Genomic DNA, 51,136 nt, shown 5'->3' on the forward strand with positions numbered 1-51,136 from the left:
GCAGCCCGAAACTCCGGGCTGAAGTGCTTGTGTTTCTCGTGTTCCATTTGTCTATCCAATCCTGAATTCAGGAGGACTGTCCGGAAACACTGGGTCACCCCAGCCCCGCTCAGGCGGCGTTTCCGAAGAATCTCCGGCTTTAGCGCTGCGGCCGGACCGGTCAGCGCGAGGCGGCCGCCCCGGGAGCTCCGTCGACGAGCAGCCGGGTGTGCGGCCCGAGGCCGAGGCGCTGCGCCACCGCGAGGTCGGCGGCGGTGTCCACGTCGTGACGGATCGAGACGGATGCCGGCAGCCCGAGCGGCACATGCCCGGCGGCCTCATGGGCGGCCCGGGACCCCACCCCGAAACGAGGTTCGATCGGGATTCCGGCGAGCGCGAGCAGGGTCGTGGTGCCGGCTCCGGCGGCATCGGGCACGAGACTGCGCTCCTGCCCGGCGGCGAGGCGCAGGGTGTGCTCGACATCCGCGGGCGTCAGCGCCGGCAGGTCGCCGGTCAGCACGGCCAGGTTCGCCTGCGGAAACGCCGCGCGGGCGACCAGCAGACCCTGCCGGATGGCCGCGTTCAGTGGATCGGTCGGCGCTGCCGAGGCGCGCACCGGGTCCTCGCGCACGATGTCGGCCCCGAGATCGGCGAGCCGGACCGCGAGTTCGCCGTCGCCGGTGACCACCAGAACCCGGTCGATGCCGCGCGCCGAGAGCAGAGCACCGACCGTGTCGAGCGCGAACGCATCCGCCAGCCCGGCCCGATCGGGCCGCTCGCCCAGCCGGCTCTTCGCCCCGGGGTTTCCCTTCACCGGCACGATCGCGACCCAGCTCATGGAGTGGCGGATGCCGCGGCCAGCCCCGCCGCGTACCCGTCGGCAAAACCCTCCGCGTGCGCCTCGGCGCTCCCCAGCCGGAACATGTCGTTCGCGCTCGGCCGCAGCAGCCGGGTCGCGCCGCGCGCGTCCACAGTGCCACCCGCAACCACAGAGCCGCGCGCGTCCACCTCGTCGAGCTCGCCCACGAGGCGCCCGAGCCCGCGCAGCACGGCCACGGGGTGGCCGCTGGTCTTGCCCTTCACGAGGTCGGCCGCGCCGGCGATCTCGTCTGCCACGGCGGCGACGGTGACGTCCAGGCGGCGGCCGAACGCGTCATCCGTGCCCCGCAGGTCGTCGAGCACGGCCACGCCGGCCGCGCCGATCGCGATGTCGGTCTGGCCTTCCCGCCAGGGGCGGCCGGCGGTGTCGGTGATGATCAGGCCGAGGCGCAGCCCGGTGCTCGTGCGCAGGGCCTGGCAGAGCGCGCGGGCGGAGGCGTCCGGGTCGACCGGCAGCAGCAGCACGGTGCCGTCGGGGGTGTTGCTCGCGTCGACGCCGGCCGCGGCCATCACGAGCCCCTGCCGGTTCTCGACGATGCGGGTGACCCCGCCCGGGAACGCGCGGGTCGCCACCACCCGCACGGTCTCGTCGGTGATCGCCTGCTCGCGGTCGGCGGCCGCGACCTGCCGGCCCTCGGCCTTGGACACGATCTTGCTGGTCACCGCGAGGATGTCCCCGTGCTCGAGCCGCGCGCCGGCCGCTCCCGCGATGAGCACGGCCAGGTCGTCGCCGGCCCCGACCTCACCGATGCCCTCGAGCACGAAGACGCTCAGCGCGCCGTCAGGCAGAGGCGCGGGAACCTGATCGGTCACGGCTAGCGCTTGAGCTTCGGCAGCACGTCGCGGCCGAACACGTCGATCCACTGGCGCTGGTTGCGGCCCACATTGTGCAGGTAGATGCGGTCGAAGCCGAGGTCGACGAACTTCTGGATGTACGCACGGTGGTCGTCGGGGTCGGCCGAGATGATCATGCGACCCTCGAAGTCCTCGGGGCGCACGAGCTTGGCGATCTGCTCGAATTCGAACGGTGAACGGATGTCCGCCTTCGGGAATTTCATTCCGCCGTTCGGCCACTCGACCAGCGCGTTCCGCATGGCCTCCTCGTCGGTCTCGGCCCAGCTCATGTGCAGCTGCAGCACCTTGGGCATCGTCGCCGGGTCCTTGCCGGCATCGCGGGCGCCGTCGTCGAACTTGCCGAACAGCATCGAGATCTTCTCCAGCGGGGCGCCGACCGTGATCAGGCCGTCGGCGTGCCGCCCGGCGCGCTTGGCGGTGACCGGGCCAGCAGTGGCGACGAGGATCTCCGGTGCCACCTCGGGCATGGTCCAGAGCCGGGTCGACTCGAGCTTGTAGAACTGGCCGGAGTGCTTGACGTCCTTGCCGGCGATCGACGCCGTGAACAGCTTCGAGATGATCTCGATGGCCTCGAACATGCGGTTGATCCGCTCGGGGGCTTCCGGCCAGTACTCGCCCACGATGTGTTCGTTGAGCGCTTCGCCGGAGCCGAGGCCGAGCCAGTGCCGACCGGGGTACATCGAGGCGAGGGTCGCCGAGGCCTGCGCCACCATGGCCGGGTGCCACCGGAACGTGGGCGCGGTGACGCCGGGGCCGAGATCGCCCTTCGTGCGCTCACCGATCGCGGCGAGCACGCTCCAGACGAAGGAGGACTCACCCTGGGCGGGCACCCACGGCTGGAAGTGGTCGGCCGCCATCACCCCGGTGAACCCGTGCTCCTCGGCGTAGGCCGAGAGGGCCACCGCTTCCGCGGGGGCGAACTGCTCCAGCATCGCCGCATAGCCGATCTGCAAATCCGTCATGGGTACCGCCCTGCCTTCTCGTCGTTGGCCCCAATCCTGTCACTTCCGCCTCCAAGAATTCCCGCTCCCCCTCCCGGGACCCCCGGCATCCGTCGCCGGGCATCCGTCAAATAGGCTGGGCGCATGCGCATCGCCACCTGGAACGTCAACTCCATCCGTGCACGAGTCGGCCGAGTCGTCGACTGGATGGTGCGCGAGGACATCGACGTGCTCGCCATGCAGGAGATCAAGTGCAAGCCCGAGCAGTTCCCTGCGCAGGCGTTCGAGGACGCCGGCTACGAGCTCGCCATCCACGGCATCAGCCAGTGGAACGGCGTGGCGTTCGCGAGCCGCCACGAGATGACGGATGTCGAAACCGGCTTCCCCGGCATGCCCGGCTTCCTGAAGGGTCAGGAGGGTCCCGGCCTGCCGCTCGAGGCCCGGGCGCTCGGCGTCACGGTGGAGGACCTGCGGTTGTGGAGCCTGTACGTCCCGAACGGACGCGCTCTGGGCGACCCGCACCTCGCCTACAAGCTGGACTGGCTCGAGCGCCTGCGCGCGCACGCCCACGACGAACTGGCCCGCGACCCGCAGCTGGCCCTCGCACTGATGGGCGATTGGAACGTGGCCCCGTTCGACACCGACATGGGCGATCCGAGCTTCGTTCCCGGCCAATCGACCCACATCTCCGAGCCCGAGCGGGCCGCGTTCCACGCCTTCGAGGCGGAGGGGATCCTCGATGTCGTGCGCCCGCTGGCGCCGGAGGGCTTCACCTTCTGGGACTACAAGCAGCTGCGATTCCCCCGCAACGAGGGCCTGCGGATCGACTTCGTCCTCGGCTCCCCCGCGTTCGCCGATCTGGTGACCGCTGCGAGCATCCACCGCAATGAGCGCAAGGGCGATGCCCCGAGCGACCACGTGCCCGTGGTCGTGGAGCTGGCCCTCGAGGGCGAGGACGACGACCGCCCGATGATCTTCTAGCCGTCCTCGGTTGCACCCGGCCGGCGGAGCGCAACGAGCGGAGCGCAACGAGCCGGAAACGAGACGGCAACGGCGCGAGCGAGTGCGGCGGCGATACTTGCACAATGTCTTCCGCACCCACAGGGAAAGCCACGGGAACGCCTCAAGCGCTCCCCGCGACCTCCGTCACCGTTTCCGTCACCCGTCGCGTCGAGCCGACCCGAATCCCTGAGGCCACCCGCTGGGCTCAACGGGGCATGGACCTGGCCAGCGACTTCCCGGGCTTCCTCGGCTCGGGCTGGGTGCGCGCCACCGCCGATTCCCTCAGCTGGCACATGCTCTACCGATTCGCGAACTCCGACCTGCTGGACGCCTGGGAGGGCTCCGAGGAGCGGGCGCACTGGCTGATCGACGGCCATGACCTCATCCTCGATGCCCGCGTGGAGAAGCGCACGGGCATCGAGGGCTGGTTCGACGCCCCGGTGTCCGACGACGACGACATCGACGCCCCGCCATCGTTCCAGGTGCCGCGCTGGAAGCAGGCCGTGAGCATCGGCCTGGGTTTCTTCCCCTCGAATCTGGCCTTCACCCTGCTCGCGACCTGGCTCATCCCGGGGTGGCATGACGTGGACATCCTGCCCAAGATCCTGATCACGACGTTCGTCATGGCGCCGGCCATGACCTTCCTCGTCATGCCCCAGATCACCCGGATGCTGCGTCCCTGGCTGCAGCGACGGCCCGCGGCGCCCCGTTAAGGGGGTCCCTCTTTGTCTGTGATACTTATCCCCTGCACCGCCCGCACTCCGGGCATCCGAATGCCGCACCCCGGGCATCCGAATAAAGGAATCCAATGACGGATCAGACTTTCCAGCTAGTGGCGATTACCCTGTACCTCGCCGCCATGATCGCGATCGGCTGGTTCGCCTTCCGGCAGACCAAGGATCTCGACGACTACATGCTGGCGGGCCGCGGCCTGACACCCGCCACTGCGGCGCTGAGCGCCGGCGCTTCGGACATGTCCGGCTGGCTCCTGCTGGGCCTCCCCGGCGCCATCTACGTGTCCGGCCTGGTGGAGGCGTGGATCGCCATCGGCTTGACCATCGGCGCCTGGCTGAACTGGAAGTTCGTGGCCCCGCGACTGCGTTCGTACACCCACGTCGCCAACAACTCGATCACCATCCCGAGCTTCTTCGAGAACCGGCTCAGGGACAAGTCACGCCTGCTCCGCTCGGTCTCCGGCGTGATCATCCTCGTGTTCTTCACGTTCTACGTCTCCTCCGGCATGGTCGCCGGCGGCGTATTCTTCGAGAACTCCTTCGGCTCCACCTTCCTGGTCGGGATGCTGATCGTCGCCGGGGTCACCCTGCTCTACACGCTGTTCGGCGGGTTCCTCGGCGCCACCCTCACTGACGTGGCCCAGGGCATCCTGATGCTCGTCGCGCTCATCGTCGTCCCAGTGGTGGCCCTCAACGCCACCGGCGGTTTCACCGCCACCCTCGACTCCCTTCGCGAGGTCAACCCCGACCTGCTCTCACTGACCGCCGGCGGATCCGTTTTGGGCGTTATCTCCGCCGCAGCCTGGGGCCTCGGCTACGTCGGCCAGCCGCATATCATCGTGCGTTTCATGGCCTTGCGCACGGCCCAGGACGCCAAGGCCGGCCGCCGGATCGGCATCGGCTGGATGATCCTCACCGCACTCGGGGCCATCGCCACCGGACTGATCGGCATCGCCTACTTCCAGCAGAACCCCAACGTGACTCTGTCGAACCCGGAAACGGTCTTCCTGCTGCTGTCGCAGATTCTGTTCCACCCGTTCGTTGCCGGCCTGGTACTGGCCGCCGTACTCGCCGCCATCATGAGCACCATCTCGTCGCAGCTGATCGTCTGCTCCTCGGCGCTGGTCGAGGATCTGTACAAGATCGTGGGCAAGAAGGACGCGTCCCCGAAGCAGCTGATCATGCTCGGACGTCTCGGCGTGCTGCTCGTCGCGCTCGTCGCCGGACTGATCGCACTGAACCGCGATGCGACCATCCTCGAGCTGGTCGGGTTCGCCTGGGCCGGTTTTGGTGCTGCGTTCGGCCCGGTGGTCATTCTCTCCTTGTACTGGAGGAAGCTCTCCACCTGGGGCGCACTGGCCTCCATGGTCACCGGCGCGGTCGTCGTCTTCGCGTGGGGCAACTCCCCGCTGAGCGCCACCATGTACGAGATCGTCCCGGGTTTCATCGCCAGCCTGCTGGTTGCCGTGGCCGTCTCGCTGGCCACCTACAAGGCGTCCGCAGAGATCGACGCCGAATTCGATCTCGCCGTGGCACAGGCCCACGACGACTACGTGGCGCCCGCGGTGCCCACGGTCTCCGCGGCCGCGGCGACCGGGGCAGCACGCACCCAGTAGCGCCCCAGCATCAGGGGGCATCAGGGGCATCCGGGGCATCAGCGGGGCGGTTTGGACATCCCGAACTCGTTCACCGGATGCCCTGGGGGCTCGGGTTTGTGTTCTGCCGGGCAGTTCAGAATCGCGTTCGGGGTGGAGTGATCGATGCTGTGCTCGGCCATCGGCCTGCCGCACACCGGACATACCGCCTCACCGATTCTCGTCACGACCGCATCGTACGGCCCCACATTCGCCGGGCCCATCGCGCGCACCAGCTTGCCGTTCATCCGGTCGATGAAGTGCACGTATCGGGCGCCCAGGCCGTGCCCGTGGGCACCAGTGTCCTCTTTCATGTCGACAGGGTAACCCCCTGTCGCACCCGGGAACAGGCGCGCCGCCCAGCAGTTCGAGCGGCGCCATCACCGCGGCCGGCACGACGATTCCCGTCGCCGCGACGAGGGCCCCGGCGACCACCGGCATTTTCCCAGCCTCGGTCGCAGATCGGCCGGTAGTCTAGCTGGCCTAATGGACCCTGATAAACCTTCGCCCATCCAGCCGCACCTCGACATCCCGCCTGTGAATCCGAGAGGGTCACATGCTGTTTGAGTGGGCGATGGTGGGGGTCGGACTTCTCCTCACCGTTGGAACGGGCATCTTCGTCGCCGCCGAGTTCTCCCTGGTCACCCTGAACCGTAACGAGCTCGAGGCCCGCCGCGAACGCGGCGAGAAGCGCCTCGGCCCGACCATCAAGGCCCTGAAGATCACCTCCACGCACCTGTCCAGCGCGCAACTCGGCATCACGCTGACCACGCTGCTGACCGGGTTCACCTTCGAGCCCGCGATCAGCACGCTGCTGGCCGGGCCGCTCACCGGCGCCGGCGTGCCCGAGGGCCTCGTGCCCGTGCTCGGCACCATCATCGCGATCTCTGTGGCCACCCTGTTCTCCATGGTGATCGGCGAGCTCGTGCCGAAGAACTTCGCCCTGGCCGTGCCGCTGGCCACCGCCAAGATCGTGGTGCCCCCGCAGGCCGTGTTCACCGCCGTGTTCAAGCCCGTCATCCTGCTCTTCAACAACACCGCCAACGCCCTGATCCGCCTGGTCGGCATCGAGCCGAAGGAGGAGCTCTCGGGTGCCCGCAGCGCCGAGGAACTCAGCTTCCTCGTGCGCCGGTCGGCACTCGAGGGTGTGCTCGACAACGACCACGCTGCCATGCTGCACCGCACCCTGCGGTTCGCCGACCACTCCGCCGCCGACGTGATGACCCCTCGGGTACGGATGTCGTCGGTCAAGGTCACAGACACCGCTGCGAGCATCGTGGCCCTGTCCACGGCCACCGGCTATTCCCGTTTTCCCGTGATCGACAGGGATTCCGACGACATCGTCGGGGTGCTGCACGTCAAGGCGGCCTTCGCGGTCGCACTGGACCGGCGCGACCGGGTCACCGCCGACGACCTGAAGGTGGAAGCACTGCGCGTGCCCGAGTCGATGGCCGTCGACACGCTCCTCGGGATGCTGCGCAAGCAGGGCTTCCAGATCGCGGTCGTCGCGGACGAATACGGCGGAACGGCCGGCATCGTCACCCTCGAGGACCTGGTCGAGGAACTCGTGGGCGAGTTGGAAGACGAGCACGACCGGGCCCGTGCCGGCGTCATCCGTTCGGGCCGTTCGGTCACGTTCGACGCCGATTGGCGGCCGGACGAACTTTTCGACCGGGTCGGCGTGACCGTGCCCGAGGACGGTGACTACGACACGGTCGGCGGTTTCATCGCCGACCAGCTCGACCGCATTCCGGAGCTCGGCGACGAGGTCCCCGTCGACGGCGGCATCCTCCGCATCGAACGGGTCGACGGCGTGCGCGTCCAGCGCCTGCGCTACACCCCGTCGGACCCGGAGCATGACCCGAGACTGGCCACCCCGCACGACCGAATCGGCACCCGAATCCAGAAGGACCTGATCCATGAGTGAGTACTGGCCGGGCCTGATCTGGCTCGTCGTGCTGTTGATCGTCAACGCGTTCTTCGTAGGGGCCGAGTTCGCCGTGATCTCGGCCCGCCGGTCGCAGATCGAGCCACTGGCCGCGCGCGGCAGCAAGGCCGCAAAGACCACCCTCTGGGCGATGGAACACGCCACCCTGATGCTGGCGACCAGCCAGCTGGGCATCACCGTGTGTTCGCTGCTCATCCTGAACGTCTCCGAGCCGGCCATCCACCACCTTCTCGAGATCCCGCTGGGCCTGACCGGGCTCTCCGCGGGTGCGATCAGCCTGATCGCGTTCGGAATCGCGCTCGCGCTGGTGACCTTCCTGCACGTGGTGTTCGGCGAGATGGTTCCCAAGAACATCTCCTTCTCCGTGCCCGACCGCGCCGCGCTCCTCCTGGCGCCGCCGCTCGTGCTCGTGGCCCGCATCTTCAGCCCGGTGATCGTCAGCCTCAACTGGCTGGCGAACGGGGTTCTGCGCCTGTTCAAGGTGCAGCCGAAGAACGAGGCGACCAGCGCGTTCACCCTCGACGAGGTGGCCGGCATCGTGGAGCAGTCCACCCGTGAGGGCCTGCTGTCGGATGCCTCAGGCACCCTCTCCGCCGCGTTCGAGTTCACCTCGAAGCGAGTCTCCGACGTGGAGGTGCCGATCGGCGACATGGTCTGCCTGCCGGCGTCCGCGTCGCCCGCCGACATCCAGCGGGCGGTCGCCCGCCACGGGTACTCGCGCTACATCCTCACCGACGATGACGGTGAGCCGTCCGGCTACCTGCACCTCAAGGACGTGATGGACCTCACCTCCGGGAGCAGGTTCACGGAGCCGGTACCGGCCAAGCGCATCCGTCGCCTGGCGTCCGTGTTCCGGGGCAGCGAACTCGAGGACGCCCTGGCGTCGATGCGTCGCCTCGGCGCGCACGTGGCCACGTCGTTCGACGCCGACGGGGTGGCCACGGGCGTGCTGTTCCTCGAGGACATCATCGAGGAACTCGTCGGCCAGGTCGACGACGCCACCACGGTGTAGGTGACGGCCGGGGCGCCGAGTTTCACCCGATTTCTGGTGCATCCGGAGACGGGGGCTGTCGGTGGGCCGGGATCGGTACGCGGTGCCGGAGGACCTGAAACGGTTCCTTTGGGTGCGGGACAAGACCTGCCGGTTCCCGGGCTGCCACAACCGGCCACGGTCATCCGCTCGGCGTCGACCAACGCGACGACCGAAGCGACGGCCAGAGCGACGGCCAAAGCGACGCCGAAGCCCGCCGCCCCCGGAGTCCGACTCGGAAGCTGCAGCCGAGGCCGCGCCGTTCTGAGGGCTAGTCGGTGTCTCGCAGGGTCTCGAGTCCGTCGAGCATGAGGTCGAGCCCGACCAGGAACTCGTCCCCGTAAAAGTATCCGGGCTTCAACACGTGGTCTGCCAAGAGCTCGGCCAGGTACGGGTACTCGCTTGTGGGCAGCTGCGCCAGCATGACCGCGGCCATCGCTGCCGTTTCTTCCGGCGTGGTGAAGGGCAGACTCTTCTCCTGCATCGCGAACCCGTAGATATAGCTGTCGACAGCCGAGAACGCGTGGGCCGTCTTCTCAACCGAGAAACCGCCGTTGCGGAAGGTTCCGATCACCCGGTCGTGGTGCCGGAGGGTGGCCGGTCCCGGGTTGGTTCCGGAGTCACGCACAGTTGTCGCCCATGAATGACGGGCGAGGACCTCCCGGAATGAGATCGACCGCTTTCGGATGGCCGGCTTCCACTCGTCGCTGTGTGACGGCAATGCGATCTCGCCGAAGATCGCATCAGCCATGGCGTCGATGAGGTCATCCTTGTTGGCCACATGGTTATAGATCGACATGGCCTCAACGTTCAGGTCTTCACCCAGACGCCGCATGGTGAGGCCCTCGAGCCCCCCAGCGTCGGCGAGACGCACGGCGGCCGCGATCACCCGCTCACGGTTCAACCGAACTCGGGGTGAGGGCCCTGCTTCCCGTGGTGCTGCCAAGTTTCTCTCCTGCACTCGTCTCCGTTGACAAACCTTACCACGTACGTATAACTTACTTACATTATAAACATACGCCGTAAGTTTTCTCCGACATCGTAAGGACCCGAGCCATGACCACTCAACTTCGCCCCTCGCCCCCCGCCCCGGCACAGGCGTTCACCCTCAACCCCTCCCGCTGGTCCCAGCGAACCGGAGCCCTCCTGGCGGGCACCGCCATCACGGCCATGGTGTTCCTCTCGGTCTTCGGCTATTTCATCGCCATCAACGGCCTTGTGACCGTCGGTGATGAGGCGAAGACGACCGCCGCGATCTCCGCCTCGCCGGGACTGTGGCTCGCCGGGATCGGCGCATTGTGTGTCGTAGCCGTGCTGGACATTGTCGCCGCCGCCGGTACCTACGCGCTCTTCAAGCCCGTCAACAACGCTCTCTCCGTTGTTGCCGGGCTGACGAGGACCGCTTACGCCGTGTGGTTGATGGTCGCGCTCAGCCGACTCCTGCTCGCGTTCACCACCCTCGACACCCCCGACGCGGCGCTGGCCGACATCGAGTCGTTCTCGTCGATCTGGAACACCGCCCTGGGCCTGTTCGGGGTGCATCTCCTCCTGATCGCCTACCTGGCGATCCGCTCCGGCTTCATGCCGAAGATCTTCGGAATCCTGATCGGCATCGCCGGAATCGGTTACATTGCCGACCTCATCGGCCTGGTCGTCCTCCCCGGCTTCACCCCGACCTTCGGCCTGTTCGGGTTCGTCGGCGAGACCGCCATGATCTTCTGGCTGCTCATCGGGGCCCGGCGTCTCCCGCGGTTCTGACCACCCCCGACCTCGCCCCGAACCGTGCCCCGCTCATCCAGCCCAAACTCATCGCCGGAAGCGATGCGCTCATCGATTCCGGCCGCGACCGGTCGATGTTCGTGTCGCGAATACATGGGTCAATAGCTTGCGGGGCGCGACCGCCGGACGACGGGTCCACCTAGTGCTCAGTGCGGAATACCCTCGCCAGGCGAGGATACCCACTGCGAAGGAGGCAAGTGTGGCGAGCAGCGGTACGTCGTCCCCGAGAAGCGTGAGGACCTGCCAATGGACGAGATAGATGAACAACGATGCCGAGGCCACAACGCCCAGCACCGGCACCAGAATCCGCGGGAGGGGCACGGCCGGAATCCAGAGCAGAAGAAGAAGTCCCCCGATCGTGATCGCCTCGCGCGCCGGGTCGCCGAAGAAGCCCGGAACGGAGAGCACGACGATCGCCGAACTCAGCACCCGCCGCTTGACGTCCGTGGAACGCGCGATGAGCCATCCGAGAGCTATGAGCCAGAGCACGATCGGCAGCGAATACCGTTCGGTCGGTCCTGCCTCGACTCCTCCGACCAGCAGCAGTCGAAGCAGAAGCGCCCCCGCAAAGAAGAACGCAGCGAAGACGAAGGGGTATCGGCGTTCGATCCGGTCGAGCTGGGGCACGCAGAAGAGAAGCGCCAAGCCAAGGATCGCCCACACGACGGATTCCAGGAACCAGTACTGCCACTGCACCGTCCAGCGTTCGTCGCCACCGAGCAGGTTGTGCAGCATGAAGACCGTCGCGGGTTCATACATCCCGCCGATCAGGGCCACTCCACCGATCCACAGCACGGCCGGGACGAAGATCTGGACGGCGCTGCGAACCAGCTTTCCGAGACGCACTGGCCGAGGCACATCGGCGAACTGGAATCGGGCCAGGTTATAGCCGAGGATTCCGAGCAACAGGTGAGCACCACCCTGCACGTGGAAGAGGGTGGCGTGCGTCCCCACGATGAGCGTGATGGCGATGGCCCTCAGCAATACGGATGTCTCCATGCGCGCCAGGGACCGTCGGGGCCGCGCCCCGGACGGTACGTTTCCGTGACCGGCCAACTCCCGGGCCGATTTCGCGGGCCAATCCCTGGGGAGCATGCCGAGCATCTGCTCGAGCCGCACCGAGACCTCGACGTAACTGAGCGAGTCACCGTGCAGCGTGACGAAGCTGTCGTCAACGATCGCATCCGGGCGGTCAAGAAGGGTTGAGTAGAGCGCCCGAATATTTTCCGCCGTCACGGTGCCTGGGCGATCCACCAGCGGAACATTTCGCTCGAGGAGCGCCGCCTCCCGAAGCAGACTCGCGGTGTCCGGCTTGCCGCTGGACGTCAGGGGGAACGCCTCGATGCGGTGCACCCGGACGATGTGTGCGGGCAAGCCAAGCGCCTCCGCGGCGATCGGCGCGACAAGCCCGAGGGCCCACCGCTCTCGAACGAAGACCACGAGGCGTTCCTCCAGATTCACCGCCCTCGCTTCGACACCGTCATCGCCCAGGAGCTGTTCGACCCGGTCGAGGTCGATCCGCAGGCCGTATATCTTGACGAAGCGACTGCTCCGGCCGACGATTTCGAAGAGTCCGTCGTCGTGCTGGCGGGCCAGATCGCCGGTTCGCAGATCTTTCACTGTCGGTCCGGCGGCGAGTTCCTCCGGGCTCTCCGCGTAGCCCATCATGACGTTCGGCCCGGTGTACACGAGGTTGCCGACCGAGTCCTCGTCGGCGTCATCGATGCGGAACTGCCCGCCCGGTATCGGGATTCCGATGGATTCAGGCCGGGTCGCCGCCAACTCCGGCGGCAGGTAGGCCATCCGTGCGGTCGCCTCTGTCTGTCCATACATAACGACGAAATCGAATCCACGCTCCTGCCCCATCCGGGCGTAGTCGCGCACCCGGTCGGGGCCGAGCCGGCCGCCGGCCTGCGTGATGTAGCGCAGGCTCGAATGTTGGCGCCCAGCGAACCCGGTCGAATCGAGAAGGTCGAAGGTGTGGGGAACACCGGCGAAAGAGGTGGCCCCTGCCGCATCGAACTCGCTCCAGAATGCAGGCTCGACCACCGAACGCTCGGTGAGGAGCAGGCTCGCCCCGGAGATCAGGTGGCTGTTCAGGACTGAGAGCCCGTAGCAGTAATGCATCGGCAGGGTTGTGGCGGCCCTGTCTTGCGTGGTCAGGGCGAGGTATTCGGCGATGCTCTTCGCGTTGCTGCGCACATTCCCGCGTGACAGCCGAACGAGTTTCGGCGATCCTGTCGAGCCCGAGGTGCTGAGCAGCAGTGCCAGCTCAGGGTGCAACGTGTGCCGGCTTCCGTCGCGTCGCTCCTCGAGACGCCATTCGCTACCGACGGGTGCCAAAATCACGTCAGGGTCGTAACGCTCAATGAGCCCGTTCCTGTTCCGCTCCTGGCTCGGCTCGTCCCCGTCTCCTGCAACGAGGAGGACTGGATGGCCCGCCGCGAGCGCGGCGAGATATGTCACCAGAGGCTCCAGGGCGTTCGCACACGACACCATGACGAGTCGGCGGCCGTCTCCCAATGATTCCTGCCGGTCACGGACCAGTGCGTCCAGTTCGGCGTAGGTTATGGTTTCATTCGCGGTCACAAGGGCAGTCGCGGAGGGATCTCCGGAGAAGAGCCTCAGAGCCTCAGAACCACCCGCCGGGTCGCGTTGGGTGCTCATGAGTGGTTCTACCGCGCATAACGTTGCGGGTGGGAATGCTTCATTTGTTTTGTCGGTGCGCACGGCTGTCTCTGGTCGAAATTTCACCCGCAGGTAGTTCAGGTAAGGCTAACCTTAGTTCAAAGTTCGGCCGGATATACGGACACTAATGTGGCATCCATCTCCAGCGAGCGACGGGAGGTGGATCCTCTGGTCCCAGATCATCGGGCCAAATCATGGGGCCACGCCGTGGCCGCGAGCGGTAGACGACCAACTCATCAAACGGCGTCGATCTATGAAGCGTGATTCCTGCCCCGATGGATGACATTCCGTCCACCTGCACACCCATCACCCGGGCTCGGGCCGTCGGTATCCCGCGGTCCCAGATTCGTGCGCTCACGGTGATTTCCTTGCCGCGGCACCCGCCGCGCGCCTACGCTGAATCATGCCTCACCTCACCGTTCCAGGCGCGTCGCTCTACTACGAGACGACGGGCCACGTATCGTCACCTGCGCTCCTGCTGCTGCACGCCGGCATCGCGAACCTGCGGATGTGGGACCCGCAGATCGACGCGCTGGCTGCCGGCCACTTCGTCATCCGTTTCGACGGCCGCGGCTGCGGCCAGACGACCACCGAAAACGTGGCGTTCTCCGCTCGCGCGGACGCCCGCGCGGTTCTCGACCACCTCGGGGTGGCGTCGGCCACGCTGATCGGGTGCTCGCGCGGCGGCGGGACGGCGATCGACCTGGCCGTGGAGAGCCCCGACCGGGTGGACGGCCTCGTTACCGTGGGCGCCGGGCCCAGCGGGTTCCCCGAGGTCGAACTGACCGAACTCGAGGACGCCCGGTTCGACGAACTGGATGCCGCGTTCGACGCCCAGGACTGGCACCGGCTGGCGCGCCTCGAAGTGGCTCTCTGGGCATTCGGTCCACTGCGCGCCGAAGCCGACCTCGACCCCGAATTCGTGGCCCTGGCCTACGGGCTCAACCGGGTCAACGCCGCGCATGCGGAAGAGTCCCCGACACCGATTCCGCTCGAGCCGCCGGCGTTCAACCAGGTCAGCGACATCGAGGTGCCCGTGTTCGTCTCGATCGGCGAATTCGACATCACCCCGCATCTGGCCGAATACGAGTACCTCCTGTCGACGCTCCCGGATGTCACCGGCTTCACCTTCCGCGACACGGCACATCTGCCGCCCGTTGAACGGGCGGCAGATTTCCAGCGCGTGCTCGTGGACTGGCTGACGGAGCACCGGCTCTAGGCAGGTCGGCCGAAGCGCACGAAGGCCGCTCCGGCCGTAACGCCCGGGTTGTCCCCCGGTTCACCGCGCTCGCACCGGAGCGGACGGCCCGCTGGACGGGTCAGGGCCGTGCGCGCAGGGGCACACCCACGTCGATTCCGCCCTCGTAGGTGATTCTGTCCCGCATCTTCACCACGCTCGGGGCAGGCACGAAGCCGCCGGCGAACAGGGCTTCCCCCTGGCGGAACCGCGGCGCCTGGGCCAGCAACGCGGGTGGGGCGAAGCCGAAGACGGCACCCAGTTCGGCCAGGTCGGCCGGGGAACTCATCTTCATCAGCACCAGGTTGTCGCACTGCGAGATGATGCCCGGGTGGATCTTCGACGGGCGCTGCGTCGACAACAGCAGCCACAGCCCGTACTTGCGGCCCTCTGCGGCGATCTGGATGATCTGCTCCCGCAGCACCCTCTGCAGCGGGCTGTCCAGGTCGGGCGAGCACAGGTTGTGGGCTTCGTCGATCACGAGCAGCACCGGCCGGCGCTCCTCCCGGTGCGCCCAGAGGTGGTCGAGCACAGAGACGGCGGCCACCAGCGGTTCCTCCGCGAACTGGAAGCCGCCCAGATCCAGTACGGTGGCCGCGGGCCGGGTGTCGATGATCTCGGTGGCCGCGGTCTCGTTCAGGGCCCAGACCGCCCAATCGAGCAGACCGAGGTTCTCGATCCGAAGCGCGAGGGCGTGGTGCGACAAATCCGTCGAACCCCGCAGCCGATCGAGGATGCTGCGCGGATCCGTGACCGACAGGAACTCCTCCAGGTGCAGCACACTGTTGTACTCCTCCCGGTCCAGCAACGGGTCGAGCCGCAGCATGGCCGCCTTGATCTTCACCGGTAGCGACCGGAACCGGGCGTGCAGGTGTTCGCCCGGCCCGTTCCCGGGGCGCAGAACCCGGATGTCGCGCGCGGCCAGGTCGGCGGCGTCGGCGGTCGGGGCATCCGTTCGCACCTCGGCCAGCCGCACGAAGTCGGCGTTCGGATCGAAGATGACGATCGGAAGGTCGGTGTGCGGGAGCAGTTGCTCCAGCACGACCCCGAGGGCGTAGGTCTTGCCGGAACCGCTTTGGCCGCACCAGAAGGTGTGCCGGTTGAAGCGGTGCGGAAGTAGGCGCCCGGGCGTCTCGAGCGAGGCGAGCAGCGTGCCGATCTCGAGGGTGGCGCCGGCGGCCCGGTGCAGCAGTTCGATCAGCTCCGGGCCGGCCGACCGCACCGACGCGACGGCGAATGCCGACGACGCGCGCTGGTTCAGCTGTTTCTCCGGTTCGATCACCCCGAGAAGTGACCCAAGGCCGGAGGCCCGGCTCAGGCCGGCGACGTCGCGCGTCTCGACCTGGCCGAGGGAGGTGCGCCCTGACGGCTCGACGAGAGTGACGTAACTTCCGGGAGGAAGGGGTGTGTCTGCGGAAATATCGAAGCGGAACGAACGGCCTTCGAGGGAGACCGCAGTGTCGCCGGGGACGGAGGCAGGGCTGGGAGCATCCATGCGTGTTCCTGTTCTGGTCGATGGCTCGGCCTTGAGGGCGTCGCCGCGCGCAGACAAACTACATCGGATGCGAGAGCGTCGCACGCTGGCCAGGGCCGCCGCCGGCATCCGGTCAGGACTGCGCCGCGTGGCTGATCGCCAGCTGCACGAAGTCCGTATTGATCAAGGCCTTCGACAGGTAGAACGGGCGCCCGTCATGCTCGAGCGTCTGGGTGAGGATGAGCACCGGACTTCCGGCAGGCAGCCCGAGCAGCTTGCCGCGGGTGGCACCGGGGACACCGAGCGTGATGTCGGTCTCGCCGGGCCCGAAGCTCGGTCCGAGCACCGCCATCAGTGCGGCGAGCGCACTGCGCCCTGCATCTTCCCCCAGGTCTTCGGACACGGCCGCCACCGCGGCCTCGCCGAGCAGGCGGAGGCGCTCTCCCGGCACATGCTCCTGGACCAGGGCGATGGGTGCGCCGCCCCGGGTGATGACGCTCTCGATGAACCAGGAGGCTTCGTCGGCGTGGATGCCGATGGCGTCGGCAGTGAACGCGGGCGACGCGGACTGCAGCGCGGTCTGGGTGCGGCGCACCTGCACGGTCGGTCCGGTCTCGCCGAGCAGTTCCTCGACCGGACGGATCTTCTGCAAGCCGAGGTGAGGCATCCGATCGGCGACGAAGCGCCCGATGCCCCGGCGCGAGCGCACGAAGCGGTCCTCCTCCAACAGCATCAGGGCCTCCCGCACGACCGTGCGACTGACGCCCATCGCCGTGCCGAGCTCGGACTCCGAGGGGAGCAGGGATGCGATCGGCAGGGATCCGTTGCGGATCGCCTCGGTGAGGCGCGAGTAGACCGCGACTCGCAGCGGCAGGCTTCCAGTGGTCTCGAGCGGACCCGAAAGGGCCGCCTCCGTGCGTCGATCCATTCGTTCTCCCCAGGTCGGTGAGTTGAGCCTACCGTGCCATCTCACGCACTTGTATAACAAGCATGTACACTGAGTGTGTCGACCTTATGGTTGGCTCCAATGAAGGAGTCTTGTCATGCTCGTGCTTCCCGTCGAAGCCACTCCCGTTCCTGGGCGCCCGCGTGCTCCCCGGCCTGCCGGAGTGTTGATCGGCACACTGGTTCTGGCGATCCTGACCTTCCAGTTGAATGCCACCCTGTTGTCCGCCGCCCTGCCTGCCGTCGGCACCCAGCTGGGCGAGAGCATGCAGGACGTCGCCCGGGTGCAGTCGGTGTTCTTCCTATCCGGCGCCGTCTTCGGCATGGTGTTCTCCCGCTGGAGTGATTTCCTCGGCCGCAAGCGCAGCCTCGTGATCGTGCTGACGCTGCTACTGATCGGCACGGTCGTCTGCGCCCTCGCACCGAGCCTCCCCCTGCTGCTCCTCGGCCGGGTGCTGCAGGGTGCCTCCAACGCCACCTTCACGATCTCCTTCCTGCTCCTCTCGGAGCGCCTGAACAGCCGCCTGTTCGGCATCTCCGTCGGCATCATCACCTCGGTCAACGGCGGCCTGTTCGGCGTCGACGGCTTCCTCGGCGGCTACGTGACCGACACCATCGGCTGGCGGTTCCTGTTTGTGATCACCCTCGGCCTCGGGTTGGTCGCGATCGGCTGCGTCGCGCTCTTCGTTCCCCGGGATGAGCCGCGCACCCAGGACGGGTCGATGGACTGGTGGGGCGCCGGCATCCTGTCGCTGTTCCTGGTGCTGCTCACGAGCCTGATCTCGCAGGCGTCCTCGTCGGGCTGGGCCGACCCGCTCACGCTGGGGTACCTCGTCGGTGCCGTCGTCAGCGCCACTGTCTTCGTGCTGGTCGAGAGCCGCACCCGGCGGCCGCTCATTCCCATCCACGCCCTGCGGTCCCGGCAGGTGTGGCCGCTCCTGCTCTCCACGGTGCTCACCCTGGCCGGCGTGTTCTCCGCACTCAACTTCACCGTGGTCATGCTCAGCCAGAACCAGCAGGTGGGCTACGGGCTCTCCGCATCGATGTCAGCGCTGCTCTACCTCACCCCGACCGCCTTCGTCGGTGTCACCGCGGCGATCTTCTCCGGCTGGATCGCCGTGCGGATCGGTTGGATCAGCTCGCTGCGGCTGAGCAGCGGCGTCATCGTTCTGATCACGGTGGGCCTGGCCGTCTTCGCGCTGGACCGCTGGCTGGTCTTCGGCCTGCTCATCGTGATGGGCGTCTTCTACCTCGGCCTGTTCCAGAGTTCGGTGAACGGAGTCTCCGTGCTCAACTCACCGCCCGAGGCCCGCGGGGCCCTGCCCGGCCTGAACGGCGCCTGTTTCGGAATCGGCATCGGCACCGGCATCGCCCTCGTGGCCCCGGTCGTGGCCACGGGAACGGTCGCCGGTTTCCAGACGGCCCTGTGGATCTCCGCGGGTCTCACCCTGGCGTCCTTCCTGGCCTCCCTCGTCCTGCGCCCCGCCGAGAGGATCGGCGCATGAGCACCTGCACTTTTCTACCCATCAGCACGATCAGAACGGATGGTCAACGATGACACCCACTATGGCTCCCCGCCGCCGCCCGATCTACCTCGACTGCGACACCGGGATCGACGATGCGGTGGCGCTCTCTTTCCTGCTGGCGACGGCGGGCATCCGTCTGGTCGGCGTCGGCACGGTGAACGGATGCGTCAACCCGGCCGTCGCCGCGGCGAACACCCTGAGCCTTCTGGCGACCGCCGGTCGGGACGACATCCCGGTCGCGGTCGGTGCCTGGGAGCCTGTCAGCGGGATCTCCCGTCGCGGGGCGGCCCACATGCACGGCCGCAACGGGATCGGGGACGTTCTGCTGCCCCGCCCGCGCCGGCGCCCGGTCGACGACAGCGCCACGGAGCTGCTGATCCGGCTGGCGCACGAGTATCCCGGTGAGCTGGAGATCATCGCGGTCGGCCCGCTGACGAACCTGGCCGAGGCGCTCTGCCTCGACCCGGAATTGCCCCGGCTTGTTCGCAGGGTCACCATCATGGGTGGGTCCGCTTTCGCGCCCGGCAACGCCGGCAAATATGCCGAGGGCAACATCGCCGCCGATCCCACTGCCGCCGCGGACGTGTTCGCCGCCAGCTGGCCGGTGACCCTGATCCCGCTCGACGCGACGGCACCGCACACCTTCGACGAAACCCACCGGCGGGCGCTCGCGGCTTCCTCGGGCCTGACCCAGCAGGCGCTGGCCGCGATGCTCGGCACCTGCCTGACACAGTGCGGCAAGCAGTCGAGCACGCGGCGGTTCGCCCTGCACAACTCCCTCGCCGCGGCCTTCGCAACCGGCGCCCTCGAGGCCGAACGGGCCCCCACCCTGCGCGTCCGCGTCGACATGAGCGCCGGCCCGCGCCACGGCCAGACCCATTTCGCCAAGGTGGAGGGAGCGACGGCCGGGGTTCCCGCCGGGCAGAATCCGCACGAGGCGCGGGTGGTGCTGACCCTCCGGCGCAACTCCGCGGCACTGCTCCTGGAGAGTATCCTCACCCTCGCGCCCGCGCCCGCTTTCGGTGTCGTTCCGGCTTCCCGTCTGGCTCCGGCTCTTGCTTCGGCCGCTGCCAGCGCCCCCGCGAACGCTCGGGCTCGGGCTCGGAGGCAGGCGGAACCGGCGCCGGCACCGGTCTGAGTCTTTGTCGCATCCGTCGCGTCGCTAATTTCGGAGGTTTTCGCGACACGCCGGGTTTGGCGTCTGGGGTGACCCGGCCCGAAGGAACGGCGCGTCGGGATTTTCTCCGAATTTACGCCGACGGATGCCCTGGGCTGGGCCGGATCCCTCGGCACCGGACGGCACCGACCACGCGGCGCACGCATCCTCGGCCCCGATCTGAGAAAATGAACGAATGACCGCAACACTCGTGGCCAAGGGCCTGGCCGGCGGGTACGCGCACCGCACTCTCTTCGATTCGCTCGACCTCACCGTCGCGCCCGGTGACGTCGTGGGTGTCGTCGGCGTGAACGGGTCGGGCAAATCCACGCTGCTGAGCCTGCTCGCGGGCCTGGTCGAGCCTCAATCCGGCACCGTCAACCTCGCCCCGGCCGATGCCTTCGTCGGCTGGCTCCCCCAGGAGCACGAACGTGTTCCCGGCGAGACCGTGGCCGGCTACATCGCCCGGCGCACCGGTTGCGCCCAGGCGACCCTCGAGATGGATGCAGCGGCATCCGCTCTCGGCGATGCGTCACCGAGCCCGCGTCCCGATGGGCTCGACCCGGCCGACGTCTACTCGGCGGCCCTTGAGCGCTGGCTGGCCAGCGGCGCCGCCGATCAGGGCGAACGGATGCCAGGGGTGCTCGCCGACCTCGGTCTCACCCTCGGCACCGAGCTCGCCGAGCACATTCCGATGACGTCCCTCTCCGGCGGGCAGGCAGCCCGGGTGGGGCTGGCCGCACTGATGCTGTCACGTTTCGACATCGTGCTGCTCGACGAACCGACCAACGACCTTGACCTCGACGGGCTGGAACGCCTGGAGTCCTTCGTCACCGGCCTCCGCGGCGGGGTGGTGCTCGTCAGCCACGACCGCGAGTTCCTGGCCCGCTGCGTGACGCGGGTGCTCGAACTCGACCTCGCGCAGGGCGCGAACCGGGTCTTCGGCGGCGGCTACGACTCCTACCTCGAGGAGCGTGAGACGTCCCGCCGGCACAAGCGGGAGCACTATGACGAGTACGCCGAGAAGAAGGCCGATCTTGTGGGTCGGGCCCGCACGCAGCGCGAATGGTCGAGCCAGGGTGTGCGGAATGCCATGAAGAAGGCGCCCGACAATGACAAGATCCGGCGCAAGGCATCCGCCGAGTCCAGCGAGAAGCAGGCGCAGAAGGTGCGGCAGATGGAGAGCCGCATCGTGCGCCTCGAGGAGGTCGACGAGCCGCGCAAGGAGTGGCAGCTCGACTTCACGATCGGCTCCGCGCCGCGGTCGAGCTCGGTGGTGTCCACGCTGAGCAACGCGGTTCTCCGCCAGGGTGACTTCACCCTCGGGCCGGTGTCGCTGCAGGTCAACGCGGGAGAGCGCATCGGCATCACCGGACCCAACGGTGCCGGCAAGTCCACGCTGCTGCGCGCGCTCCTGGGCCACCAGGCTCCGGATGCCGGCACGGCCAGCCTCGGTGCCAGCGTCAGTATCGGCGAAATCGATCAGGCCCGGGCCCAACTCGACGGCACCCGGCCTCTCGCCATCAGCTTCGAGGAGCTCGTGCCCGACCTGACCACGGCCGAGGTGCGCACCCTGCTCGCGAAGTTCGGACTCAAGGCCGACCACGTCAACCGTGCGGCCGTCGACCTCTCCCCCGGTGAGCGCACCCGCGCCGGCCTCGCGCTGCTGCAGGCACGCGGTATCAACCTGCTGGTCCTCGACGAGCCCACGAACCACCTCGACCTGGCCGCCATCGAGCAGCTCGAGCAGGCCCTCGAGTCCTACGGGGGAACGCTGCTTCTGGTCACCCACGACCGACGGATGCTGGCCAACGTGCACACGGACCGGCACTGGCAGGTGGACGACGGTCAAGTGACCGAGGCCTAGGTCTGTGAGCCCTGTTCGGTTGGTGGTGTCGCTCCCGCACAGGCTCAGTCGCCTGCACCACGGAGTGGCCGCTGCTCGGCCGTGGAGCTGCACCTCCGGTGCAGAACGAATTCGACGGAGAATCTCGTTGAAAACTGCCATTTCGGGCCGATAAGGGGCGATTTGGCCAGAATCTCCGTCGAATTCGTTCGGGGCGACGTGTCGCCCCCACCTGCCGGCTAGCGAGAGTGTGGTGCGAATCGCGCCATCCACCCGGCAACCGGTCGCTGCTGCTCACCCTGCTGAGCGGCGAGCACGATCAGGATCGCCGTGAGAGCGGGGGTCACCCACTGCAGCACCCGCTGCTGTCGCTGCTGGGCCTCCAGCTGTGCAGACGTACCCGGACCGGCCTCGGTGATTCCGTCGGTGGCCTCCCCCGAATGGTCGCTCATCTTCTTGCCGAGAATCCCGGAGTACAGAGTTGTGCCGGCAGCCACACCGGTGAGGGCGAGTTTCACGATCGTGTTCGTGCGGCCTTCCGGCTGGCCGGCCGGACGCGCCTTGTTTCCGAGAATCAGGCCTGCGCCACCCACGCCATGGGCGACAAGAGCTGCGACCTGAACCGGCGCCCACCGCTTCCACCCCTCACTCGCCAGAGCCACGCGCTCGCGGGGGTCTTTCGCGGTTGACGCGCTCCCGTTGAGCCCGACGGCGCCCATCAAGGCACCCCCGGCCCACAGCGCCAATCCCACATCGTGCAGGCTTCGAACAACGGTATTGCGTCCAGTCACGGAGTACTCCTCATTGGTGATTCGTCTTCCCGTACGAGTGTGTACAGGGTCAGGTACTACTTATGACGGCTGCCGAGGCCGAAGTCTCATGCCCGATACCGGCCGCCTGCAACTATCTCAGGCTCTTCCCAGTCTTTATCAGCGTCGGCGGTGGCTGTCAGGATCTGCGTGGGGCTGGGCTGGGTGGGGCTGGGTGGGGCTGGGCTGGGCTGGGTGGGGCTGGGCTGGGCTGGGTGGGGCTGGGCTGGGCTGGGTGGGGCTGGGCTGGGTGGGGCAGGTGATCGTAGCCCGGCCGGACTCCTTCAGTACGTGGGGCGGGTAGTGCGGGCGTTCTTCGGCCGACGGCGCGACGAGCGAATCTTCTGAATCGCGGCCTTCCCCTGCGGGCTGCGCAGGTATTTGGTGACCAGGGTCAGGATTACGGGGAGGAACTTGAGCAGGCGAGCCATGGTGGTCTCTTTTCGTTTGAGCTGCATTTGTAGTTATGGGGTGCGAAAATACGGGAGCGACCGGGCAGAACTGCGCCCACCCGGACGCCCGTGCAGGTGTCTGGTGTTGGGTGTCAGCGGCCGAGTACTTCGCGGTCCACGCGGCGGTGGAACCGCATTCCGGCGAGTCCGCCGATGATCGCACCGACGAGGCTGACAAGGACGATGACGATCGCGGTGATGATGCTGCCCGCTGTGAGACCTTCCGGATTGAGCGGGATGCTGGGCAAGCTGTTCAGGTTTCCCAGCAGGTTGAGCTCACCGCCGGCAATGACACCGATGATTCCGACGAAGGCCGCGATCACGATCGCCCACACCCAGACCGCGATTCCTTGCTTGATGCCGCTGAAGCGGGCCATGCGGCCGGCGACGTAACCGCCGCAGAGATAGGACACGAACACCACGACCGCGAGCACAATCGCACTGACCAGTGCGATGGTGTCGGCGTTCTCGGCGGCTGTTCCGGCAGCCTGGTCGGCGGAATCGGCGCCGCCCAGGCCGACTGCGGCTCCAGCCGCAGCGAACAGCGCGGTGAGGATCACGGCGGTCCCGGTCGCGGTGAGCCACCCGAAGAACGCCGGCCCCCACTGGATCCCACCGAAACGGGCCTTGTCTCGACCGACGACCTCGTTGCGACCGACGGCCTTGTCGCGACCGACGACCTCGTTGCGACCGACGACCTCGTCACGACCGACGGCCTCGTCACGACCGACGGCCTCGTTGCGGTTGGGCACCGACCTGCCCTCGGGCACCGTAGCGTCAGAGCCAGGGTCGTCGATGTTTCGATTGATGGGTGAACCGGATGAGTCGAATGTTGCCATGGCGATAGCTCCTCTACTGACGCAGGTATAAACCTCAGAGGGTCAGGGCGACCTCGCTCAACCGCGTCACAGAACACCTAGATGAACCGGACGCGTTCGAAGCTTGTCCCACCGAGCGACAACCTGTCCTCTGCGAGAATCTCTTATCAAGTAGTCGTATCTCGGCGGGTGTTCGTCACAGAATCAAGCAGGGAATGTCGAGTGCACGGCAGGCGCACGTTTTCCGGAAGGCGCGGGTGATCGCCTGTCGGGCGTGACTCGGATGTAAAGCCTCACTCCCTCAGATAGAGCTCGAGGGCCGGCGTGCGCATCATCGCCAGGGCCCGCTTCTCGAGCTGGCGAATGCGCTCCCGGGTCACACCCTCGCGGACGGCGATCTGGTCAAGGGTGCGAGGTTGGTCGCCGTTGAGCCCGAACCGTGCCTCCAGGATCATCCGCTCCCGTGTGGGCAGCGCGTCGAGATGAAAGGTGATGTCAGAGCGGCGCAGGGCAAGCGCCGCGTACTCCTCCGGCTGGGGCAGATCATCGTCCATGATCAGCTCGGAGATGTCGGCCAAGCCCTCGCCGAGTGGGGTCTGATANGAGCAAGGTCCGCACGTCGGCCATCGAAGCCCCGCAGGCCTCGGCCAGCTCCGCCAATGTGGGTTCGCGGTACAGGCTGGCGGTGAGGTCGCGGCGGATGCGCTTGACCTTGTTGAGCTTCTCCACGGCGTGCAACGGGATCCGAATTGTCCGTGCAGCGCCGATCATGCCCCGGTGGATGGACTGCCGGATCCACCAGATTCCGTAGGTGGAGAATTTGTACCCGGTCGTGTAATCGAATTTCTCCACCGCGCGCAACAGGCCGAGGTTGCCTTCCTGAACGAGATCCATGATTGGAATCTTGCGGCCGGAATACTGTTTGGCGACGCTGACCACCAGGCGCAGGTTTGCCTCGATGAACCGGGTCTTGGACCGTTCGCCGTCCCGGGCAAGCCAGATGAGGTCCCGGGTCAGAGCCAAATCGGCGACACCCCGGGCGAGACGTGCTGCGGCGAACAGGCCCACCTCCATCCGCCGGGCCAGGTCAACCTCCTCCTCCGCGTTGAGAAGGGCCACCCTGCCGATCTTTCTCAGGTAGATCCCGAACGTGTCCGTCGGTCCCAGACCAAATCGTGCCGTCGTGGGGCGAGGCACGAAAATCGGCGGGGCCGCGGTCCAGACAGGTTGATTCGGGTCGGAATCAGGCAGCTCCGATTCGCCGGCCAGGAATTGATCCGATGAGCTCACACTCCACCACACAGACTTGAGGATGTATCACCATTGATCAGAAAAGCCTAGCTAGAGATTTGAACGTAGACAATACATACCGAGGCGGGCCCCTCATGAGGCAAATCGTGCCGAATCCAATCGCCAATCGCCGCCCGCGTCACACCGTGGGCTCACCGTGCCGGGCGGAGGGTCAGTAGTCCCCGGCCGATTCTGCCGGAGTGGCGCCCGAGAGCAGGGCGGCGCTGCCGGAGACACCGAGGCGGGTTGCGCCGGCCGCGATCATGGCCAGGGCGTCGTTGAAGCTGCGCACCCCGCCGGACGCCTTCACCTGGGCCCTGTCGCCCACGGTCTGCTTCATCAAGCTCACCGCGTGCACGGTCGCCCCGCCGGCAGGGTGAAAACCGGTGGAAGTCTTGACGAAGTCGGCGCCCTCGGCCACTGCGGCGCGGCACACGGCGACGATCTCAGCATCCGTCAGCGCCGCGGATTCGATGATCACCTTGAGCACTCCCGGCGTTGGGATGCCGGCCCGCACGGCCGCGATGTCGGCCTGCACATCGGCGAACCGGCCGGCCTTGGCAGCACCGATGTCGATGACCATGTCGATCTCGTCGGCCCCCTGCTCAATGGCGAGGGCGGCTTCGGCAGCCTTGATGGCGCTGTGGTGGTCTCCGCTGGGAAAACCGCAGACGACAGCAACCTTGAGGTCGGCGCCGGCGGGGATGCGCAGCGGCAGCATCGACGGGGAGACACAGACCGAGTAGGCGCCGAGCTCAATTGCCTCGGCGATGAGCGCGGTCACGTCCTCCGCGGTGGCCTCGGGCTTGAGGAGGGTGTGATCGATGCACCGGGCGACGCTGGCGGCGTCGAGAGAACGGGTGGAGGTCGAAATGGTGGATGTCATTGTGGTGCGTCCTTAGTCGGTGACGAGTTCGGGGGCCGTTCGACGCCCTGGCGACGTCGACGGATGCGTCGAGGCCCGATGCGCCGAACTCCTCGATCGAGACTACGCGTCCGCCCTGGGAGACGACGGTCGCTTGCTCACTTGTTGCTCACCACGCGCACCCGCTGGCGGGCAGGATCAGATGACGAGGGTCTGGTCGACAAGCCCCTGAGCGACCTGCGACAACAGCAGGTGGTTGCTGCGAGCGTGATTCCGGAGCAACGCGAATGCGTCCTCCATCGAGACTCCGCGGGAATGCGAAATCACACCCTTGGCCTGTTCGATCACGACTCGGGAATTCAGCGCAATCGTCAGGTGCTCCCGCACCGAATTGCTTTCCCGGAGCGTGCGTTCCTGCAGAATCCCGATCGTGGCGACATCCGCCAAAGCCTGGGCCGCACGAACGTCCTGTTGGCGCAGAGCGCCGGGAACAGTCGACAACAAGTTGAGGGCACCGATGGTCGTCTCGCGCAGCCGCAACGGGATCGCATGGACCGCGGCAAAACCCTGCTCCCTGGCGCTGTCCCGAAACCGCCGCCACGCGGGCGGGCTGTCCTCCACGTCCGGCAGGGACACAACCGACCCAGAGGTGAAACACTCCACGCACGGGCCCGCCGCAGCACTGAGTTGCATGACTTCCACAAGCCGGCTGGCTTCGCTGGTGGAAGCGACGACTTCGAGCTCGCCGTTTTCATCGGCCAGGAGAATTCCTGCCGCCGCGATGTCGAACAGGCCGGTGCAACTCTCCACGAGGGTTTGCAAGAGCTCCACCACGTCATAACCGGCCACCAGGGTGTCAGCGAGGGTCGCAAACGTATCGATGAGGCGATCCTCTCTCGTTTCATCAATCATGAGACCCTTCGATCTGGTTTTCATTTACTGCAAAAGTCAATCGCCGGCCGATGATCTCCTCCGCGATCTCCTGCACAGACCGGCCCAAGGCGAAAGCATGGCCCTGGATGACCAGACGGGCGTCCACGGCAGAAATCCCCAGTTGCGCCAGCACCATGCCGGTGGCCTGATGCACTTCACGTCGGGAGAACTGTCTGCGCAGGTCGGTTTCGCCCTCGATTTCGCTGTGGGACAGGCGGATGGCTCGAGCGAGAACGAGACGGCTGACGATGGTCGCGAGACCCGAAGCGTTCCGGATATGCAGGTCATTGAGTTGACTGGGCCTGCTGGTGTACAGGTCGATCGCCCCGATCCGTAACGGCCCCAGCACCAAGGGAAAGGCGAAAACCGCACCGAGCTCCTCGGCGATGATCGCCTCCGAGAACGCCGGCCACACCCGGTTCGGCCGTTCGCGAATATTCGGCTCGAAAACCGGCATGCCGGTTTCCAGAGCGTCCCAACATGGACCCTCGCCCAGGTCGAATTGCAACTCGTCCAGCCGCAACGATTGGGCGTCGCTCGCCGATACCGTCTCAGCAGGGAGAAAGTCACCGAACGTCGAGATTGACACCCCGTCCACGGGCAGCGCCCCCAGGAAAGGCTCGAACAAGCGCGACTCGCTACCCGCCAAAGCTGACAACGCTTCCTCGGCCACCGCAAATTGATCACGCATGGCACTCCCTCCTGCAATTCTCGCTACAGCTCCTTGTCACACCCGACCACGTCATGTTCCGAACGTACTCCGCTTCACCCGGTAGGGGATTCTGAGGCGACCGTCAGGCGCTCGTCATCGCTGGACCCTGCGCCCCGGCAAGGCCATCTTCCAGGTCGTAGCCGAGCGCGGCCGCGATACTGAGCAACTGCGCCTCGAGCAGCGCCTGTTCCGTGCTGGACATCTGTCCCTGGGCTCTGCCGATCCGTGCACGGAAATCACCGTAGATACGCTCCATCAGCGTCTCACCCGTCGCAGTCAGCTCCAGGAACAGGCTTCGCCGGTCGACAGGGTTGGCAACACGACGCACGACGTCTCGAGCGACCAGCCGGTCACAGATCGCGGTGACCGCACCCATCGAGAGGTCTGTGGAACCAGCCAACATCTTCGGTGTCACCCGGCCTGCCTCCGAGATGCGGAAAAGCACCCGAATCTCCGATCCCGTGAAGCCGGCCTGCGCCGCCATCCCTGCACGGGTCTTGTCCAACGCTCGGAGCAGGACGACCACCGCAGCGGTAACACCCTCAAGAACCTGGACGGAGCCATTCTCCTTGAACATGGTTTCTCCCGACATCAACAAGCAGCAGTCAGCTGGTTCAACGTACCGAGACCACCCTAGCGATGACGTCTATAAAGTTCCAACATAGAATAGTTTGGAATTCGAACTAATCGCTATATATTACTACCCGACGCCTATTTCTTACGTCATCTTCCGACCTCTGCTGAACCAACGTGGCCTCAGGGTCCTCCGAGAGACAAGGTCTGTATCCATGAACGAGTACCGCCTGACCGTGAATGGCGACCGCTACGTCGTCGACACCGACGACGACCTGGCGTCATGGAAATCCTCCGTCGCCGACGCTGTGCAGCGCGGTGGCGGATTCATCAACGTGATCAACTCCGCCGGGTTCCTGACCACACTGCTGATCACGCCGAACTCGACCGTCACTCTGCAGAGAGTCCGCTCCCCACGGCCGGAACCCTGGACGCAGCTCCTCGAAGACGATGCGTTCACCTACGAGGACTTCTAGGACCTTCGATCCGGTGTCTCCGTTGGCTCATCATTCGGGCACGCCGGAGCGTAAGTGTGAAGTGACCACCTACGGGCCAGGTGCCGCAGCCCCGCTGGAAGTAGTCGCGCTCAGCCCAGGTCGCGCTCAGTCCGCGGTCGCGCTCAGTCTGCGGCGGGAATCAGGTAGCGATGACGCACGTGCCGTCGGCCGGGGTCGGCCTGCCAGAACTCGACCTCGACCGGGCGCAGGGCGTATAGCTGCCAGGTGGGGTTCTCCGATCCGTCGGCTCCGGGCCGTTCGGCCCAGTCGGCCGCCGAGGCATCCGTCGACAACTCGGTGACCGGGCCGACCACGCGCACCTGGCGTCCCAGGGCCGACCAGAAGAAATTCATCGCGGCCAGCGGATGCTCCGTCAGCTCCCGGCCCTTGCGCGACAGTCGCGAGGTGGCGAAGTGCCAGCCCTCGGCGTCGAGGTTCTTGAGGATGAGCATGCGCGACGACGGCATGCCCTCTGCGCCGACAGTCGCGAGGCTGAACGAGTGCGGCTGGGGAACCCCGGCCGTGAGGGCCTCGTCGAGCCAGGACCGGAACAGCTCAGCAGGGTCGAGTGGCGCCGACGCCGGGTCGAAAACCGGCAGCGCGGCAGGGAAATCCGGCAGGGAACGCAGCATGCTGCGGAATGATTCACTCACTCCGCGAGCCTACTGCTCGGTGCTGTCAGCGTTCGGCGGGGCCGCTAGCGTTGGAGGCGACGAAGGAGCGAGATGACGATACTCATTGCCGGATGCGGTGACCTCGGCACGGAGGTGGGCCTGCGTTTCGCCGCGCTCGGGCACCGGGTGGTGGGGTTGCGCCGCAACGCGGCCGTGCTTCCCGCCGGCATCGAGGGCCAGTCCGTCGACCTCAGCACGGCGAAGCCGGTTGTTCCGGCCGACACCCAGATCGTGATCGTGGCGATCGCCGCGGGCAACCCCAGCCCCGCGGTCTACCGAGCGGCCTACGTCGACGGTCTGCAGAACCTCCTCGACGCGCTCGACGAGGCCGACGTCTCGCCCCGCCGCGTGCTGCTGGTGTCGTCGACCGCCGTCTACGACGTGTCCGACGAGAGCTGGGTCGACGAGCAGACGCCCGCCAACCCGCGTCCCGGCACCGATGCCATCTTGCTCGAGGCGGAACGGATGCTGCACGCCCGCCTCCCCGCGGCCGTCGTCTTCCGCCTGTCGGGCATCTACGGCCCCGGCCGGGAACGCCTGATCACCCAGGTGCGCGGCGGCCGCACCACCGCGTCGGCCTCGGCCCGGCACACGAACCGCATCCACCGGGACGATGCCGCGGCCGCGATCGTGCACCTGATGCTGCGGGAGGAAGAACCGGCTCCCCTGTACATCGGCGTCGACAGCGCACCGGTGCGCGGCGGTGAGGTGCTGGCCTTCCTCGCCGAGGAGCTCGGGTTGCCGGTCCCGACGCTGGAGGCGCCCGGCACTCCCGGTGCGACGACCACCACGACCGCTGTGCCAGCCCGGCCCGCTCCGCGGGACAGCCAGCGCGGAGGCGACAAGCGCCTCCGCAACCGGCTGCTGCTGAGCACGGGTTTCACGTTCAGCTACCCGACCTACCGCGAGGGCTACCGGGCCGTGTTGGCCGGCCGGGGCATCCGTCACCCGTAGCCGACGCACCGGTAATCGACGCACCCGCAGTTCAAGCCGATTCGGCGTGAACGAATTCGACGGAGATTCTCGTTCAAAACGGCCTTTTCGGGACGCTCAGGGCCGAGATGGCCAAAATCTCCGTCGAATTCGTTCGGGAACGAGGCGCCTAGAACGAGACGCCGCAGACCAGCGCGGCGTTCGCGAACGGCGTCGCCTCACCCGAGCGAATGAACAGCTTGGCCGAGGCCGAGAGGTCCTTCAGTTCGGCGTGGCTGATGTACTCGATCGCGTCGAACCGGTCGGCCAGCCAGGCCCCGGCAGGGGCGGTTTTCGCCTCCTCCGCGGCCACGCAGTGCTGGAACACCATCTCCTCGAGCAGGGCGTCGAGCACCTGCTCGAAACGCGGCACACCGTGCACCAGCGCCAGGTCGATCACGGGAACGCCGGCCGGGATCGGCATGCCGCAATCCGCGAGGAGCACGACATCCGTGTGCCCGAGGCGGGCCAGGGCGCCGGAGAGATCGGCGTTCAGGATGCCGCGGCGCTTCATGCGCGCACCCGCGGCAGCTCGTCGGCCAGGGAGGGATACGACGTCTGCGTTCCGCGTGACTGCACCGCGAAAGCGCCCACACGAACGGCCTGACGCACCGATTCGGACAGGCTCGAGCCGGCCGCGAGCTGCGCGCTCAGGGCGCCGACGAACGCGTCGCCGGCCCCCGAGCTGTCCACGGCGACGACCTGGGGCGACGCCACGCTGTGCGTGCCGTCCCGCTCGGCACAGATGGCACCCTTCGCCCCGCGGGTGAGCACGACGGACGGAACGCCCCACTCGAGCAGCCGGGCGACGAGCTCGGCATCCTCGATGGGGATGACGGTGTTCGGGGCGAGCTGCGCGAGCACGAGGGCTGCCTCGTGCTCGTTGACGACCAGCGGGTCGGCCCGACGGATGCTCGCGGCATCCAGTTCGATCACGGGCGCCAGGTTCAGCACCACCCGGCCGGTGGCCAACCGCAGTGCCGCCACGATGCCCTCCGCGGGGATCTCACCCTGGAGCACGACCACGGCGGCCTCTGCGATGACGGTCGCGCCGGCCTGGACAGCCTCCGCACCCATCAGCGCGTTGGCGCCGGGGATGATCACGATGGTGTTCTCGCCGTCGGCGGCAACGGTGACGAGTGCCAGCCCGGTCGGGCCGTCCACCGTGTGCACATTCGACAGGTCCACTCCGGAGCGGGTCAGGATCGCGGTGGCGACCTCGGCCTGCGGGTCCCGGCCCACGAGGCCGACCATGCGCACCGTGGCGCCCAGTTGGGCGGCCGCGACGGCCTGGTTGGCCCCTTTCCCTCCGGGGAGGAACTCCATCGACGTTCCGATGAGGGTCTCACCGGGCAGCGGGTGGCGTTCGATAGTGATCAGCTGGTCGACGTTGATCGACCCGACGACGACGACCGTGCTGGCGGAGTTACTCACTTGGTGAAGTCGCCGACATTCGTCTTCGTGACGGAGACGACCTCAACCGGGACGGTCTTCTCGATCTTGTCGCCCGCGATGGCCTTGATGGCGAGTTCAACGGAGAGCTTGCCGAGTTCGGCCGGCTGCTGCGCGATGGTGGCGACCAGGGTGCCTGCCTCGATGGCGGCGAGTCCGTCGGACGTGCCGTCGAAGCCGACGACCGAGACCTCGGTGCCGGCACGCGAGCCGAGCGCCTGGATGGCGCCGAGGGCCATTTCGTCGTTCTCGGCGAAGAGGCCGGTCACGCCGGGGTTGGACTGCAGCAGGTTCGTGGTCACGTCGAGCGCTGCGGCACGGTCGAAGTTGGCGGTCTGCTTGGCCACCACGGTGATGTCCGGGTAGGCCTTCATGCCCTCTTCGAAACCCTGGCCGCGGTCGCGGCTGGCCGAGGTGCCGGAGACACCCTGCAGGTGGATGACGCTGCCCTTTTCGCCCATGGCCTTGGCGAGTTCGTCGGCAGCCTGACGGCCTCCGGCCACGTTGTCGCTCGCGACGAGCGAGTTCAGGTCGGCGCCGTTGACGGTGCGGTCGACCCCGATGACGGGGATGTCGGCGCTGAGCAGCTCGTTCACGGAGGAGGAGGAGGCGTCGGAGTCGACCGGGTTCACGATGACGGCCTTGGTGCCGCCCGAGGCGGCGGTGGCGAGCTGGTTGGCCTGCGTGGCCGAGTCGTTCTGCGCGTCGACGATGTTCAACTGCACGCCGGCTTCGTCGGCGGCAGCCTGAGCGCCGTCGCGCAGTTCAACGAAGAACGGGTTGTTCAGCGTGGAGAGGGCCATCACGATCTTCGTGCCGGACGCCTCGTCCCCGCCGCCGCGGCCGCAGGCCGTGGTGCCCACCAGGATCAGTGCGGCGGTGGCGGTCAGTGCCGCGATTTTGCGAAATGAGGAGGACTTCATTGTGTATTCCTTTGGGGTGTTGATGGATGGGGTGAGAGGTAACGGATGTCGGGCGTCGGCTAGGTCAGCTGCTACGGGTCTTGCGGCGCAGCACGTCGATGCCCACGGCGAGGGCGATCACGAGGCCGATCACGACCTGCTGCCAGAACGACGTCACGTTGAGCAGGTTCAGACCGTTGCGGATGACGACGAGCACGAGGGCGCCGACGAAGGTGCCCGAGATTTTGCCGAGGCCGCCGGCGAGCGAGGCGCCGCCGATCACGACGGCCGCGATGGCGTCGAGTTCGTAGCCGGCAGCGGCCTGAGGCTGCGCGGAGTCGAGGCGCCCGGCGAGCAACAGCCCGGCGAGGGCGGCGAACAGGCCGGCCAGGGCGAAGACGGTGACGAGGATGCGCTTGACCGGCAGGCCCGACAGCCGGGCGGCTTCGGCGTTGCCACCGACCGCGTACATCGAGCGGCCGATCACGGTGCGGTTGAGCAGGAAGGAGGCGGCCAGGGCGGCCAGCACCAAGATGATGATGGGCATCGGGACCGGACCCAGGCTGCCACCGAGGAAGGAGACCTCGGCCGGCATCTTGATCGGGCGGCCGTCGGAGATGACCAGGGTCAGCCCACGGGCCACGCTGAGCATGGCGAGCGTGGCAATGAAGGAGGGCAGTTTGCCGTAGGCGTTGGCCAGACCGTTGATGGTGCCGGCCAGGGCCCCGATGAAGAGGCCACCGAGGAGGGCGAGCCAGCCGGGGAGACCGGCGCTGGCGAACATCCAGCCCGACGACATGGCCGACAGGGCCGCCACGGCACCCACCGAGAGGTCGATCCCGCCGGCCACGATGACGAAGGTCATCCCGAAGGCCAGCACGGCCACCGTGGACACCTGGATGCCGATGTTGAGCAGATTCTGCGCTGTCAGGAAGTCGGGAGTCGCAATGAACAGGGCGAGGCAGAGCACGACGAGTCCGACGAGGGCACCATTGTTGGCAAGGAATTTCTTGTAGTCGAGGCCGCGGCGCTTCGCCGGCAGGGTTGTGGTGGACATGGTGTGGTTCCCTATCTCTGTTCGTGATTCTCGTCGACATCGCGGGCGGCGAGTGTCATGACTGCGTCTTGGGTGGCCTCGGCCGCGGTGAGCTCGCCGGCGAGCCGGCCGTCGCGCATCACCAGGATGCGGTCACTCATGCCGAGAATCTCGGGCAGTTCGCTGGAGACCATCAGAATGGCTCCCCCGGCCGCCGTGATCGCGTTCATCAGTTCGTAGATCTCGACCTTGGCGCCCACGTCGACGCCGCGGGTGGGCTCATCGAGCAGCAGCACCGTGGAGGCGGCGATGATCCAGCGGCCGAACACGGCCTTCTGCTGGTTGCCTCCGGAGAGGGCCCCGATCGGCTGGTCGATGGTGTGCATCCGGATGCGGAGTTTCGTCGCCACCTCGCCGGCCCGGCTGCGCTGGCCGGCGAAGTCGACCAGGCCGAGCTTTGCGGTGGAGGCGAGCGTTGCGTAGCCGAGGTTGTCGTTGACGGATGCGTCGAGCACCAGCCCCTGTCCCTTGCGGTCCTCGGGCACGTGCCCGATGCCCGCGGCGATTGCCGCCTGGATGCTGCCGTTCGGCAGGTGCCGGCCGCGCACCGCGACCGTTCCGGAGGTGTACCGGTCCGCGCCGGCGATGGCCCGGATCAGTTCGGTGCGTCCGGCGCCGACCAGCCCGGCGATGCCGAGAATCTCGCCGGCCTTGACGCTGAAACTGATGTCACTGAACGAGCCGGTCGAGGTGAGGTTGTCGACCGTGAGGATCGCTGACGCCTGGCTCACGTCCCCGGTCACCCGAGGGAACTGATCCTCGATACTGCGGCCGACCATGAGCTTCACGAGGTCGTCTTCGGGGGTGGAAGCTGGCACCTCGGCGATGAATTCGCCGTCGCGCAGGACGGTGACGGTGTCCCCGACCTCGGCGATCTCGTCGAGGTGGTGACTGATGAACAGCATGCCCACCCCGCGGCGACGGAGGTCGGCCATCACGGCGAACAGGCTCTCGGTCTCGTGGCGGGTCAGTGCCGCGGTGGGCTCGTCCAAGATCAGGATGCGGGCGTTGATGCTCAAGGCCTTGGCGATCTCGACCAACTGCTGCCGGGCGATGCCGAGGTCCCCGACCAGGGTGTCGACGTCGACGTCGAGGCCGATCAGGGCGAGGGCGGCACGCGCGCGGTTGCGCAAGGCGCTGCGGTCGACCAGGCCGTGCTTGGTGGGCATCCGTCCCAGCATCACGTTCTCGGCGATACTCATGGTGGGAACGAGGTTCAGTTCCTGGTGGATCGTGGCGATGCCGAGGTCCTCGGCCGCGCGGGTGGTCGGTAGGGTGACCGTCTGCCCGTCCACCACGATGTGGCCGGCATCCGGCTGGTACACCCCCGCCATCATCTTGATCAGGGTGGACTTGCCGGCGCCGTTCTCCCCCAGCAGCACCTGCACCTGCCCGGCGTAGACGCTGACGGTGACGTCTTTGATGACCGTCACCGGGCCGAAGGTCTTACCCACGTTCTGCAGGGTGACCAGTGCTTGTTGACTCATGTCAGTTCTTCCTCGGGCGCGGCCCGGCTGCGGGTGATTCGGATGGTGGGACGGATGCGGGTGCGACGGATGCGGGGACGACCAGTCGGCCGGACACCGGGGCCGAGGACGACGCCCGGATGATCAGTTCGCTGGGCAGCACCACCGACTCGGGGGTGCCGCCGCCGATGACCTCGAGCAGCATCCTCACGGCGATCCGGCCCATGTCCTCGACGCTGTGTGAGATGACGCTCAACGCCGGGTCGAGCAGTGCGAACCACTCGATGTCGTCGAAGGCGATCAGGGCGATATCGCGGCCGATACGCAAACCGCGCCTGTGCAGAATGGCGATCGCGCCCACCGCCATCGGGCTGTCGGCGGCGAGCAGGGCGGTGGGTGGGCGGCGCAGTTCTAGCAGCGCGTGCACCCCCGCCGATCCGCTGGCCGCCTGGAAGTCACCGAAGTAGACGAGCTCGGGGTCCTGGCTGAGGCCCCGGGAGGCCACCGCCCGGGTGAAGGCGGCGAACCGGTCCCGGCCTGTCGAGGTGGCCTGTGGGCCCGAGATGTAGCCGATGCGGGTGTGGCCGGCGGCGGCGAGGTGCGCCACGGCCTCACGGATGCCGGTTTCACTGTCGGTGGTGACGCTCGGTACGTGGAGGCCGTCCACGGTGCGGTCCACGAAGACGGTCGGGATCTTGCGCTCGATCAGCGAACGGATGCTGCCGCTGCCGTCCCCGAGCGGGGCCACGACGATGCCGTCCACTCGCCGGGAGATCAGGGTGTCCAGGTACCGGTCCTGCTGTTCCTTGCGCTCGTTCGCGTTGCCGAGCAGCGTGACGTAGCCGGCAGCCAGGGCGGCCTGTTCGACCGTGTGGGCGAGGTCCGCGAAGAAGGGGTTGCGCACATCCGACACCAGCAGGCCGATCGACTCGGTGTGGGTACTGCGCAGGGCCCGCGCCTGGGCGTTGGGCCGGTAGTCGAGCTGGGCGGCCGCCGCCGCTACGCCGGCGCGGGCCTCGGGCGACGTGGCCGGACTGCCGGAGAGAACCCGGGAGGCCGTGGCCACGGACACGCCGGCCAGGGCGGCGACATCCTTGATCGTGATGGCAACCATGTTCACCTCCTCGTGTTCGTGCGGGTACCCGCCGTGTTCGCGTCATGCTGTGCTTGCGTCATGCTGTGGAATCGTTTCCATGGAAACGATTCCATACTAGATCGCGGCACGGGCCGCTGTCAACGAACTCAGAGAATCGGCCCAACGAAGTGGCATGCCCGAAACGGCGCGGAGGAGACCCTGGAGATCCAACGAGACACCTACAGAGACGGCACCCTGCTGGGCGAGGGGCCCGTCATCGACGGCAAGAAGCATGGCCCGTGGCGCAATCACCGGCGGCGGCCCCGGCACCGGGGCCTGCGCCGCGGTCGCGGCGAACCCCCAGGGTGCCGCCGAACGCTCACCGGTCGCCGGGTACCAGGGCGATCAGCTCGTCAATGCTGCCTTGATCATGAACGCCGGCGCCACCGCCGGCGCCACCGCCGGCGTCAACGTCCACGTCCACGTCCACGTCCACGTCCACGTCCACGTCCACGGGCAAACCATTGCCGTCATGACCGCCATGGGCGAATCTGCGCTCGCAACCTCAACTACGGCGACACTGTTGGACCCGACTCCCGCGGCCTGTTCCAGCAACGCAACCCAATGCAAAATGACCGGACGCAATCTCATTAATTGCGCTTGAAGAGCATCTCGGACGGCTTCGGAATCTTCGAGCTCGTTACCAGTCGAGGCCACATCGTGGGGAATGTGTAGAATTTCGCGCCAGCGTTGCACGTCGATCGGCAGCGTGTCAACGGCGTCAAGATTCATCATCGGACGAATGAGGACTGCTGCCAGGAGCGTCAGTGCCACATGAGCACTCATCGCGTATCGGACCAGTGATTCCGCGTCCAGCCCGACTTCCGCGTTCCATCCGGTGGGAGAGGACGGCGCCGACGTCGTCCGCGGTGCCGCGTTCTCGTTCATTCCACGATTCCCGCAGCACATCGGCCGGGTCAAGGCGCTGAGCTTCGGCGCGGGTGAGGGCGGCGGTGACGGAACGGGAACAGGCTCTCTACGAGGGCGTTGACAGTCCGTGCGTCGGGCTTCTGCGCGAAGGACTGCTGGATTCGGACGAGCTGTGCGTCGGTGAGGCCGACGGTTTCGCCGTCTGGGGTGACGCTGACGGCGATGGCGGTGCCGAAGATGACGGTGGGGCGGCCGAGTCGGTGGGCGAGGACGGTCGCGGGCAGGTTCAGGGTTGACCCGTTGATGAGTCCTTCATCGTCGACGAAGAGGTCGATGTCGTCTTGCAGGCCGACGACGTCGAACATTCGGCAGCCGATGGCGGCGCTGATGTCCGCCCCGATGCTGGCCTCGTTCACGTCCAGGGTGGTGATGGTTTCGGTCGGGTCGATCTTGATGCTGCGAATGGTGGTGATGTTCATGGTGTGGGTCCTCTCCCTCAAAACAATTTGTTTTTGCCTGTCCGGCAAGAGAGATCGATTGAGAGCGGGAGGCCCGGAGTGCCCAGTTTCAGGGCGAAAAAAAGGGAGCGTGAGACCGCATCCCGAAACTGGGCACGCAGGGCCGGGAGCGAACTATGATCGGCTGCCGGAATGGAAAAAACGAGGTCAGAACGTGGCGCACCGCGGCTCAAAGGAGGGTTCTTCCCGGCGCAGCCGGCCCCGCCAGGGGGCTTGCGAAGAAATGTCTTGTCCAAAGCAGGCCGGCGCGGTCGGTTCCGTGCGGGTCCGGCCTGCCGGGCTGGATTCACCTGGTGGGGGAAGGTGAGGCAGCGTCGTCCCCTTCGCTGCGGCTGGCCCCGGGGTGGGTCGATCTGCGTGGCGGTGTTTAGTCGGGTCGCCGGGCTGCCGGATTTCTGCATACGCGGCGATGTCGGTCCGGGTGGGTGCTTGCAGGAGTGTGTCGCCGGGTTGCCGTCTATCTGGTGTGGGAGGAAAACTTGTAACTCTTGACACGATCCGCCCCAATGCGTGAAACTTTGTTACATGCTCGGGGTGGACCCGTGGATGTGTTTTGAAAGGCGGACGGTGCCCATGGCCTCTACCAGGGATCCCCGGCAGGCTCATGATCGCGGCGTCACGACCGATGTGACGCGTGAGTTCTCCGGCCCGGCCACGCCGGCTCCGTCGGATGTGGTCGCCAGGCTCCGGGCGATGTTGCCTGGGCTAACCCCGGCGGAGGCCCGGATCGGCCGGGTTTTGCTTTCTGACACCACGGCGGCATCGGCTCTGACGGTTAACGAGCTTGCCGAATGCGCGGCCTCGAGCACCGCGAGCGTGGTCCGCACCGCGCGGCGTCTGGGTTTTGAGGGATACCCGCAGCTGCGGCTTGCGCTGGCTGCGCAGGGCGGTGCGGACCATCACGGGGGTGTTCCTGTGGGCGCCGATATCGCTGACGGCGACGGAATCGGTGTTGTGTTGACCAAGCTGGCCGCGTTTGAGTCTGAACAGCTCCGTGCCACCGCCGAACTCGTCGATCCCGTCGCCCTGGAGAAAGTGATCGATTTGATCCGGGCCGCCCGCCGGATCGACGTGTATGGCATCGGCGCGTCTGGCCTGGTCGCGGAGGATCTCACGGCGAAGTTGAATCGGGTTGGGCTGGTCGCTCGGGCATACACCGAGCATGACGCGGCGATGGTCAGCGCTTCACTACTCGGCCCCGCCGACCTGGCGATTGGCGTTTCCCACTCGGGAGAGAACCTCGGCACCGTCGCCCCACTGCAATCGGCCCGGTCGACCGGCGCCGGCACGGTGGCCATCACTGGCGCCGCCCGTTCCCGATTGGCGGTCCATGGCGAACACGTCTTGGTCACCGCGGGTCGAGAGTTTGGCTTCCGTTCTGCAGCGATGGCTAGCCGCGCTGGGCAGCTCCTGCTCGTCGATGCCATCTTTGTTGGCGTCGCGCAGACGCTGCCCGGGGCCCGCGCCGCGCTTGAACGCACCTACGCCGCCGTCACCACTCATCCGGGACGAAAAGAATCATGAATTGCGTCACCAACACCAAGGACAGGGATAACACCATGGCACTCGCCACATTGGGCACCGAGACCGCGAATGACCGCACCACGGACTTGGACACGATGTCCGTCACGGACCTGCTCACCGTGATGAACCAGGAGGACCGCACGGTCCCCTTTGCGGTGGCGGCGGCACTACCGGCGATCGAGAACGCGGTCGATGCGATTGTCGGCGCGCGCCGCCGCGGCGGACGGCTGATCTACCTCGGTGCCGGCACCAGCGGCCGACTCGGGGTGCTGGACGCCGTTGAATGCCCACCGACGTTCGGTACCGACCCCGGGGAAGTCCTCGGGCTTATCGCCGGCGGCGAGCGTGCGTTCCTTAAGGCTGTCGAAGGGGCCGAAGATGATCCCGACCTCGCGGTGAACGACTTGCGGGCAGTCGGGCTCACGGACGTTGACGTTCTCGTCGGTATCGCCGCCAGCGGCCGAACCCCCTATGTCATTGGCGGTTTGGACTATGCCCGACGCGTTGGGGCGGCCACCGTCTCGGTGGCCTGCAATCGTGGCGCGGAGATCAGCAGACACGCCGATGTTGCTATCGAGGTCGATACCGGGCCTGAGGTGCTGACCGGATCTACCCGGCTGAAGGCCGGTTCGGCGCAGAAGCTGGTGTGCAACATGCTCTCCACTGCCAGCATGATCCGCACCGGAAAGGTCTTCCACAACCTGATGGTCGACGTCCAACCGACGAACGCCAAATTGGTCGACCGCGCCCGCCGCATCGTCAGCGCCGCCACCGGGGCAGACCCGGATACCGCCGCCGCTGCAATTGATCAGGCCGGCGGGCATGCCAAGACCGCCGTTGTCATGCTCCTCACCGACACTGATTTCCCCACGGCCACCGCTCGCCTCGAACAAGCTCACGGCGACGTCCGCACCGCCATCACATCGCCCTAAGCGATCCCCGCTGACTCGGGTCGCACCGTGTGGCACGGGCGTGCAGCGCTGACGGCGATACACGTCTCGATTCGTCTGCAAGTCCCCGCACGTCACACTTCAGGAGAGACGACTATGCCCGAAAATATCCTCAGCCCTCTGCGTGGCACGGTGCTGTCGCTCGGCGATGTTCCCGACCCCGTGTTCGCCCAGGAAATCGTCGGCGGGGGAGTGGCTGTTTAGCCTTCCCCGGACACCGGCCTTGTGACGGCTCGAGCGCCGGTGACTGGCACCCTCGTTCGGATCCAGCCGCACGCCTTCGTTTTCCGGTCCACGGCGGGGACCGGGATCCTGGTCCACCTGGGCATCGACATGGTCCACCTGAATGGTGAGGGCTTTGAGGTGTTGGCCGCCGAAGGGTCCGTCGTGCAGGCGGGCGACCCGGTAGTCCGATATGACCCACAGGTCATTGCCGCCCACGGCTACGCCGACATCTGCCTGGTCATCATTCTGCAGAGCCCGCCGGGCGCCGTGTCCGCGCCGACCACAACTACCACCGTCGACGCTGCCGAGCTGCTGTTTTCCTGGCCGAGCTGACCCATCCGGATACCTTCATTGATCTACCCGGCTCCACCCAGGCAGTGCGCACCAGAGATCCCGGCGTGAGGACGACCGAACCCTGCCCTCCACGACACCGCCCCCCTATGAAATAAAATTTCTCTTGACTCTTGAGTCTGTGAAAGCTATTTTCAGATCACGACATAGTTTTGTACCTCGGGTTTCTGCTCCCACGAGAACCCCTCACTTCCTCACACTTTGCTTGAAAGGACTTCAGTCATGGCCGACTCACGAGTCATCGCAGACCAGTTGCTCATTGGTCTGGGCGGCGCCGAAAACATCATCGACGTCGAAAAATGTATGACACGCTTGCGTGTCGGAGTCCGTGACCAGGATCGCGTCGATGTCGCTGCTCTGCGTGCGATCCCCGGGGTGCTCGCCGCCCTGCCCGGCGATAACTGCCAGATCGTTCTGGGCCCGGGTCTGGTTGACCGGGTCGCCATCGACGTGGAGTCAGCCCTCAGCGCCGCCCGCGCAGACGGGGCGACTGCCTCCTCGGCGACACGGCTGGCCGACAAAGGTGCGGCCATCCGGCAACAGAACAAACAACGCAATAACACCCCGGTCAAAAATACTCTGAGACGCATCTCCAACATCTTCGTCCCACTGATCCCCGCACTGATCGCCTGCGGACTCATCGCCGGCATCAATGGGATCCTGACCAACCTGGCCACGAGCGGCCAGGTTCCGTGGTTGGCGACTCTGACTCCGATCTTCAGCGTCATGTCCAGCGGGTTCTTCGCCCTGCTCGCCGTGTTCGTGGCGATGAACGCGGCCAAAGAGTTCGGCGGCACGCCCATCATCGGCGGCGTCATCGGGGGAATCATCGTGGCCCCCGGAGTCGCGAACATCGTCGTCTGGGGCCAGCAACTGGCCCCCGGCCAGGGAGGGGTTCTCGGCGCCATGGGCGCCGCCATCCTGGGCGCCTACGTTGAGCGGTGGGCCCGCAAATGGGCGCCCGACGTGCTTGCCCTGTTCATCGTGCCCACGTTGACCGTGCTGATCGCCGGCCTCGCCGCCCTCTTCCTCCTGATGCCAGCCGCCGGCTGGGTGTCAATCCAGATCGGTATCGGTGCCACCTGGCTGCTGAGCACTGCGGGTGTCTTCGCCGGGTTCGTTCTCGGCGGCCTGTTCCTGCCACTGGTGATGACCGGGTTGCACCAGACACTCACCCCCATCCACACCACCCTGATCGAACAGGTCGGTTACACCACCCTGCTGCCGGTCCTGGCAATGGGTGGCGCCGGCCAAATCGGTGCCGCGATCGCCGTGTTCTATAAGCTCCGCCGCAACACCAGCATCGGACGGACTATCAAAGGCGCACTGCCCGCAGGATTTCTCGGTGTTGGCGAGCCCCTCATCTACGGCGTCACCCTGCCGCTGGGCCGTCCCTTCATCACCGCCTGCATCGGCGGCGCATTCGGCGGCGCAGTAGTCGGTCTCTTCGACCAGCTCGGCTACACCGTCGGCGCGATCGCCATCGGCGCCAGTGACATCTCGCTGTTCCCACTACTCCAGGGCAATCACGGCTGGGGTGCCGCCGCCCTCGGCTACGCATCCGGCCTGATCGTCGCCTACACCGTGGGATTCTTCACCACCTGGTTCTTCGGGTTCACCCGCGACCAACTCGTACGCCTCAACACCGACGACACCATCGATGCAGGACTGGTCCCCACCGCCGACGCCCCAGAAGGAACGACCGACCCCGCCGATCAGATCCCCACCCTGGCCGGCTCCCACCACCGCTCCTAACATCTCCTCTCTCGCCGCCATCGAGCACCACCCCCGACGAACTCTCCGGAGCAAACGTCGTGTGGCCGCCCACCGCTTTGTCCCGAGGTGGCACGAGAACTGAGTGAGATTGCAGGTGTTGCAGGCACGAAAGCGAATTTTGCGGCCGGGCGATTCGTAGGCGATCTGACCTGTCGCAACCAGTCACACCAGATATCCGCACTCGGCGAGGTGCCGCACGTCGGATTCATAGTGAGATCTCGCTCCCGTCATTCCGAGCACCTGTCAGCGGATCGGCCCTGCAGAATGGGCCACGGCGACAGCCCGTATGCGTCGGGGACCGCACCGACCATGATGATCACCAGCCTCACAGCACCAGCCTGGCCAAGCACCATTCACAGCCCAAGGCCCCCACACGACCTAGCACCACCCAGACACGCCACTCGTGGCCGACAGTGTTGCTTTGGCCATGGTTAGTGGACACAGGTCTATCCGGCGTGAACGACAACCACTTTTCTGGTCAGGAGACACGCCCCAGGCAGGTGGTCGAAGTGGGGATGCTCATTCCATTATCCGTTCAGTGGTGGGAAGCCAGGCGATCATTGTGGTGATCGCGCCGACCGCGGCCACGGCGATGCTCACTATGCGCCACGGCAGCGGAAGGATGGGGGAGCCGTGTTCGGAGACAACCGCCAGAAAAATTAGCAGCGCACCACCCACGCAACAGGCGGCCGCGCACCACCACCGAGACCACCATGCTTTGCGCCATGCACCAACGGACGCGATCGCCCACCCGACCACCCCGACCGCGAATATGCCGTACAAGAAAATCCAAGGAACAACCGGGTCAGGGATCTCACCATACGGTCCGTAGAGCTCCTGAACATGGGCGGCAATACTGTCACTACTCACGTGGTCGACAGCCATCACAATGAGGGCGACTACCGTCCCCGCCAATCCCAGACCCACACAGATCGACAACGCGACCTGCCGCGATGCCGTGCGTTCCGCCATCATAACACTCCAATCGACAGTCACTATCAGTTGATAGTGACTCTACAAATTGTGACACTGAGAGTCAAATGCAAGTCACTAGGAGTATCATCGGGAGATGGCCTTAGGATTGCGGGATCGCAAGCGGCGCACAGCGATGCGTCACATTCAACGAATAGCGTTGGACTTGTTCGACGAACGTGGCTTCCAAAACGTACTAGTCGAGAACATCGCCGAAGCTGCCGAGGTTTCTCCCTCCACGGTCTACCGATACTTCGGCACCAAGGAAGGGATCGTCCTTGCCGATGATTTCGACACCCTGAACGAGGCCGAACTTGCTGCTGTCATCGACGTCACTGACCTAGCCGGCACCGTGCGCGCCATCGTTGCTCGCTTTGAGCCAAAACCTGATCAGCACAACCCGGAGGGGAGCCTTGCCCACAGGCGCATCCGTTACTTCTTCGACGAACCATCCGTCCGCAGGTCTTCCTACGAGATGCTGGCCAACGCAGTCGATCGGATCGCTCCCATCCTCGCCAGATCCGGCAGACTCACCACCACGGAAGCCCATATCAAGTCATCTGCCCTAGTCTTCGGCTACTTCTCCGCACTTGAACAATGGCACCGCAACCCGGCAGGCCGCTCAATCTCTCGTGCACTCGATGACGCACTCGGAGTCCTCAACCGCCTATAACAACGCGAGCCGCGGCGCCCACAAAAGCGGCTCCCTCCCGGCGTACTGACGTAACCGCCATCATTGATGAGCAATATCACGTTGCGATCTCTGTCCCGCGAAGCAGCTCCACCGCGAAATGACGATACGGCTGCGCCGCAATCGTCCCGCGTTCCGACAGGGTATGAGCTTGGTTGGGGTGGCTTGTGAAGAAGTGAAATATTCGACGCTAACGCCCGAGTTCGGGCCATCTGGGGCGCTTGGGAAAAAGGTGCTCAGAGTGCGGCAAAGCGCAGTTTCAGCGGTCGGTCGCGGGACCAGTCTCGACAACGTGCTCGGCCGGCCGATCCGGTACGCCAAACCCAGCGAAGACCAATTCCTCGCCCAGCTGAGGGCCGACAACTTCCCCGCGGACTACGTTGCCGTGCAGAAGATAATCCACCGCGTGGTGCGGCTGAACATCTCCGTGTTCCCGAACCACTCGATCCGCACACTGACCGGGCGTCCCGCCACAACCCTCCGTCAGTGCGTTGCCGATAACACGCAGGCGTGGAGATAATCCTCCGGAGTCACAAAACACCACTAGTCAACGGCACATAACCCAGCCAGCCCGCAAAAGGTGTGTCCCCAGGGCAGTAACACCCGAGCGGGGTTCCTGGCAAGGGGGTTGAACACCACTCAGGGCTGGGAAACGGTAGAGGAATGCGACGAATCTCCTACAGCGGGACCTCCTTCCTCACCGCTGACGCCATCACGGACGCGCTCTTCCAACTCGTCACCGCCCTGAACAGCAGTCAGACGACCCAGTCCCTGAACCTGCCCGCCATCACCCTGACCGGGAACCCGATCATCGTGAAACTGATCGTCGGACCCTGGAGTGAGTTGATCAGCGTCCCCGAGGACTCCCTCTGGGACGAACCAAACATCACCGAAATACTCGCATTCCTCCGCGACCGCACCCACGCACTACAGCAGCACACACCACCACCCGCGTATTCGGAGATCGCGACCACCGATTTCGACATCACCGACATCACCGACGTCACTGACCTGCCGCGGGCATTTCTGACAGCGGAATTCGTGGATTCTTCTACGCTGCCAATGTTGGCTGTTGGTAACCATAGTGGACTTCGTTAGGCCGGCGGTAACCGAGTGCGGAGTGCCGGCGTCGACTGTTGTAAAACCCTTCGATATAGCGGATGACGTCGCTGCGAGCTTGCGCTTTCGTGGCATACGCAGTGCGATATACGCGCTCATTCTTGAGCATCGAGAAAGAGCTTTCGCCCATGCTGTTGTCCCAGCACACGCCCGTGCGGCCCATCGAGGAGCGCGTCCCCAGGCCGGTCACCAAGGCACGAAACTTGGCCGACACTGCCGCGGTCGGAGTGCCAGATCGCGTCAGGCTCGATCAGGGTCGTCGCAGCGGCGTTGCGGAGGGCGTCGGCGACGAGTTCGGTGCGCATGTGATCGGCGATGGACCAGCCGACGACCTTCTTTGAATAGCAGTCGATGACGGTGGCTAGGTAGATGAAGCCTTGCCAGGTGTGGATGTAGGTAATGTCGCCGACGAACTTCACTCCGGGGCGGTCGGCAGCGAAGTCGCGTTTGACGAGGTCGGGCATGCTTGCGGCTGCCTCGGCGTCGGCTTCGGTGGTGATGCGGAAGGGCCGTGGTTGGCAGGCTACGAGGCCGATCTGGCGCATGAGTTGCCGCCCCAGCTCGGGCGAGCACTCGGTCTGATCGGCGCCCAGGTCGGCGTGGATTCGGCGGTATCCATAGGTACCGTCGGACTCTTCGAAGAAGTGCTGAATCCGGGCGATTAGTGCCTCTCGCCGGGCCGCGGTCGCTGACTGCGGCCGAATTGCCCAGTGGTAGAAACCGGGCGTGGGGACGGCCGGCCAGAGGCACATTTTCACCACCGAATTCTGGTTGGTGGGCTCAGATTTTTGGGAGTCGATGTATTCGTACTTGCTCACTACCGCTGCTCCCGCGCGAAGTAAGCGCTGGCTTTTTTCAAGAATGCGGTCTCCGCCCGCAGCTCTTGAACTTCCCGCTCGAGTTCCTTGAGACGGGCCCGTTCCGACACGGTCAGGTCGGCTTCGGTGCCGCCGTTGGCCTCGCGGTATTTGTTGAGCCAGTTCCGGAGAGTCTCAGGGCCGACGCCGTATGTGGTGGCGACGTCCTTGATCGGTTTGGAGGTGTTGATCACCTCGCGGCACAGCTCGTCTTTGAACTCTTGGGTGAAACGCCTACGTGCTGCGGCCATGCTGATCTCTACTTTCAGTGAACCCTCATTTTAAGAGGGCCCACTGTCCGAGATATCCGCGGCAGGTCAATCCCTAATTTCCGGGCGCTAAGCCTGCGTGCCGCAGCGCTGGTTATGGACCTATGGGAGACGTCACAAGTTCTCCTCCGCGCGACTGCATCAACTCGTATCCCCATCGGGACGAATGACCATGACTACGACGGTCGGGCCGAGTTTCATGAGCCGTTCCTACAGGCCGCCTCATACATCTTCATGAACGCTGACGAACCTCATCCTGTGAATGCGGTTGCGGCAGATGTCAGGGACACGAACGGCGCGGGTGACGCTTTTCTCGCGGGCTACCTGGATGCCACCTTGACAGGCGCCTCCACGGATGCGGCCCTCGCTTCGGCAGCCTCGCAGGCTGCTGTGGCCCTCGGTTTGAAGCACCTTCATCCACCCCTAGAGGCGCTCCTTTCGCACCTCGGACCAGGGTTGCCATTTCAGCAAGTAAATGTTCCAAATCTTTAGGGAGGGGCGAGCATTAATGTTGGAGGTCACCACAAATGACACGTAACCAAACGAACACTCTTGCCCACGGGCCCGGCGACCCAGAAAGGGTGTTCGAAGTCCTGGTCATCGGCGGTGGAGCTGCTGGCGTGAGCGCAGCGTTCGCGGCCGCTCAGGCCCGTCGCAACGCTACCGGCATCCAAACACCCGGCCGGGAGATCCTCGATCAAGCGATCGGCGTGCTGGCCACAAATGCGGTTGCCGCCGAGCAGGCGCTGCTTTTTCGCCAGTGGAGTGACGACGTCACCCTTTTTGTGCACGAGGGGCCGGAGCCGACCGACGACGAGTGGGAGAAACTTGCCGCCCGAGGCATAGCTGTGGTGACCGGCGCGGTATGCGAGCTACGGGTCCACCCTGACCGTCCAGTCGGGGTGACGCTATCATCCGGCCACACCCTGCAGGTCGATGCCCTCGCGATCGGAGCACCAGCACGGTCGAACCTCCTCGCAACCTCAGGGATGGTTGCTCCCGAAGGCCCGGGACGCTTGGGCACGACGGCACCGGATGCCTCCCTTGCCGGCGGGACCTCCGAGGCCGGTGTCTGGGTGACCGTCAACGTGGATGACATTGACACGGCGGCAATTACGGCAGCCCTGTCGGCCCGGCAGGTCGGCGTCACTACCACCGCTGACCTGGTGGCAGTGAAGACAGCTGCGGTCGCTGTGGCCGGTCGTGAGCCCTTCAGCGTGCAAGCGGAAGCGCAAAATTCGAGGACCGTCCTTGGCAACCGCCGCCATGGGCTAGAGACGGCGAACTGATGGCCCCCGAAGCAAACCCATTCGGCCGTCGCTACTGGGAGGACCGCTATGCCGCGCCAGGGCTCGCCTGGAGCGGCCAACCCAATCCGGTGATGGTCACTGAAGTGGGCCTCCTCAAACCGGGTCGCGCTTTAGACGTCGGAAGCGGCGAGGGCGGCGACGCGCTCTGGCTTGCGAGACACGGATGGCATGTCACCGGGATCGATATCGCGGCCACTGCGCTTGAGAAGGCACGAGCCCACGCGGAAGCCGACGACCCGAAGGCCGCGGCCCGCATCGATTGGCAGCAGCATGACCTGACAGCTTGGTCTCCCAAGAGGCAGGGGTTCGATCTCGTCTCGTCACAGTTCATGCACCTGCCGGAGCCGGCCCGCACGACGTTGTTCCGCTCACTGGCAACAGCGGTCGCACCCGGGGGAACCCTACTCGTCGTCGGCCACGACGCCGATGTCGACGACCTGAGCCAGCGCCGGAAGCATCTCAGCGGACTGACGTACAGCGTCGACGACATCCTCGCCGCGATTGACGGTGAGGACCTCCGTATTGAGGTAGCTGAATCGCGCAGTCGACAAGCACGCAATAGAGGTGCCGGATCGGCAACCGTACACGACGTGGTCGTGCGAGCGTCCCGTCCCCACAGTGCCCGGGCCGTCTGACTGAGGGAATCGCCGGAACGTTCAGCGCTGTTACACGGCGCTATCTTCGTCGCTAGAACGTTAGTTACTTGAAGGGTCGTGGCTGACGGGTAACCCAGGCGGCATCCTACCGATCCGTGGCTGGGCACTGGCATTACTTAGATGGAGGTCCAATGAAACATCATGTACACCAGGAATGTTCAGATCACGTCGGGCACGGCTTAGGTGGATCTGGCCGTGCGGTGCAGTCCGCGGATACGCGGGCACCCGCTGTTGACTCTTATGAGCTGCTTGTTGAAGGGGCCCCGGATGCATTGCTGGTCCTCTCACAGGAGGGCCAGGTGGTGTTGGTCAATGCCGCGGCCGAGGAGATGTTTGGCTACTGCAGATCTGCCTTGGTCGGAGAGCATTACGGTATCGTGCTGTCCACGCGCCCGGACAGCGGTGCTCCAGATGATTCCCCAGGGCAGGATCGCTCGAGGAACTGTAGTGCGAAGTTGATCGCTGACTGGCGGCGTTCTGTGATTGCTGTGCGGCGAAGACCGGTGATGACGAGGATGTCCGCCGGAAGTTCCGTTGGATCCTCTGGGATCATCCGGTGGAATGATCTACTCGATCCGTGAGGATGACGCGCCACGAAGATGCCCGAATCTAACCTAGCTCTGCCCTACCCCCTTGAGGAACTTATGCCCTAGATTGACATCGCTGTGACCGTACTAGCAGTTGCTGCTCTGACCGTTGGAGTCATCACCCGACGTCGCAATGCTGCGCTGGTCAGCGTGTGGGGATGCGCAGCGCTGCTTCTACTCGTGATCGCTTTTGCGCTCGAGGGCGCGCGGCCTCAACTGATCGCTGCGGCGATCGCCGTCGCTGCGGGAGGGGGCGTTGTGATGTGGGTACGGTCCAGAAGGGCACCGCGGCTCGCGTCGGTCGCTGCCGTCGTTCTGGCATTCAGTCTGGTCGGGACCGCCGGAGCTGCGTGGGTACTCCCGCCGATGTCACTACCCGCACCAACCGGCCCTGATGCGGTAGGAGTCGCCTCGCACATCTGGGCCGATCCCACTCGAGATGCCCACGGTGGAAGCAAACCAGGACAGGAACGCTCGCTGCCGGTCACCGTCTGGTACCCGGCCGCCGAGTCGAGCCTTGGATCGGCCTACCTTTCAAGCGACATGGAGTCCGCTTCGCAGCTGCCGGACGCCTTGGCTCGGCAATACGGTGTGCCGTCGATTGTCTTCGACAGTCTCCGGCATGCGAAGAGCAATGCGAGCGAGCAAGCCCCCACTGCTCAGGGTTCCTTCCCGATCGTCGTCACGTCGCCAGGGTTCGCCAGCTCAAGGTGGTTCTTCACCTCGTGGGCAGAGCAGCTCGCAAGCAACGGTGTCATCGTGATTGCTCTCGATCACCCATACGACGCGATCGCGACTGAGCTCGTGGACGGCTCTGTCGTCTACGACGAATCGGACTGGCGACGATGCAACCGACCAGGCCAACGCGAACCAGGCAGTGGGCATTCGAGCTGCGGACATCCGTGCCGTCATCGATAAGGTCGAGATGGCGTCCTCCGACGCCCCAGAGTTAGCGGGTGCTGATCTGAGAAAACTCATTGCCGCGGGGCACTCCGCCGGTGGTGCCGCGGCAATCGAGGCGGCCAGGCTAGACGGGCGTATAACGGCGGTGGTCGATATCGACGGCATGCCCAGATCCCCTGCGGGTACTCAGCTCACCCAACCCTTGCTCGCTATCGTTTCCGGCGACATGGATCCGAATCCCGGCTACGAGCACGCGCTCGACAGCCTCCTGGCGGACGGCAATGGTGCGCGCGTCACACTCAACGGCGTGGCCCACTCACCATCGCCTGCACCGGCTGGATCGGATGAAGATCCATGCAGTCCCTCCCTACTTGTCCCGGTACGAGACCGGCCCCTCGAGCGCGAGGGTGACCAGGGCCGGATCGAGGGTCTGCGCAATCTGCCGCACGGTCGCATAGCTCGGCGCCGGCATCTCACGAGCTTGAGCGTCCGTGACAGGGAGGCGATGCAACGTGGCGATACTTGGCCGTGGCCGAGTGTGCGCCAACCGTTCGACGAACGCGACCGTCTCGGCCGAGGTTCGGCGGACACTATTGTCGGTTCCCGGGTGAGGGTAGAGGGCTGCGACGCCGCCTACCCGGTAGAGCTGGCTCCTGCGTTGAAACGTCCGAGTGGCGATCCCGGTCTCTCGAGCGAGGACAGCGAGCGGAATCTGATCTTCGACTTGCAGCCGAAGAACACGCCACCTCCCTGCCGCATTCACGAGTCACCTACACGGTGGTGCTCTCGCGCGCCGCGAGGGCCTGCTGATGCCGGTACAGATTGGCCCGGCTCCACCCGACAAGCCGCGCCGCATCCTCGGCCGTGCGGCCCTTCGCCCTCGCTTCGGTGACGAGCTTGAGCTTGTCGGCGACGACGATGGGATCCGACAGAGGCCGGCCGGACTTGGTGCCGCCGTACCGGGCGGCGGCGATCCCGGCGTTTACGCGTTCCGTGATGAGCTCGCGTTCGTATTCGGCCAACGTGGCGAGCATGTTGAGCATGAGTCGGCCCGACGTCCGGTGGTATCGGCAGCGGACCGGGAAGTGACTCAGGTGGGGGCTTTGGTTCGCTGGCAGCGGCCCGACGCGCTGATAGAGCCGGGGAATTTCGGCGGCGAGTTCGGGGAGGATCACCGCCTCGTCGATGACCTCGATGGGGTTGTTCATGGTGGCCAGCTCGAGCATGGATGCCTCGGAGAAGTAGCGGCGTTCGCCGGC

51 protein-coding genes and 2 pseudogenes are annotated in these 51,136 nt (G+C 66.1%); 24 read left to right on the top strand and 29 right to left on the bottom strand.

Annotated elements, in window-relative coordinates:
- Nucleotides 1–160: 160 nt before the first annotated feature.
- From cofC to E3T28_RS12270, 3 genes are read right to left on the bottom strand one after another with little or no spacing between them, the layout of a single operon-like run.
- Nucleotides 161–817: a 2-phospho-L-lactate guanylyltransferase gene (gene cofC / locus E3T28_RS12260; RefSeq protein WP_134431606.1), complete on the bottom strand. Its 657-nt coding sequence runs from the start codon at nucleotides 815–817 to the stop codon at nucleotides 161–163.
- Nucleotides 814–1,671, bottom strand: a complete 858-nt coding sequence (gene cofE / locus E3T28_RS12265; protein ID WP_241979322.1) for a coenzyme F420-0:L-glutamate ligase — start codon at nucleotides 1,669–1,671, stop codon at nucleotides 814–816. Before cofE ends, cofC begins: the two co-directional genes overlap by 4 nt.
- Before the next feature lie 2 nt (nucleotides 1,672–1,673).
- Entirely contained in the window at nucleotides 1,674–2,675 is a 1,002-nt protein-coding gene (locus tag E3T28_RS12270; RefSeq protein WP_134431612.1) for a TIGR03557 family F420-dependent LLM class oxidoreductase, read from the bottom strand.
- 123 nt (nucleotides 2,676–2,798) lie between these two features.
- Between E3T28_RS12270 and E3T28_RS12275 the strand changes: the two genes are divergently transcribed.
- The 3 genes from E3T28_RS12275 to putP all read left to right on the top strand — a co-directional run bounded on the left by E3T28_RS12275 (nucleotide 2,799) and on the right by putP (nucleotide 6,006).
- Complete coding sequence (locus E3T28_RS12275) at nucleotides 2,799–3,635, top strand: exodeoxyribonuclease III (RefSeq protein ID WP_134431615.1); 837 nt, start codon at nucleotides 2,799–2,801, stop codon at nucleotides 3,633–3,635.
- A gap of 104 nt (nucleotides 3,636–3,739) precedes the next feature.
- Nucleotides 3,740–4,369, top strand: a complete 630-nt coding sequence (locus E3T28_RS12280; protein ID WP_134431618.1) for a putative antibiotic biosynthesis monooxygenase — start codon at nucleotides 3,740–3,742, stop codon at nucleotides 4,367–4,369.
- Between the two features lie 95 nt (nucleotides 4,370–4,464).
- Complete coding sequence (putP, locus tag E3T28_RS12285) at nucleotides 4,465–6,006, top strand: sodium/proline symporter PutP (RefSeq protein ID WP_134431621.1); 1,542 nt, start codon at nucleotides 4,465–4,467, stop codon at nucleotides 6,004–6,006.
- Nucleotides 6,007–6,044: 38 nt separating this feature from the next.
- On the opposite strand, the gene E3T28_RS12290 is transcribed toward putP, so the two are convergent.
- Nucleotides 6,045–6,338: a hypothetical protein gene (locus E3T28_RS12290; protein ID WP_134431624.1), complete on the bottom strand. Its 294-nt coding sequence runs from the start codon at nucleotides 6,336–6,338 to the stop codon at nucleotides 6,045–6,047.
- Nucleotides 6,339–6,583: 245 nt separating this feature from the next.
- Between E3T28_RS12290 and E3T28_RS12295 the strand changes: the two genes are divergently transcribed.
- The gene (locus E3T28_RS12295) at nucleotides 6,584–7,951 is read left to right on the top strand and encodes a hemolysin family protein (protein WP_134431731.1); all 1,368 of its coding nucleotides are present in this window, start codon (nucleotides 6,584–6,586) and stop codon (nucleotides 7,949–7,951) included.
- Nucleotides 7,944–8,984, top strand: coding sequence for a hemolysin family protein (locus tag E3T28_RS12300; protein WP_134431627.1), 1,041 nt, complete (start codon nucleotides 7,944–7,946; stop codon nucleotides 8,982–8,984). The genes E3T28_RS12295 and E3T28_RS12300 overlap by 8 nt, the downstream gene beginning before the upstream one ends.
- 289 nt (nucleotides 8,985–9,273) lie before the next feature.
- Here E3T28_RS12300 and E3T28_RS12305 read toward each other — a convergent pair whose 3' ends face one another.
- A complete protein-coding gene (locus tag E3T28_RS12305) occupies nucleotides 9,274–9,891 on the bottom strand; it encodes a TetR/AcrR family transcriptional regulator (protein WP_241979323.1) in 618 nt (205 codons plus the stop codon).
- A gap of 167 nt (nucleotides 9,892–10,058) precedes the next feature.
- Here E3T28_RS12305 and E3T28_RS12310 point away from each other — a divergent pair, with 167 nt between their 5' ends.
- A complete protein-coding gene (locus E3T28_RS12310) occupies nucleotides 10,059–10,760 on the top strand; it encodes a DUF4386 domain-containing protein (protein ID WP_134431630.1) in 702 nt (233 codons plus the stop codon).
- 69 nt (nucleotides 10,761–10,829) lie between these two features.
- Here E3T28_RS12310 and E3T28_RS12315 read toward each other — a convergent pair whose 3' ends face one another.
- Nucleotides 10,830–13,448: an AMP-binding protein gene (locus tag E3T28_RS12315; protein WP_134431633.1), complete on the bottom strand. Its 2,619-nt coding sequence runs from the start codon at nucleotides 13,446–13,448 to the stop codon at nucleotides 10,830–10,832.
- A 424-nt stretch (nucleotides 13,449–13,872) separates the two neighbouring features.
- On the opposite strand from E3T28_RS12315, the gene E3T28_RS12320 reads away from it, so the two are divergent.
- Entirely contained in the window at nucleotides 13,873–14,688 is an 816-nt protein-coding gene (locus E3T28_RS12320) for an alpha/beta fold hydrolase (protein ID WP_134431636.1), read from the top strand.
- A 100-nt stretch (nucleotides 14,689–14,788) separates the two neighbouring features.
- Here E3T28_RS12320 and E3T28_RS12325 read toward each other — a convergent pair whose 3' ends face one another.
- Together E3T28_RS12325 and E3T28_RS12330 are read right to left on the bottom strand one after the other, a co-directional pair.
- Nucleotides 14,789–16,201 (bottom strand): ATP-binding protein, encoded by a 1,413-nt coding sequence (locus E3T28_RS12325; protein ID WP_198417199.1) that lies wholly within the window; start codon nucleotides 16,199–16,201, stop codon nucleotides 14,789–14,791.
- Nucleotides 16,202–16,313: 112 nt separating this feature from the next.
- Nucleotides 16,314–17,108, bottom strand: coding sequence for a GntR family transcriptional regulator (locus E3T28_RS12330; protein ID WP_134431639.1), 795 nt, complete (start codon nucleotides 17,106–17,108; stop codon nucleotides 16,314–16,316).
- A gap of 115 nt (nucleotides 17,109–17,223) precedes the next feature.
- On the opposite strand from E3T28_RS12330, the gene E3T28_RS12335 reads away from it, so the two are divergent.
- From E3T28_RS12335 to E3T28_RS12345, 3 genes are all read left to right on the top strand, one after another.
- Nucleotides 17,224–18,630, top strand: coding sequence for an MFS transporter (locus E3T28_RS12335; protein ID WP_134431642.1), 1,407 nt, complete (start codon nucleotides 17,224–17,226; stop codon nucleotides 18,628–18,630).
- A 49-nt stretch (nucleotides 18,631–18,679) separates the two neighbouring features.
- Nucleotides 18,680–19,789: a nucleoside hydrolase gene (locus E3T28_RS12340; RefSeq protein WP_241979324.1), complete on the top strand. Its 1,110-nt coding sequence runs from the start codon at nucleotides 18,680–18,682 to the stop codon at nucleotides 19,787–19,789.
- Nucleotides 19,790–20,003: 214 nt separating this feature from the next.
- A complete protein-coding gene (locus E3T28_RS12345) occupies nucleotides 20,004–21,674 on the top strand; it encodes an ABC-F family ATP-binding cassette domain-containing protein (protein WP_134431645.1) in 1,671 nt (556 codons plus the stop codon).
- Nucleotides 21,675–21,892: 218 nt separating this feature from the next.
- On the opposite strand, the gene E3T28_RS12350 is transcribed toward E3T28_RS12345, so the two are convergent.
- The 9 genes from E3T28_RS12350 to E3T28_RS12390 form a co-directional block, all read right to left on the bottom strand.
- Complete coding sequence (locus E3T28_RS12350) at nucleotides 21,893–22,444, bottom strand: hypothetical protein (RefSeq protein WP_134431648.1); 552 nt, start codon at nucleotides 22,442–22,444, stop codon at nucleotides 21,893–21,895.
- A gap of 302 nt (nucleotides 22,445–22,746) precedes the next feature.
- On the bottom strand, nucleotides 22,747–22,920 hold the full coding sequence (locus tag E3T28_RS16920; RefSeq protein ID WP_166787021.1) for a hypothetical protein: 174 nt from the start codon (nucleotides 22,918–22,920) through the stop codon (nucleotides 22,747–22,749).
- An 86-nt stretch (nucleotides 22,921–23,006) separates the two neighbouring features.
- Nucleotides 23,007–23,753, bottom strand: a complete 747-nt coding sequence (locus E3T28_RS12360; RefSeq protein WP_134431653.1) for a hypothetical protein — start codon at nucleotides 23,751–23,753, stop codon at nucleotides 23,007–23,009.
- 272 nt (nucleotides 23,754–24,025) lie between these two features.
- Nucleotides 24,026–24,310, bottom strand: coding sequence for a sigma factor-like helix-turn-helix DNA-binding protein (locus tag E3T28_RS17405; RefSeq protein WP_134431656.1), 285 nt, complete (start codon nucleotides 24,308–24,310; stop codon nucleotides 24,026–24,028).
- Entirely contained in the window at nucleotides 24,276–25,034 is a 759-nt protein-coding gene (locus tag E3T28_RS17410) for a sigma-70 family RNA polymerase sigma factor (RefSeq protein ID WP_166787022.1), read from the bottom strand. The genes E3T28_RS17405 and E3T28_RS17410 overlap by 35 nt, the downstream gene beginning before the upstream one ends.
- 160 nt (nucleotides 25,035–25,194) lie before the next feature.
- Nucleotides 25,195–25,908 (bottom strand): deoxyribose-phosphate aldolase, encoded by a 714-nt coding sequence (deoC, locus tag E3T28_RS12375; protein ID WP_134431662.1) that lies wholly within the window; start codon nucleotides 25,906–25,908, stop codon nucleotides 25,195–25,197.
- A 177-nt stretch (nucleotides 25,909–26,085) separates the two neighbouring features.
- Nucleotides 26,086–26,799: a GAF and ANTAR domain-containing protein gene (locus tag E3T28_RS12380; protein WP_134431665.1), complete on the bottom strand. Its 714-nt coding sequence runs from the start codon at nucleotides 26,797–26,799 to the stop codon at nucleotides 26,086–26,088.
- The gene (locus tag E3T28_RS12385; RefSeq protein WP_134431668.1) at nucleotides 26,792–27,511 is read right to left on the bottom strand and encodes a GAF and ANTAR domain-containing protein; all 720 of its coding nucleotides are present in this window, start codon (nucleotides 27,509–27,511) and stop codon (nucleotides 26,792–26,794) included. The genes E3T28_RS12380 and E3T28_RS12385 overlap by 8 nt, the downstream gene beginning before the upstream one ends.
- Before the next feature lie 103 nt (nucleotides 27,512–27,614).
- Nucleotides 27,615–28,109 carry a MarR family winged helix-turn-helix transcriptional regulator gene (locus E3T28_RS12390; protein WP_166787023.1) on the bottom strand — a complete coding sequence of 165 codons (495 nt, stop codon included), beginning with the start codon at nucleotides 28,107–28,109 and terminating at the stop codon, nucleotides 27,615–27,617.
- 211 nt (nucleotides 28,110–28,320) lie between these two features.
- Here E3T28_RS12390 and E3T28_RS12395 point away from each other — a divergent pair, with 211 nt between their 5' ends.
- On the top strand, nucleotides 28,321–28,581 hold the full coding sequence (locus E3T28_RS12395) for a hypothetical protein (RefSeq protein ID WP_134431673.1): 261 nt from the start codon (nucleotides 28,321–28,323) through the stop codon (nucleotides 28,579–28,581).
- Between the two features lie 143 nt (nucleotides 28,582–28,724).
- Here the strand turns inward: E3T28_RS12395 and E3T28_RS12400 are convergent, their stop codons facing one another.
- Complete coding sequence (locus E3T28_RS12400) at nucleotides 28,725–29,255, bottom strand: pyridoxine/pyridoxamine 5'-phosphate oxidase (RefSeq protein ID WP_134431676.1); 531 nt, start codon at nucleotides 29,253–29,255, stop codon at nucleotides 28,725–28,727.
- Nucleotides 29,256–29,327: 72 nt separating this feature from the next.
- On the opposite strand from E3T28_RS12400, the gene E3T28_RS12405 reads away from it, so the two are divergent.
- On the top strand, nucleotides 29,328–30,230 hold the full coding sequence (locus tag E3T28_RS12405; RefSeq protein WP_134431679.1) for an NAD-dependent epimerase/dehydratase family protein: 903 nt from the start codon (nucleotides 29,328–29,330) through the stop codon (nucleotides 30,228–30,230).
- Between the two features lie 148 nt (nucleotides 30,231–30,378).
- Here E3T28_RS12405 and rbsD read toward each other — a convergent pair whose 3' ends face one another.
- From rbsD to E3T28_RS12445, 8 genes are all read right to left on the bottom strand, one after another.
- The gene (rbsD, locus tag E3T28_RS12410) at nucleotides 30,379–30,762 is read right to left on the bottom strand and encodes a D-ribose pyranase (RefSeq protein WP_134431682.1); all 384 of its coding nucleotides are present in this window, start codon (nucleotides 30,760–30,762) and stop codon (nucleotides 30,379–30,381) included.
- A complete protein-coding gene (locus E3T28_RS12415; protein ID WP_134431685.1) occupies nucleotides 30,759–31,682 on the bottom strand; it encodes a ribokinase in 924 nt (307 codons plus the stop codon). The genes rbsD and E3T28_RS12415 overlap by 4 nt, the downstream gene beginning before the upstream one ends.
- Complete coding sequence (locus E3T28_RS12420) at nucleotides 31,679–32,623, bottom strand: substrate-binding domain-containing protein (RefSeq protein ID WP_134431688.1); 945 nt, start codon at nucleotides 32,621–32,623, stop codon at nucleotides 31,679–31,681. Before E3T28_RS12420 ends, E3T28_RS12415 begins: the two co-directional genes overlap by 4 nt.
- Nucleotides 32,624–32,687: 64 nt before the next feature.
- On the bottom strand, nucleotides 32,688–33,659 hold the full coding sequence (locus E3T28_RS12425; protein WP_134431691.1) for an ABC transporter permease: 972 nt from the start codon (nucleotides 33,657–33,659) through the stop codon (nucleotides 32,688–32,690).
- A gap of 11 nt (nucleotides 33,660–33,670) precedes the next feature.
- Entirely contained in the window at nucleotides 33,671–35,185 is a 1,515-nt protein-coding gene (locus E3T28_RS12430) for a sugar ABC transporter ATP-binding protein (protein ID WP_134431694.1), read from the bottom strand.
- A 1-nt stretch (nucleotide 35,186) separates the two neighbouring features.
- The gene (locus E3T28_RS12435) at nucleotides 35,187–36,278 is read right to left on the bottom strand and encodes a substrate-binding domain-containing protein (RefSeq protein WP_134431697.1); all 1,092 of its coding nucleotides are present in this window, start codon (nucleotides 36,276–36,278) and stop codon (nucleotides 35,187–35,189) included.
- A 366-nt stretch (nucleotides 36,279–36,644) separates the two neighbouring features.
- Complete coding sequence (locus E3T28_RS16925) at nucleotides 36,645–37,187, bottom strand: hypothetical protein (RefSeq protein ID WP_166787024.1); 543 nt, start codon at nucleotides 37,185–37,187, stop codon at nucleotides 36,645–36,647.
- A gap of 29 nt (nucleotides 37,188–37,216) precedes the next feature.
- Complete coding sequence (locus E3T28_RS12445) at nucleotides 37,217–37,648, bottom strand: DUF3846 domain-containing protein (RefSeq protein WP_134431700.1); 432 nt, start codon at nucleotides 37,646–37,648, stop codon at nucleotides 37,217–37,219.
- 564 nt (nucleotides 37,649–38,212) lie between these two features.
- Here E3T28_RS12445 and E3T28_RS12450 point away from each other — a divergent pair.
- The 4 genes and pseudogenes from E3T28_RS12450 (at nucleotide 38,213) to E3T28_RS12465 (ending at nucleotide 42,492) form a co-directional block, all read left to right on the top strand.
- On the top strand, nucleotides 38,213–39,211 hold the full coding sequence (locus tag E3T28_RS12450) for a MurR/RpiR family transcriptional regulator (protein WP_198417200.1): 999 nt from the start codon (nucleotides 38,213–38,215) through the stop codon (nucleotides 39,209–39,211).
- Nucleotides 39,212–39,246: 35 nt separating this feature from the next.
- The gene (gene murQ / locus E3T28_RS12455) at nucleotides 39,247–40,143 is read left to right on the top strand and encodes an N-acetylmuramic acid 6-phosphate etherase (protein WP_134431745.1); all 897 of its coding nucleotides are present in this window, start codon (nucleotides 39,247–39,249) and stop codon (nucleotides 40,141–40,143) included.
- Nucleotides 40,144–40,257: 114 nt separating this feature from the next.
- Nucleotides 40,258–40,719 (top strand): annotated as a pseudogene (locus tag E3T28_RS12460) (PTS sugar transporter subunit IIA).
- 240 nt (nucleotides 40,720–40,959) lie between these two features.
- Entirely contained in the window at nucleotides 40,960–42,492 is a 1,533-nt protein-coding gene (locus E3T28_RS12465; RefSeq protein ID WP_134431703.1) for a PTS transporter subunit EIIC, read from the top strand.
- Between the two features lie 540 nt (nucleotides 42,493–43,032).
- Here E3T28_RS12465 and E3T28_RS12470 read toward each other — a convergent pair.
- Nucleotides 43,033–43,488, bottom strand: a complete 456-nt coding sequence (locus tag E3T28_RS12470) for a hypothetical protein (RefSeq protein ID WP_134431706.1) — start codon at nucleotides 43,486–43,488, stop codon at nucleotides 43,033–43,035.
- 163 nt (nucleotides 43,489–43,651) lie between these two features.
- Here E3T28_RS12470 and E3T28_RS12475 point away from each other — a divergent pair, with 163 nt between their 5' ends.
- From E3T28_RS12475 to E3T28_RS12485, 3 genes are all read left to right on the top strand, one after another.
- Nucleotides 43,652–44,158, top strand: a complete 507-nt coding sequence (locus E3T28_RS12475; protein WP_166787025.1) for a TetR/AcrR family transcriptional regulator — start codon at nucleotides 43,652–43,654, stop codon at nucleotides 44,156–44,158.
- 259 nt (nucleotides 44,159–44,417) lie between these two features.
- Nucleotides 44,418–44,696 carry a Rossmann-fold NAD(P)-binding domain-containing protein gene (locus E3T28_RS12480; protein ID WP_134431712.1) on the top strand — a complete coding sequence of 93 codons (279 nt, stop codon included), beginning with the start codon at nucleotides 44,418–44,420 and terminating at the stop codon, nucleotides 44,694–44,696.
- Between the two features lie 143 nt (nucleotides 44,697–44,839).
- On the top strand, nucleotides 44,840–45,274 hold the full coding sequence (locus E3T28_RS12485) for a hypothetical protein (RefSeq protein WP_134431715.1): 435 nt from the start codon (nucleotides 44,840–44,842) through the stop codon (nucleotides 45,272–45,274).
- Here E3T28_RS12485 and E3T28_RS12490 read toward each other — a convergent pair.
- Nucleotides 45,228–46,403 (bottom strand): annotated as a pseudogene (locus E3T28_RS12490) (IS3 family transposase). The gene E3T28_RS12485 and the pseudogene E3T28_RS12490 overlap by 47 nt on opposite strands.
- A 252-nt stretch (nucleotides 46,404–46,655) precedes the next feature.
- Here E3T28_RS12490 and E3T28_RS17790 point away from each other — a divergent pair.
- From E3T28_RS17790 to E3T28_RS17800, 5 genes are all read left to right on the top strand, one after another.
- A complete protein-coding gene (locus E3T28_RS17790) occupies nucleotides 46,656–46,913 on the top strand; it encodes a PfkB family carbohydrate kinase (RefSeq protein WP_198417204.1) in 258 nt (85 codons plus the stop codon).
- A 35-nt stretch (nucleotides 46,914–46,948) separates the two neighbouring features.
- Nucleotides 46,949–47,710, top strand: a complete 762-nt coding sequence (locus tag E3T28_RS12500) for a hypothetical protein (RefSeq protein ID WP_134431721.1) — start codon at nucleotides 46,949–46,951, stop codon at nucleotides 47,708–47,710.
- A complete protein-coding gene (locus E3T28_RS12505) occupies nucleotides 47,710–48,366 on the top strand; it encodes a class I SAM-dependent methyltransferase (RefSeq protein WP_134431724.1) in 657 nt (218 codons plus the stop codon). The genes E3T28_RS12500 and E3T28_RS12505 overlap by 1 nt, the downstream gene beginning before the upstream one ends.
- A 152-nt stretch (nucleotides 48,367–48,518) precedes the next feature.
- Nucleotides 48,519–48,968, top strand: a complete 450-nt coding sequence (locus E3T28_RS17795) for a PAS domain-containing protein (RefSeq protein WP_134431726.1) — start codon at nucleotides 48,519–48,521, stop codon at nucleotides 48,966–48,968.
- Between the two features lie 372 nt (nucleotides 48,969–49,340).
- On the top strand, nucleotides 49,341–49,892 hold the full coding sequence (locus E3T28_RS17800) for an alpha/beta hydrolase (protein ID WP_370260183.1): 552 nt from the start codon (nucleotides 49,341–49,343) through the stop codon (nucleotides 49,890–49,892).
- A 755-nt stretch (nucleotides 49,893–50,647) separates the two neighbouring features.
- Here the strand turns inward: E3T28_RS17800 and E3T28_RS12520 are convergent.
- A partial coding sequence (locus E3T28_RS12520) for a recombinase family protein (RefSeq protein WP_241979326.1) occupies nucleotides 50,648–51,136 on the bottom strand: 489 nt, incomplete at its 5' end.

The sequence above is a fragment of the Cryobacterium sinapicolor genome, assembly GCF_004403465.1.
GTDB lineage: Bacteria > Actinomycetota > Actinomycetes > Actinomycetales > Microbacteriaceae > Cryobacterium > Cryobacterium sinapicolor.

Bases quoted from the DNA above. Each gene is read 5' to 3' on its own strand.
- cofC (WP_134431606.1), bottom strand. From the start codon at position 817: ATGAGCTGGGTCGCGATCGTGCCGGTGAAGGGAAACCCCGGGGCGAAG.
- E3T28_RS12270 (WP_134431612.1), bottom strand. From the start codon at position 2,675: ATGACGGATTTGCAGATCGGCTATGCGGCGATGCTGGAGCAGTTCGCC.
- E3T28_RS12275 (WP_134431615.1), top strand. From the start codon at position 2,799: ATGCGCATCGCCACCTGGAACGTCAACTCCATCCGTGCACGAGTCGGC.
- E3T28_RS12280 (WP_134431618.1), top strand. From the start codon at position 3,740: ATGTCTTCCGCACCCACAGGGAAAGCCACGGGAACGCCTCAAGCGCTC.
- putP (WP_134431621.1), top strand. From the start codon at position 4,465: ATGACGGATCAGACTTTCCAGCTAGTGGCGATTACCCTGTACCTCGCC.
- E3T28_RS12290 (WP_134431624.1), bottom strand. From the start codon at position 6,338: ATGAAAGAGGACACTGGTGCCCACGGGCACGGCCTGGGCGCCCGATAC.
- E3T28_RS12300 (WP_134431627.1), top strand. From the start codon at position 7,944: ATGAGTGAGTACTGGCCGGGCCTGATCTGGCTCGTCGTGCTGTTGATC.
- E3T28_RS12310 (WP_134431630.1), top strand. From the start codon at position 10,059: ATGACCACTCAACTTCGCCCCTCGCCCCCCGCCCCGGCACAGGCGTTC.
- E3T28_RS12315 (WP_134431633.1), bottom strand. From the start codon at position 13,448: ATGAGCACCCAACGCGACCCGGCGGGTGGTTCTGAGGCTCTGAGGCTC.
- E3T28_RS12320 (WP_134431636.1), top strand. From the start codon at position 13,873: ATGCCTCACCTCACCGTTCCAGGCGCGTCGCTCTACTACGAGACGACG.
- E3T28_RS12325 (WP_198417199.1), bottom strand. From the start codon at position 16,201: ATGGATGCTCCCAGCCCTGCCTCCGTCCCCGGCGACACTGCGGTCTCC.
- E3T28_RS12330 (WP_134431639.1), bottom strand. From the start codon at position 17,108: ATGGATCGACGCACGGAGGCGGCCCTTTCGGGTCCGCTCGAGACCACT.
- E3T28_RS12335 (WP_134431642.1), top strand. From the start codon at position 17,224: ATGCTCGTGCTTCCCGTCGAAGCCACTCCCGTTCCTGGGCGCCCGCGT.
- E3T28_RS12340 (WP_241979324.1), top strand. From the start codon at position 18,680: ATGACACCCACTATGGCTCCCCGCCGCCGCCCGATCTACCTCGACTGC.
- E3T28_RS12345 (WP_134431645.1), top strand. From the start codon at position 20,004: ATGACCGCAACACTCGTGGCCAAGGGCCTGGCCGGCGGGTACGCGCAC.
- E3T28_RS16920 (WP_166787021.1), bottom strand. From the start codon at position 22,920: ATGCAGCTCAAACGAAAAGAGACCACCATGGCTCGCCTGCTCAAGTTC.
- E3T28_RS12360 (WP_134431653.1), bottom strand. From the start codon at position 23,753: ATGGCAACATTCGACTCATCCGGTTCACCCATCAATCGAAACATCGAC.
- deoC (WP_134431662.1), bottom strand. From the start codon at position 25,908: ATGACATCCACCATTTCGACCTCCACCCGTTCTCTCGACGCCGCCAGC.
- E3T28_RS12380 (WP_134431665.1), bottom strand. From the start codon at position 26,799: ATGATTGATGAAACGAGAGAGGATCGCCTCATCGATACGTTTGCGACC.
- E3T28_RS12385 (WP_134431668.1), bottom strand. From the start codon at position 27,511: ATGCGTGATCAATTTGCGGTGGCCGAGGAAGCGTTGTCAGCTTTGGCG.
- E3T28_RS12390 (WP_166787023.1), bottom strand. From the start codon at position 28,109: ATGTTCAAGGAGAATGGCTCCGTCCAGGTTCTTGAGGGTGTTACCGCT.
- E3T28_RS12395 (WP_134431673.1), top strand. From the start codon at position 28,321: ATGAACGAGTACCGCCTGACCGTGAATGGCGACCGCTACGTCGTCGAC.
- E3T28_RS12405 (WP_134431679.1), top strand. From the start codon at position 29,328: ATGACGATACTCATTGCCGGATGCGGTGACCTCGGCACGGAGGTGGGC.
- rbsD (WP_134431682.1), bottom strand. From the start codon at position 30,762: ATGAAGCGCCGCGGCATCCTGAACGCCGATCTCTCCGGCGCCCTGGCC.
- E3T28_RS12420 (WP_134431688.1), bottom strand. From the start codon at position 32,623: ATGAAGTCCTCCTCATTTCGCAAAATCGCGGCACTGACCGCCACCGCC.
- E3T28_RS12425 (WP_134431691.1), bottom strand. From the start codon at position 33,659: ATGTCCACCACAACCCTGCCGGCGAAGCGCCGCGGCCTCGACTACAAG.
- E3T28_RS12430 (WP_134431694.1), bottom strand. From the start codon at position 35,185: ATGAGTCAACAAGCACTGGTCACCCTGCAGAACGTGGGTAAGACCTTC.
- E3T28_RS12435 (WP_134431697.1), bottom strand. From the start codon at position 36,278: ATGGTTGCCATCACGATCAAGGATGTCGCCGCCCTGGCCGGCGTGTCC.
- E3T28_RS16925 (WP_166787024.1), bottom strand. From the start codon at position 37,187: ATGAACGAGAACGCGGCACCGCGGACGACGTCGGCGCCGTCCTCTCCC.
- E3T28_RS12445 (WP_134431700.1), bottom strand. From the start codon at position 37,648: ATGAACATCACCACCATTCGCAGCATCAAGATCGACCCGACCGAAACC.
- E3T28_RS12450 (WP_198417200.1), top strand. From the start codon at position 38,213: ATGCTCGGGGTGGACCCGTGGATGTGTTTTGAAAGGCGGACGGTGCCC.
- murQ (WP_134431745.1), top strand. From the start codon at position 39,247: ATGGCACTCGCCACATTGGGCACCGAGACCGCGAATGACCGCACCACG.
- E3T28_RS12465 (WP_134431703.1), top strand. From the start codon at position 40,960: ATGGCCGACTCACGAGTCATCGCAGACCAGTTGCTCATTGGTCTGGGC.
- E3T28_RS12470 (WP_134431706.1), bottom strand. From the start codon at position 43,488: ATGATGGCGGAACGCACGGCATCGCGGCAGGTCGCGTTGTCGATCTGT.
- E3T28_RS12485 (WP_134431715.1), top strand. From the start codon at position 44,840: ATGCGACGAATCTCCTACAGCGGGACCTCCTTCCTCACCGCTGACGCC.
- E3T28_RS17790 (WP_198417204.1), top strand. From the start codon at position 46,656: ATGAACGCTGACGAACCTCATCCTGTGAATGCGGTTGCGGCAGATGTC.
- E3T28_RS12500 (WP_134431721.1), top strand. From the start codon at position 46,949: ATGACACGTAACCAAACGAACACTCTTGCCCACGGGCCCGGCGACCCA.
- E3T28_RS12505 (WP_134431724.1), top strand. From the start codon at position 47,710: ATGGCCCCCGAAGCAAACCCATTCGGCCGTCGCTACTGGGAGGACCGC.
- E3T28_RS17795 (WP_134431726.1), top strand. From the start codon at position 48,519: ATGAAACATCATGTACACCAGGAATGTTCAGATCACGTCGGGCACGGC.
- E3T28_RS17800 (WP_370260183.1), top strand. From the start codon at position 49,341: ATGTCACTACCCGCACCAACCGGCCCTGATGCGGTAGGAGTCGCCTCG.